This is a genomic window from Moorella naiadis (nom. illeg.) (genome assembly GCF_051020825.1).
Classification (GTDB): Bacteria; Bacillota; DSM-521; order Neomoorellales; family Neomoorellaceae; genus Neomoorella; species Neomoorella naiadis.
The window spans coordinates 1-57671 of the sequence record NZ_JAXGFQ010000003.1 but is presented as its reverse complement, the minus strand read 5'-3'; the positions used below and the strand labels follow the sequence as shown (position 1 = coordinate 57671).

General features: G+C 56.4%; 55 protein-coding genes and 3 tRNA genes (1 of these 58 running past the window's edge). 4 read left to right on the top strand and 54 right to left on the bottom strand.

The features are described 5' to 3' along the window. From SDD30_RS02685 to SDD30_RS02665, 5 genes are all read right to left on the bottom strand, one after another. Positions 1 to 2423: the 5' portion of a ribonucleotide reductase barrel domain-containing protein gene (locus tag SDD30_RS02685; protein ID WP_434073391.1), read on the bottom strand. The gene continues 991 nt to the left of window position 1, outside the view; the window shows 2423 of its 3414 coding nt (coding positions 1–2423); the start codon lies at positions 2421 to 2423; the stop codon falls past the left edge of the window. A gap of 83 nt (positions 2424 to 2506) precedes the next feature. Then, positions 2507 to 3211: a two-component system sensor histidine kinase NtrB gene (locus SDD30_RS02680; protein WP_434073390.1), complete on the bottom strand. Its 705-nt coding sequence runs from the start codon at positions 3209 to 3211 to the stop codon at positions 2507 to 2509. 78 nt (positions 3212 to 3289) lie between these two features. Continuing rightward, a complete protein-coding gene (locus SDD30_RS02675; protein ID WP_434073389.1) occupies positions 3290 to 6022 on the bottom strand; it encodes a UPF0182 family membrane protein in 2733 nt (910 codons plus the stop codon). Positions 6023 to 6138: 116 nt separating this feature from the next. Continuing rightward, entirely contained in the window at positions 6139 to 7068 is a 930-nt protein-coding gene (locus SDD30_RS02670; protein WP_434073388.1) for a D-alanine--D-alanine ligase, read from the bottom strand. Between the two features lie 8 nt (positions 7069 to 7076). Beyond that, positions 7077 to 7931 (bottom strand): PHP domain-containing protein, encoded by an 855-nt coding sequence (locus SDD30_RS02665; RefSeq protein WP_434073387.1) that lies wholly within the window; start codon positions 7929 to 7931, stop codon positions 7077 to 7079. Between the two features lie 167 nt (positions 7932 to 8098). Here SDD30_RS02665 and SDD30_RS02660 point away from each other — a divergent pair. Next, positions 8099 to 8174: transfer RNA gene (locus tag SDD30_RS02660), tRNA-Trp, on the top strand. Between the two features lie 260 nt (positions 8175 to 8434). Here the strand turns inward: SDD30_RS02660 and fusA are convergent. Beyond that, positions 8435 to 10477 (bottom strand): elongation factor G, encoded by a 2043-nt coding sequence (gene fusA, locus SDD30_RS02655; RefSeq protein WP_434073386.1) that lies wholly within the window; start codon positions 10475 to 10477, stop codon positions 8435 to 8437. 194 nt (positions 10478 to 10671) lie between these two features. On the opposite strand from fusA, the gene SDD30_RS02650 reads away from it, so the two are divergent. After that, entirely contained in the window at positions 10672 to 12216 is a 1545-nt protein-coding gene (locus SDD30_RS02650; RefSeq protein ID WP_434073385.1) for a putative polysaccharide biosynthesis protein, read from the top strand. Here SDD30_RS02650 and surE read toward each other — a convergent pair. From surE to SDD30_RS02610, 8 genes are all read right to left on the bottom strand, one after another. Continuing rightward, entirely contained in the window at positions 12177 to 12959 is a 783-nt protein-coding gene (surE, locus tag SDD30_RS02645; RefSeq protein WP_434073384.1) for a 5'/3'-nucleotidase SurE, read from the bottom strand. The two genes, SDD30_RS02650 and surE, sit on opposite strands and share 40 nt — an antisense overlap. 2 nt (positions 12960 to 12961) lie before the next feature. After that, positions 12962 to 13117 carry a YpmA family protein gene (locus tag SDD30_RS02640; RefSeq protein ID WP_434073383.1) on the bottom strand — a complete coding sequence of 52 codons (156 nt, stop codon included), beginning with the start codon at positions 13115 to 13117 and terminating at the stop codon, positions 12962 to 12964. Positions 13118 to 13132: 15 nt separating this feature from the next. After that, complete coding sequence (locus tag SDD30_RS02635) at positions 13133 to 14044, bottom strand: tetratricopeptide repeat protein (RefSeq protein WP_434073382.1); 912 nt, start codon at positions 14042 to 14044, stop codon at positions 13133 to 13135. 87 nt (positions 14045 to 14131) lie between these two features. After that, the gene (locus SDD30_RS02630; RefSeq protein ID WP_434073381.1) at positions 14132 to 14599 is read right to left on the bottom strand and encodes a Fur family transcriptional regulator; all 468 of its coding nucleotides are present in this window, start codon (positions 14597 to 14599) and stop codon (positions 14132 to 14134) included. Positions 14600 to 14610: 11 nt separating this feature from the next. Next, positions 14611 to 15579 carry a hypothetical protein gene (locus SDD30_RS02625; protein WP_434073380.1) on the bottom strand — a complete coding sequence of 323 codons (969 nt, stop codon included), beginning with the start codon at positions 15577 to 15579 and terminating at the stop codon, positions 14611 to 14613. Between the two features lie 15 nt (positions 15580 to 15594). Continuing rightward, entirely contained in the window at positions 15595 to 16557 is a 963-nt protein-coding gene (locus tag SDD30_RS02620) for an acyl-CoA dehydratase activase (RefSeq protein ID WP_434073379.1), read from the bottom strand. Continuing rightward, positions 16532 to 17644 (bottom strand): 2-hydroxyacyl-CoA dehydratase, encoded by a 1113-nt coding sequence (locus tag SDD30_RS02615; protein ID WP_434073378.1) that lies wholly within the window; start codon positions 17642 to 17644, stop codon positions 16532 to 16534. Before SDD30_RS02615 ends, SDD30_RS02620 begins: the two co-directional genes overlap by 26 nt. Beyond that, a complete protein-coding gene (locus SDD30_RS02610; RefSeq protein WP_434073377.1) occupies positions 17641 to 18627 on the bottom strand; it encodes an acyl-CoA dehydratase activase-related protein in 987 nt (328 codons plus the stop codon). The genes SDD30_RS02615 and SDD30_RS02610 overlap by 4 nt, the downstream gene beginning before the upstream one ends. Before the next feature lie 142 nt (positions 18628 to 18769). Here SDD30_RS02610 and SDD30_RS02605 point away from each other — a divergent pair, with 142 nt between their 5' ends. Continuing rightward, on the top strand, positions 18770 to 19120 hold the full coding sequence (locus tag SDD30_RS02605) for a TIGR04086 family membrane protein (protein WP_434073376.1): 351 nt from the start codon (positions 18770 to 18772) through the stop codon (positions 19118 to 19120). Between the two features lies 1 nt (position 19121). Here the strand turns inward: SDD30_RS02605 and SDD30_RS02600 are convergent, their stop codons facing one another. From SDD30_RS02600 to SDD30_RS02465, 28 genes are all read right to left on the bottom strand, one after another. After that, complete coding sequence (locus SDD30_RS02600; RefSeq protein WP_434073375.1) at positions 19122 to 19268, bottom strand: hypothetical protein; 147 nt, start codon at positions 19266 to 19268, stop codon at positions 19122 to 19124. Then, the gene (locus SDD30_RS02595) at positions 19255 to 19743 is read right to left on the bottom strand and encodes a hypothetical protein (RefSeq protein ID WP_434073374.1); all 489 of its coding nucleotides are present in this window, start codon (positions 19741 to 19743) and stop codon (positions 19255 to 19257) included. Before SDD30_RS02595 ends, SDD30_RS02600 begins: the two co-directional genes overlap by 14 nt. Positions 19744 to 19967: 224 nt before the next feature. Further along, entirely contained in the window at positions 19968 to 22733 is a 2766-nt protein-coding gene (locus SDD30_RS02590; protein WP_434073373.1) for a helicase C-terminal domain-containing protein, read from the bottom strand. Positions 22734 to 22764: 31 nt separating this feature from the next. Continuing rightward, entirely contained in the window at positions 22765 to 23151 is a 387-nt protein-coding gene (locus tag SDD30_RS02585; protein ID WP_434073372.1) for a biotin/lipoyl-containing protein, read from the bottom strand. Beyond that, positions 23148 to 23372, bottom strand: coding sequence for a hypothetical protein (locus SDD30_RS02580; protein ID WP_434073371.1), 225 nt, complete (start codon positions 23370 to 23372; stop codon positions 23148 to 23150). The genes SDD30_RS02585 and SDD30_RS02580 overlap by 4 nt, the downstream gene beginning before the upstream one ends. A gap of 18 nt (positions 23373 to 23390) precedes the next feature. Continuing rightward, entirely contained in the window at positions 23391 to 24944 is a 1554-nt protein-coding gene (locus tag SDD30_RS02575; protein ID WP_434073370.1) for an acyl-CoA carboxylase subunit beta, read from the bottom strand. Between the two features lie 97 nt (positions 24945 to 25041). Continuing rightward, positions 25042 to 26061 (bottom strand): thiamine-phosphate kinase, encoded by a 1020-nt coding sequence (gene thiL / locus SDD30_RS02570; protein ID WP_434073369.1) that lies wholly within the window; start codon positions 26059 to 26061, stop codon positions 25042 to 25044. 61 nt (positions 26062 to 26122) lie between these two features. After that, positions 26123 to 26674, bottom strand: coding sequence for a tetratricopeptide repeat protein (locus SDD30_RS02565; RefSeq protein ID WP_434073368.1), 552 nt, complete (start codon positions 26672 to 26674; stop codon positions 26123 to 26125). A 72-nt stretch (positions 26675 to 26746) separates the two neighbouring features. Beyond that, positions 26747 to 27634, bottom strand: coding sequence for a DUF8754 domain-containing protein (locus SDD30_RS02560; RefSeq protein WP_494517266.1), 888 nt, complete (start codon positions 27632 to 27634; stop codon positions 26747 to 26749). A 17-nt stretch (positions 27635 to 27651) separates the two neighbouring features. Beyond that, positions 27652 to 28263, bottom strand: coding sequence for a DUF3786 domain-containing protein (locus SDD30_RS02555; protein WP_434073366.1), 612 nt, complete (start codon positions 28261 to 28263; stop codon positions 27652 to 27654). A 415-nt stretch (positions 28264 to 28678) separates the two neighbouring features. After that, complete coding sequence (locus SDD30_RS02550; RefSeq protein WP_434073365.1) at positions 28679 to 28810, bottom strand: hypothetical protein; 132 nt, start codon at positions 28808 to 28810, stop codon at positions 28679 to 28681. 43 nt (positions 28811 to 28853) lie between these two features. Further along, entirely contained in the window at positions 28854 to 28988 is a 135-nt protein-coding gene (locus SDD30_RS02545) for a fibronectin type III domain-containing protein (RefSeq protein ID WP_434073530.1), read from the bottom strand. A 345-nt stretch (positions 28989 to 29333) separates the two neighbouring features. Next, positions 29334 to 29409 (bottom strand) — tRNA-Lys (locus tag SDD30_RS02540). 5 nt (positions 29410 to 29414) lie between these two features. Next, positions 29415 to 29491, bottom strand: a tRNA-Arg gene (locus tag SDD30_RS02535). A gap of 113 nt (positions 29492 to 29604) precedes the next feature. Continuing rightward, positions 29605 to 30399, bottom strand: coding sequence for an ABC transporter permease (locus tag SDD30_RS02530; protein WP_434073364.1), 795 nt, complete (start codon positions 30397 to 30399; stop codon positions 29605 to 29607). A 2-nt stretch (positions 30400 to 30401) separates the two neighbouring features. Continuing rightward, positions 30402 to 31163 (bottom strand): ATP-binding cassette domain-containing protein, encoded by a 762-nt coding sequence (locus SDD30_RS02525; protein WP_434073363.1) that lies wholly within the window; start codon positions 31161 to 31163, stop codon positions 30402 to 30404. 81 nt (positions 31164 to 31244) lie between these two features. Beyond that, the gene (locus tag SDD30_RS02520; RefSeq protein ID WP_434073362.1) at positions 31245 to 31937 is read right to left on the bottom strand and encodes a class I SAM-dependent methyltransferase; all 693 of its coding nucleotides are present in this window, start codon (positions 31935 to 31937) and stop codon (positions 31245 to 31247) included. Positions 31938 to 31992: 55 nt separating this feature from the next. Beyond that, complete coding sequence (locus tag SDD30_RS02515; RefSeq protein WP_434073361.1) at positions 31993 to 32205, bottom strand: hypothetical protein; 213 nt, start codon at positions 32203 to 32205, stop codon at positions 31993 to 31995. Positions 32206 to 32540: 335 nt separating this feature from the next. Beyond that, positions 32541 to 32867: a hypothetical protein gene (locus SDD30_RS02510; RefSeq protein ID WP_434073360.1), complete on the bottom strand. Its 327-nt coding sequence runs from the start codon at positions 32865 to 32867 to the stop codon at positions 32541 to 32543. An 83-nt stretch (positions 32868 to 32950) separates the two neighbouring features. After that, positions 32951 to 33751, bottom strand: a complete 801-nt coding sequence (locus tag SDD30_RS02505; RefSeq protein WP_434073359.1) for an IclR family transcriptional regulator — start codon at positions 33749 to 33751, stop codon at positions 32951 to 32953. Positions 33752 to 33806: 55 nt separating this feature from the next. After that, on the bottom strand, positions 33807 to 35447 hold the full coding sequence (locus SDD30_RS02500) for a glutamate synthase-related protein (RefSeq protein WP_434073529.1): 1641 nt from the start codon (positions 35445 to 35447) through the stop codon (positions 33807 to 33809). Positions 35448 to 35655: 208 nt separating this feature from the next. Further along, positions 35656 to 36486, bottom strand: a complete 831-nt coding sequence (locus tag SDD30_RS02495; RefSeq protein ID WP_434073358.1) for an IclR family transcriptional regulator — start codon at positions 36484 to 36486, stop codon at positions 35656 to 35658. A gap of 168 nt (positions 36487 to 36654) precedes the next feature. Further along, positions 36655 to 36855 (bottom strand): hypothetical protein, encoded by a 201-nt coding sequence (locus SDD30_RS02490; RefSeq protein WP_434073357.1) that lies wholly within the window; start codon positions 36853 to 36855, stop codon positions 36655 to 36657. Positions 36856 to 36962: 107 nt separating this feature from the next. Next, positions 36963 to 37577, bottom strand: coding sequence for a phosphate propanoyltransferase (locus SDD30_RS02485; RefSeq protein ID WP_434073356.1), 615 nt, complete (start codon positions 37575 to 37577; stop codon positions 36963 to 36965). A 314-nt stretch (positions 37578 to 37891) separates the two neighbouring features. After that, positions 37892 to 39736 (bottom strand): ferrous iron transport protein B, encoded by a 1845-nt coding sequence (feoB, locus tag SDD30_RS02480; protein WP_434073355.1) that lies wholly within the window; start codon positions 39734 to 39736, stop codon positions 37892 to 37894. Beyond that, complete coding sequence (locus SDD30_RS02475; protein ID WP_434073354.1) at positions 39717 to 39995, bottom strand: FeoA family protein; 279 nt, start codon at positions 39993 to 39995, stop codon at positions 39717 to 39719. The genes feoB and SDD30_RS02475 overlap by 20 nt, the downstream gene beginning before the upstream one ends. 138 nt (positions 39996 to 40133) lie before the next feature. Then, a complete protein-coding gene (locus tag SDD30_RS02470) occupies positions 40134 to 40946 on the bottom strand; it encodes an ATP-binding protein (RefSeq protein WP_434073353.1) in 813 nt (270 codons plus the stop codon). Positions 40947 to 40964: 18 nt separating this feature from the next. Further along, positions 40965 to 41714: a DnaD domain-containing protein gene (locus SDD30_RS02465; protein WP_434073352.1), complete on the bottom strand. Its 750-nt coding sequence runs from the start codon at positions 41712 to 41714 to the stop codon at positions 40965 to 40967. A gap of 147 nt (positions 41715 to 41861) precedes the next feature. On the opposite strand from SDD30_RS02465, the gene SDD30_RS02460 reads away from it, so the two are divergent. Then, on the top strand, positions 41862 to 42695 hold the full coding sequence (locus SDD30_RS02460; RefSeq protein WP_434073351.1) for an Asp23/Gls24 family envelope stress response protein: 834 nt from the start codon (positions 41862 to 41864) through the stop codon (positions 42693 to 42695). Between the two features lie 16 nt (positions 42696 to 42711). Here the strand turns inward: SDD30_RS02460 and SDD30_RS02455 are convergent, their stop codons facing one another. The 12 genes from SDD30_RS02455 to SDD30_RS02400 all read right to left on the bottom strand — a co-directional run. Beyond that, positions 42712 to 44322 carry an MBL fold metallo-hydrolase RNA specificity domain-containing protein gene (locus tag SDD30_RS02455; protein ID WP_434073350.1) on the bottom strand — a complete coding sequence of 537 codons (1611 nt, stop codon included), beginning with the start codon at positions 44320 to 44322 and terminating at the stop codon, positions 42712 to 42714. Between the two features lie 135 nt (positions 44323 to 44457). Next, a complete protein-coding gene (locus tag SDD30_RS02450; protein WP_434073349.1) occupies positions 44458 to 45672 on the bottom strand; it encodes an aminotransferase class I/II-fold pyridoxal phosphate-dependent enzyme in 1215 nt (404 codons plus the stop codon). Beyond that, entirely contained in the window at positions 45669 to 46151 is a 483-nt protein-coding gene (locus SDD30_RS02445; RefSeq protein ID WP_434073348.1) for an Lrp/AsnC family transcriptional regulator, read from the bottom strand. The genes SDD30_RS02450 and SDD30_RS02445 overlap by 4 nt, the downstream gene beginning before the upstream one ends. Before the next feature lie 689 nt (positions 46152 to 46840). Next, the gene (locus SDD30_RS02440; protein WP_434073347.1) at positions 46841 to 47788 is read right to left on the bottom strand and encodes a hypothetical protein; all 948 of its coding nucleotides are present in this window, start codon (positions 47786 to 47788) and stop codon (positions 46841 to 46843) included. 130 nt (positions 47789 to 47918) lie between these two features. After that, complete coding sequence (locus tag SDD30_RS02435) at positions 47919 to 48839, bottom strand: methylenetetrahydrofolate reductase (protein ID WP_434073346.1); 921 nt, start codon at positions 48837 to 48839, stop codon at positions 47919 to 47921. Continuing rightward, positions 48832 to 49506, bottom strand: a complete 675-nt coding sequence (locus SDD30_RS02430; protein WP_434073345.1) for a methylenetetrahydrofolate reductase C-terminal domain-containing protein — start codon at positions 49504 to 49506, stop codon at positions 48832 to 48834. Before SDD30_RS02430 ends, SDD30_RS02435 begins: the two co-directional genes overlap by 8 nt. Further along, positions 49503 to 49997 (bottom strand): hydrogenase iron-sulfur subunit, encoded by a 495-nt coding sequence (locus tag SDD30_RS02425; protein ID WP_434073344.1) that lies wholly within the window; start codon positions 49995 to 49997, stop codon positions 49503 to 49505. The genes SDD30_RS02430 and SDD30_RS02425 overlap by 4 nt, the downstream gene beginning before the upstream one ends. A gap of 2 nt (positions 49998 to 49999) precedes the next feature. Then, a complete protein-coding gene (locus SDD30_RS02420; RefSeq protein WP_434073343.1) occupies positions 50000 to 54463 on the bottom strand; it encodes an FAD-dependent oxidoreductase in 4464 nt (1487 codons plus the stop codon). A gap of 20 nt (positions 54464 to 54483) precedes the next feature. Continuing rightward, positions 54484 to 55356, bottom strand: a complete 873-nt coding sequence (locus SDD30_RS02415) for a CoB--CoM heterodisulfide reductase iron-sulfur subunit B family protein (protein WP_434073342.1) — start codon at positions 55354 to 55356, stop codon at positions 54484 to 54486. Beyond that, positions 55353 to 55907, bottom strand: coding sequence for a 4Fe-4S dicluster domain-containing protein (locus tag SDD30_RS02410; protein WP_434073341.1), 555 nt, complete (start codon positions 55905 to 55907; stop codon positions 55353 to 55355). The genes SDD30_RS02415 and SDD30_RS02410 overlap by 4 nt, the downstream gene beginning before the upstream one ends. 174 nt (positions 55908 to 56081) lie before the next feature. Next, the gene (locus SDD30_RS02405) at positions 56082 to 56870 is read right to left on the bottom strand and encodes a methyltetrahydrofolate cobalamin methyltransferase (RefSeq protein ID WP_434073340.1); all 789 of its coding nucleotides are present in this window, start codon (positions 56868 to 56870) and stop codon (positions 56082 to 56084) included. 22 nt (positions 56871 to 56892) lie between these two features. Beyond that, positions 56893 to 57671: acetyl-CoA decarbonylase/synthase complex subunit delta (locus SDD30_RS02400; RefSeq protein ID WP_434073339.1), on the bottom strand; the 779-nt coding region annotated here is incomplete at its 5' end.

The following is a 57671-nucleotide window of genomic DNA, read 5'->3' as shown; positions in this document are numbered from 1 at the left end:
AGGGCAAAAACCGGTTCAATACCGGAGGTGGTACCAGCAATCATGCTGATGGTACCCGTCGGGGCAATGGTCGTGCAGGTAGCGTTGCGCAGCTGCTGGCCACGGTAGATGCTTTTCTCGATATTCGGGAAGCTGCCCCGTTCCCGGGCCAGTTCCGCTGAGGCTTGGTGGGCTTCCTTCTGGATAAAGGCCATAACCTTCCGTCCCAATTCAACGGCTTCTTCGGAATCATAGGGCAGCCGGAGTTGAAAGAGCATATCGGCCCACCCCATGACTCCCAGGCCGATCTTACGGTTACCCTGAACCATAGCCGTAATCTTTTCCAGGGGGAAATCATTAATTTCAATAACGTTGTCCAGGAAGCGTACTGCCAAATGGACGGTAGCTGTCAGCTTGTCCCAGTCTACTCCCCCCTCCTGGACCATATTCGCCAGGTTCAGGGAGCCCAGGTTACAGGCCTCATAGGGGAGCAATGGCTGTTCCCCGCAGTTATGGGCGTAAATGCCGTTGGCGTCGAAGGCGTTGATACCGGGAACCTGTACGTCATATACGTCTTCAAAGCCATCAGCTTTGATGGCGCGGACTGTGGCTATAAATCGTTCACGATTCATTCCTCGATGGTAAGACGTAAGAAGTGTATTTAATTTCCTCGCCTTAGCGACATCGCCAAAACCGATGCGATCGGCGAAAAAGGCCAGGTTATCCCCGCTGATGACCAGCTCATGCTGGGCCTTGATTTCATACTCGCGGATACCTCCTTTACCATCGGGCAAGGGATGCTTACCGGCTGGACGTCGTTCGACATAAATGGTGCTGATAATACCCAGGCGCAGGAGCATGCGCTGTACGGTTTGCAAGAGTTCAAGGTTACTTTGGGCCAAACGGATACTAACACCCTTTTGCTGGCTCCCCTGGACTGAGGCATCGCAGTCAAACAGACCGCGCAGGAAGCCCCGGTAGCCGTCTGACGAAGCCCGTTCTATTGCTGGGGTAATGATCTTGGCCCCGGGTCCCATACCCATTTGCCTGGCCAGCATTTTCAGGCTGGCTGATTTGAGGCGGAATTCGCCGCGTCCTTTAACGGGCAACCACCCGCGGAAATCAGAGCGATGGGGTAAGCGGCGGGTATGGTCTAAAGCCAGTCTCATTACGGCATCCGGACCTTCATTGGCCGGCAAACCGTTTACTACCTGTTCTCCCAGCCAAACTGAAAGGATGGCAGTCTCCTTTTTAAGGACGCCATCACCGACCAGGAGACCGAGGAGGTAACCCTCACCCTCAGTTAATTCGCCGGGCCAACCTGCCAGGGGACGGTGGTTATGCAGGACAATTTGATCGCCAGGCTGCAACTCTTTAACTGGGACCCATTCGGAAACAATACGGTAGCGCGTCCGGTCCTCAACACGTAGCACACGGTGGTCAGCGGTGAGCCGGACACTGTATCCTTCCCAGGTGCGCAGACTGACGACCGGCTTTGTCCCCGTCTTGAAGAAGCCTTCTCTACCTGTGGTGTAGGGCCTGCCGTTGACTAATGCTGTAAAGGGCTGGCCCACCAGTTCCCAGACCTGGCGTGGACCTTCGGTGGTAGTGACCCACGTGTCGCCCGTGACACAGGGGTTGGTAGCCTCGATCGCCCCCAGTTCCGGCGTAGGGTTATCCTGGTTGAGACGGTCCAGGAAGATAATACCCGGTTCGCCGTTGGCCCAGGCGTGGTTGACGATCTCCTCAAATACCTGCTGGGCTTTGAGTTTTTGATATACCCGGCCGCCGAACTGCAACTTATAATAATCGTCCCGGGCCAGGGCATCCATAAATTCTTTGGTCAGGCCTACGGAGATATTAAAGTTAGTTAGTTCGTTATTATTTTCCTTGCAGGAGATAAACTCCAGGATGTCCGGGTGGTCGACCCGCAGGATGCCCATGTTGGCGCCGCGCCTGGTGCCCCCCTGTTTGATGGCCTCAGTGGCGGCATTAAAGACCTTCATAAAGGAGACGGGGCCGGAGGCTACGCCGCCGGTGGAGCGGACAGGGCTGTTTTTGGGACGCAGGCGGCTGAAGGAAAAACCTGTCCCACCCCCGCTTTTATGGATCAGGGCGGCGTCCTTGACGGCAGTAAAGATGGCATCCATACTGTCGTCGACAGGTAAGACAAAACAGGCCGAGAGCTGGCCCAGCTCCCGGCCGGCATTCATCAAGGTCGGGCTGTTGGGGAGGAAATCCCAGTTGGTCATGAGCTGGTAAAAACGGTCAACGTAAGCCTCCACCTCCTTTTCTTTTAGGGAGGGATTAAAAAGCCTTTCCGCCCTGGCAACGGCCGTTGCTACCCGGCGAAACATATCCTCCGGTGTCTCCACCGGGGCGCCATTTTCCTTTTTGAGATAACGTTTTTCGAGGATCACCCGGGCATTATCGGTAATTTTCATCTTGTCACCATCCATGATATGACATCGCATACAATTAGTAGAAGTTATCTACAATGTTATCCACTTTATCCACTGGTTACGATTCACGCTACAGGTAAATGGATGCTGAAGCAACTCCCCTCCCCCACTTTACTTTTAACCTTTATTTTACCACCATGGCCGGCAATGATACGGTTGCTTAAAGTCAGACCCAGGCCGGTGCCGTTCTCCTTGGTGGTATAAAAGGGTTCAAAAATTAGCTGGAGCTGTTCCGGGGCGATGCCGGGGCCGGTATCGACGATAGTAGTCACAATTTCCCGGTCATCCTCATCCAGGTAGGTAGTAATGATAACTTTGCCCCCCGGTCCGGCGGCCTGAAGGGCGTTAGAGACAAGGTTCAGGATTACCTGTTTGATCTGGGCCGGATCAAGGCAGAGCAGGGGCAAATCGGGGGTCAGGTGCTGCTCCAGCTTGACTTCGTGCATAATGGCCTCCTGCTCAGCCAGAAGCAGAGCCTCGGCTACCAGCTGGTCGAAGGAGACAATTTGCAGCTGGGGCGGGGAGGGTTTGGACAGGGAAAGGAACTCCTTAATAATATTATTGATACGATCGAGCTCGTCTAACATAATGTTAAAGTATTCCTGCTCGGCATCATGGGGGTCGTATTTGCTTTGGAGTAGTTGCAGAAACCCCCGGATGGAAGTCAGGGGATTACGGATTTCATGGGCCATACCGGCGGCCAGTTCGCCGATAATGGCCAGTTTTTCTGTCAGATAATCCCGGTCTTCCTCGGGAAAGGAATAAATCATCGATCCTCTCACTCCTCGGAACTCGACCTCACCGGTATTACTTCCACATGATGGTCGATTTTTCCTTCCCCTTCACCATTATTGAGGTAGATTTTGTCCCAGCTCTTGTAAGACCTGCCCCAGCCTCTTTAGATTATCGCCATACCCGGCCCAGTCGCCCTGTTTTAGCCTATCTTGGGCTTCAGTGTAAAGGCGATAGGCTTCTTTAATAAGGATGGCCAGATTGCTGGTGGGAGCCGTTCCTGCCGGGGCCGGGGCGGGCGTGGACTGCTGGGCCGCCGGCGCCGGGGCACCAAAGACCGCCTTCAGGGCGCCGGATAGGGTAGGGGCCATGACGATTTTTTCCCCGTAAGCGACAACCACCTGGCGGAGTTCCGGTAGCTTGCTTTCCTGGGCCTGAAGGAAGATGGGTTCAACATAAAGGAGGGCACCCTTGATGGGGATCACCAGGAGGTTGCCCCGGATAACCTGGGAACCGTGCTGGTCCCAGAGGGTCAACTGCTGGGAAATAGCTGGCTCCTGATCAATCCGGGCCTCGATCTGCATGGGACCGTAAATAGCCCTATTTTTAGGGAACTGGTAAAGAAGCAACTGGCCATAGTGGGCCCCGTCATTGCGGGCCGCCAACCAGGCAATCATATTCACCTTATTGGCCGGTGTGAAGGGAAGCATTAAAATATATTCCGCCCGGTTTTCCCCGGGTAAGCGCATTATATTGTAGTAGGGCTCCATGGCCTGGCGTTGATCGCCAATCATTTCCTCGGCTATATTCCAGGCATCCTCTTTGTTGTAAAAGAGCATGGGATTTTCCATGTGATAATTGGTTAACATCTGCGCCTGGATAGTTAAAAGGTACGGGGGATAACGCAGGTGCTGTTGCAGTTCCGGCGGCATGGCTGTCAGGGGTTTAAAGACACCGGGGAAGACCTTGCTCAGGGTCTGGATTAAAGGATCCTGGGGGTCAACAATGTAATATTCGACAGTACCATTATAAGCATCAGTAATTACCTTGACGGCGTTGCGCAGATAATTAAAACCCTCCCGGTTGGGTTCAGAGTAGGGGTACATGTTCGTCAGGGTATAGGCATCCTGGATCCAGAAGAGGTGACCGCCGGCAACCACCAGGTAGGGATCACTATCATACTGCAAGTAGGGCATAATCTTGCGGGCTCGCTCCTGGATGTTGCGATAAAAGAGGATCTTACTCTGGGGAGTTAGCTCGCTGCTCATTAACAACCTGTAATCATGAAAACGAAAGGCGAAGACCAGCCGCCGCCAAGGGTTGTTAATAGCTACTCCTCCCTGCCCCTGGTAGCGGGTCTCGATAAAACTATCTTCACCAGCAGAGGAATAGTCGAATTCGGCTGCCGTACCGCCGGTAAGGACGTAATCACCGGTTAGTTCACCGTAGTAGATGCGTGGTTCCTTGATCTGAAGATCGGCACTGCTACGTACAGGCAGATCGCCGGTAATAAACTCCGGCTGGCCGCTGGCAGTAACGCTGTTGGCCGGGTTTATAGCCAGGCCGTAACCGTGGGTATAACGCATCTTTTCATTTATCCAGGTCCGGGCCCGGTCGGGCAGTTTGTTCTGGTCCAGTTCCCGGGCCGCCAGCATGACCTGCCGTTCCTGACCCCCGATGGTATAGCGGTCGACATCAATATCTTTAAATCTATAGTAAGGGCGGATCTCCTGGAGCTGGCTGTAGGTTTGCTGTAGGGGGCGATAGTCCCAGAGACGGATATTGTCCAGGGTGGCGGCTTCTTCCTGGAGATTGACCGGGGTGAGGTTATCCTGGGCCGGATATTCCCTGGTGGTAATCTTGTCCAGACCATAGGCCCGGCGGGTGAAGTCGATATTGTAGCGCAGGTAGGGTTCTTCGCGGGCGAATTCATTGGGTTCGACCTGGAACTTCTGAACTGCCAGGGGAACGACTACTACCAGCAGGGCATAGGCCAGGATAAAGGCGACGATGCCGGTAGTGACTAGTTTTAGGTTGCGCCGGAAGGCGTTGAGGACAATGATCAAGCCGCAAGCCACGGCTACCCCGGCCAGGATATTATAGCCGGGTAACAGGGCGTGGATATCAGTATAACTGGCGCCAAAGGCTACCCCCCGGGGGGAGCGGACCAGGTTCAGGGCCTGCAGGCGGAACCCCCAGGCCTGAATCAAAAAGAAGAGGGCCACCAGGGTAGAAAAGTGGACCAGGGGACGGGAAAAATGGCCCCGACGTAGGCCCAGGAGCTCCCTGGGGTTAAAGATAAGGTAGAAGCAACCGGTAACCAGGGCTGCCCCGGCTACCGCCGTAATCAGCAAGGTGTAGAGAAAGTGATAAAAAGGCATGGTGAAGATATAAAAGCTGATGTCCCGCCCAAAGAGGGGGTCGGCAACACCAAAGAGGGTAGCCTGCAGGTACTCCCGCACCACCAGCCATTGACCAGCTGCCAGGGGGCTGAAAATCAGGGCTCCAAGAAGGCTCAACAACAGGTACAGGATACCTAGGCGCTGGCTGGTAATGAAGCGGTTGACCAGGTATTCTTTGAAGGTCCAGCTATCACGGTTCTCTGGAGGTGTTAAATTGAGGCCCCGCCGGGTAAAAAGGAGATTCAGGAAAAAGAAAAGGAAGAAAAAGATAATTACTCCTAGCCGCAGTCCCAGGTCCGACAATAACCGAGTAATTAAGATCTGGCGATAGCCCACGGTGGCAAACCAGTACCAGTCGGCCAGTAAGTGGGAGCCCAGGTAAGCCACCAGCAGGACGCCAAGGATGAGGACTAAAAGGTATATCCGTAAACGGTTATAGTATTTCATGATTAAAACCTCCTGCGGGTTGTCCTTAAGTATTTCGCCACCGGCCGGAGGCATTCCTCCCTAACCAATAAAAATACCCCCGTTGCAACTTCGAGCGGGGGGCCGTCAAGATGCTCCTAGGGTTCCAGGGCCAACTCTACTATCCTTTGGACCAGGGCTGGGAAGTCCAGCCCCGCAGCCCGGGCGGCGTCAGGTACCAGGCTGGTCGCCGTCATCCCGGGGACGCTGTTGACCTCAATTACCTGGGGCTTCTGTCCCCCGGCGACAATAAAGTCGATGCGGGCAAAGCCGCGGCAACCCAGGAGGGTATAAGTCCGGCTGGCCAGGGAGGTGGCCTTCTGGAGAACGGCAGTCGGTAACCGGGGCGGGATCAGGTGCTCGCTCATACCGGGGGTATACTTGGCAGTGTAATCATAAAAACCGGTGTGGGAGATGATTTCAATCAGGGGCAGGACCCGTGGTTCCCGGTTGCCGAGGACAGCGGCGGTAATCTCTGGCCCGGCCAGGAAGGCTTCAGCCATAAAGCAGGGGTCGTATTGCAGCGCCCCGGTTATGGCCGGCTCCAGTTCCTTTTCCTCCTGGACAATAAAGGTACCGATGGTCGAACCCTGGGTCGGCGCTTTAATGACTACCGGCAGGGCCGGGTCCTTCAAAATGGCAGCTTTAATCTCCGCACCCCTGGCAGCATACTGGTCAGCAGTCCAGCTTTTAAAGGCTGGGGTGGGAATGCCGGCCTGGAGGAGAAGCCTTTTCGTCATAATTTTATCCATGGTAATAGCGCTGGTCAGGACCCGGCTGCCGGTATAGGGGATCCCCAGAACTTCTAACAAACCCTGAATGGAACCATCCTCCCCCGGCTTGCCGTGAAGGGCGTTAAAGACCACCTCCGGGGCAAAATCCTTTAACCTGGTGACCACCTCCTGGTCCAGATCAATCTCCTTTACCTGGTGTCCAAGATCAGCCAGGGCTGCGGCTACGGCAGCACCACTCTTTAAGGAAATCTCCCTTTCGGAAGACGGACCACCCATCAGGACGGCAATTTTCATAACTTTGATTAAAGCCTCCTCGGTGTATGCATTTGCTGATAATCTTTCAACCTGGCCAGCATGCGGGCTGAGATGCCGGCGGCCCCCATTTTTACCGGGGCATAACGGCCGTGAAAATCAGTACCCCCAGTCATCAGGAGATGTCGCTCGCGTGCCAGGCGGTAGAAATACCGGATGAATTCCCGGCGGTTACTCCCTAGATAATAATAGAAGACCTCTAAGCCGTCAATGCCTTTTTCCAGGATGGTTGTTAGCACCCGGGTGTCCTTGATGAGGCCCGGATGGGCGAGAACCGCGATACCGCCGGTGTTGTGGATGAGCTCAACAGCCCTGGGGAGGGGATTACCTTCATAGGGAATATAGGCCAACCCTCCGGGAGCCAGATAGTGCCGCAGAAACGCAACGGTTTCTTCCTGACCGGCGATATAGCCGTTCTGGCGCAAGACCTGAAGAAGGTGGTTTTTCCCCATCACTCCCCCGGGAGGAATAAGGGCCTGCACCTGTTCCCAGCAGATTTTGAAACCCAGACTCTGCAGGCGCTGGATGATTCGGTAGGATATTACTTGCCGTTCCCGGGAGATAGTCTCCAGGGCGGCTACTAGGGCCGGCGCAAAGGGATCAAAACCATAGCCCAGAAGGTGGATTTCCTGGCCGGCAACACTGGTCACCATTTCCAGGCCGGTTATGAGCTCCAGGCCGAGTTCCCGTGCGTATTTATATACCTGGTAGTAACCAGCCACGCTTTCATGATCAGTTAGACTGAGGGCTTTGAGGCCCAGCAGTTTAGCCTGTTCCAAGGTGGCCGCCGGCGGCATGCTACCGTCCGAGGCCAGGGTATGAATATGCAGATCGGCATAGACCAAGGACAACACCTCGAGTAAGCAGACACTACATGTATATTCTGCTTAGATGGAAAGAAACCTGCTGGAAAATAATAAAGTGGGTTGGGATATGGAGTTCTGATGCTCCCTTTTGAGTGATCGCGGGCCCTTGACTCTGAGGCTGAAAATGACTATAATGATAGTGCTGTAGGGGTGTAGCTCAACTGGTAGAGTAGCGGTCTCCAAAACCGTTGGTTGCGGGTTCGAGCCCTGCCACCCCTGCCAGAAAAATGTAAGGCGCCGCAAGGGTTGCGGCGCTTTCGCTTTTTAATTAGATTCTGCAGAAAGGGCCTTTTGGGAGCATTTTGGGAGCAAACAGGGGGCAATAAGGCCAATTATGGGCGATGTAAGGGAGCCAGCTCCTGCGAAATATTTTTGTAGCGTAAAGGGACCCCCACCTGGGTGGGGGGTCCCTTTGCTTTTTCCCTGATCCGGGATTGCCATAAGGGGCACGGCCAAACTAGCCGATAGCCTGTCAGCTAAAACTACGCCTCTTTCTTAGTCCTGGTCTGCTGGATGATTTTCTCAGCAATGCTGGCCGGGACCTCTTCGTACTGGGCGAAGTCCATTTTAAAGTGGCCGCGGGCCTGGGTGATGGATTTCAAATTAATGGCGTAACGGTACATCTCGGCCAGGGGTACCTGGGCGCGGATAACCTGGTTTTTACCCTGGGGTTCCATACCCAGGATACGGCCGCGGCGGCTATTTAAATCCCCCATGATATCACCCATGAACTGTTCCGGTACCGTTATCTCCACGTTCATGATGGGCTCCAGCAGCACCGGCTTCGCCTGCTCCACGGCTTTACGAAAAGCCAGGCCGGCGGCCACCTTGAAGGCCATTTCCGAGGAGTCTACCGGATGGTAGGAACCGTCGGCCAGGTTGACCTTGATATTGGTTACCGGGTAACCGGCCAGAATACCCTCCTGCATGGCTTCCCTGATGCCCTTTTCTACTGCCGGAATATACTGGCGCGGTACGGCCCCGCCGAAGATACTCTCGGTGAATTCAAATTCCTGCTCCGGCAGGGGTGCCATGTCAATAAAGACATGGCCGTACTGGCCGTGGCCCCCGGTTTGTTTTTTATGCTTGCCTTCAATATGATTGACGGCGGCCCGGATGGTTTCCCGGTAAGGCACGGTAGGGGTGCTCATTTCGACTTCGACGCCGAATTTCCGCTGCAGCCGCTCCAGGGTAATATCCAGGTGGGATTCGCCTATCCCGGTAAGGATGGTTTCCCTGGTTTCGGTATTCTTGCTCAAGCGGAGGGTCGGGTCTTCCTCCAGCAATCGTGCCAGGGCATTGCTTAGTTTATCTTCATCGCCCTTGCTCTTCGGTTTGATGGCTACCGGTAGGGTGGGCTCCGGAAAGTCGATGCCTTCCAGGCGTACCGGGGCGGCTTTGCTGGTCAGGGTGTCCCCGGTGGTAGTAACCTGGAGCTTGGCTATGGCGCCGATGTCCCCTGGTTTCATCTCCGTCACCGGCAGCTGGTTTTTACCCTGGAGGGAAAAGAGCTGGCCGATTTTTTCTTCGCTTTCCCGGTTGACATTATAGACTGTGGAGTCGGACTTCAAAACGCCGCTATAAACCCGGAACATACTTAATTTGCCGACATAGGGATCAGCGATGGTTTTAAAGACCAGGGCGGCCAGCTTTTCCTGTTCCAGGGTGGCGGCATCCTTACCGGCTGTATCTACGGGCGAGGGCAGGTAATTAACGATGTAGTCCAAGACGGGCTTGACGGCCATATTCTTCAGGGCCGAGCCGCAGAGTACGGGGATGACCTTGCCAGCGGCCACAGCCTTCTTCAGGCCGGCGCGGATTTCGGTAGGGCTGAGCTCTTCGCCATCCAGGTACTTCATTAACAGTTCATCATCGCCCTCGGCGGCGGCTTCCACCAGGGCTTCCCGCAGGCTAGCAACCTCATCGGCATACTCTGCCGGGACCGGGGCCTCCTGTTCACTACCATTATCATAGGTAAAAGCTTTCAGGTTAAGGATATCAATAACGCCGGTAAAGCTTTCCGCCGCCCCCATGGGTAACTGCACCGGAACGATATGCCCGCTGAGTTGCTCCCGCATGGAATCCACGGCTTTGTGGAAATTGGCATTTTCCCGGTCCATTTTATTTATATAAGCAATCCGGGATAGCTGGCGTTTATCGGCCTCTTCCCACACCACTTCTGTCTGGACCTCTACCCCGGCCACGGCGCTCACTACCACCAGCAAGCTATCTACAACCCGTAAAGCGCCTACTACATCGCCAAAGAAGTCACTATAACCGGGGGTATCCAGCAGGTTTATCTTATGATCTTCCCACTCGGCTACAGCCAGGGAAGAATTGGTCGTCACCTTGCGTTTAATCTCTTCGGGAAGGTAATCAGTTACGGTATTGCCCTCATCGACGCGCCCCAGGCGCTTGGTGGCTCCGGTATTATACAGCAGGGCCTCGGTAAGGCTGGTCTTACCTGTACCACCATGGGCGGCAATGGCTACATTGCGGATACTACTACTGGGGTAAACCTTCATTAAAATTAACCCTCCTCATCCTTCTTCAGTTAACAAAAGCTTAATCTAACAGGTTATATATTTGCCTTCCCTTCGAAAAAATCCTCTTTTTCCCGCGAAATATTTTTACCGTTTTAGTTACTACTTTTCCCCAGAAATGGTTCTTCTAAACATTACCTTGTCAGCATAAGCATAATAGGACGAGGGGTGAAACTATGGCCACAACATCCATCTGGCAAGGGGCCGCTGTCTTGATGCTGGCCAGTTTATTAAACCGCATCTTAAGCTTTGGCTATCGCATGCTGGTGGTGCGCTATATCGGCGCCGAAGGCATGGGCCTCTACGAAATGGTTTTTCCCTTTTATAGCCTGGTGCTGATGGTGGCCACGGCTGGGGTACCTGTAGCCCTGGCCAAACTAACGGCCGAGAGGGTGGCCCTGAGACAGTGGGGACAGGTACGCAGTGTCTTTCGCCTCTCCCTCTTCTTCTTGACGGCCAGCGGCCTGCTGGCGGCCCTGGTACTTTGGCGGCTGGCCCCGGTACTAACGGGGAAGATGTTTGCCGATAGCCGGGTTTACCAGGCCTTTATGGTCATGCTCCTAGCCTTGCCGGTGGTTTGTGTTTGCTCGGCCTTTCGGGGATATTTTCAAGGATGGCAGCTAATGCGGCCGGTAGCCCTGGCCCAGGTCATAGAACAATTCGTCCGGGTTAGTGCCGGCCTCTTCCTGGGTATCTATCTGCTACCCTACGGGGTTGCCATGGCTGCTGCCGGTCTGGCGGCTGGTATGGTCTTGGGAGAGGTGGCGGGACTGGGAATCAGCATTTTAATCTTTAACCTGGCCCGGCCCTATCATGATCTCGCTGATGACCAGGCGAACTCCTTACGAGCCGATATCTTACCCCTCACCCATCTGGCTATTCCGGTAATGCTGGCTCGGGTGACCGGGGGTATTATGTTAACTCTAGAAGCCCTGCTTATTCCCCGCCAGCTCCAGGCCTGGGGGGTTACCATTAGTGAGGCCACGACCATTTACGGCCAGTATGCCGGCATCGCTTTTACGCTAATCTACCTACCCATGGTCATCACCGTCGCCCTGGCGATAGCCATGGTCCCGGCTATCGCCGAAGCCCGGGCTATTGGGGATTGCGAATTTTTAAATAAACGTTGTCGCCAGGCCTTAAAACTGACTATTTATAGCAGCCTGCCCTTTGCCATTGCCTTTTATCTCTTTGCGGCCCCGATCTGCGACCTGGTTTTCGCTACTCCTGGGGCCGGCATATCCTTGAAAGTCCTGGCCTGGGGGTGTATCTTTATCTACCTGGAGCAGACTACAGTCGGTATCCTGAACGGCCTGGGGGCCATGTCTACCATCCTCGGGACGACCCTGGCCGGGGGGATTGTCGACCTCCTGGGGATCTATTATTTGACACCGCTCATGGGGATTACCGGCGCGGCCCTGGGGGTCAACCTGGGGGCCGCCGTTACGGCCATCCTGAACCTCCTGGCCCTGGCCCGGCTGACCGGTTTTCGCCTGGATTTCCGGACCTTTATTTACTGGCCAGCGATAGCCGGGGCGGGAATGTTCTTGGGAGCATCCCTCCTCTGGACGCTGCTGGCGGCAGCACCGGAGTTATGGCGCCTCCTTCAGTCCCTGGCAGGCAGCGGCCTCCTCTACCTATTGATCCTTTTAGGAGGCGGGGCAATAACCCCCGGGCATTTTTACCTCTTCCCCTGGCCGGGCCAGAGAAATGGTAAATAACTGGCCAGTTCTTTTTGAAAAGCGTAATTGGTTAAATCAAGCTGCAGGGGGGTGAGGGAGATCAGGCCCCGCCCCAGGGCGCCGATATCGGTGTCGGCTTCCTGGTCCAGGTCCGCCACCTCCCCGGCCAGCCAGTAGTAAGCCCGTCCCCGGGGGTCCAGGCGACGGGTCACCGTGTTGAGGTAGCGGCGCCGCCCCAGGCGGGTGATGGCTATACCCTGGATATCTCCCTCCGGCAGGTAGGGAATATTAACATTCAACAGGGTACCTTCGGGGAGGCTGCGATCTATTATGGCTGTCACCAGGCGGCCGGTAAAAGCGGCGGCAAAGGAGAAATCCAGCGGGCCCTCGCCGGCCAGGGATACCGCCAGGGAAGGACGGCCGTTAATGCAGCCCTCGATGGCTCCGGAGACGGTACCAGAATAAAGGACATCCGTACCCAGGTTACCCCCCAGGTTGATGCCGGAGACTACCAGGGCTGGTTCCTCATCCAGGAGGGTATCCAGGGCCAGCTTAACGCAATCAGCCGGGGTACCATTGATGGCCAGGGCCATTTCTACCGGCCCTTCCCAGGGGACTGCAGTAGCCCGCAGGGGTTTATGCATGGTTATCCCGTGGCCAATGGCGCTGCGTTCCTTCTCAGGGGCGACCACTGCTACTTTGCCTATCTGCGCCAGGACTTTGCTTAAGGCTTTAAGACCCGGAGCGTAGATACCGTCGTCGTTTGTGATCAGAATAAGCAAGATTACACCTCATAAATGGACATGATCATGTTCCGGCCCCCGGCGTCTTTGGCCAGGCCGAACATGAGGTGATATTCCTTCAGGGTCTTATTCAGCAGATCGACAACCTTATAGAGTTCATCGTTGCTGGTAAAGCTCCGGGTAGCCAGCAAGCGCATAGAATCCTTCCTTTCTTAATGTTTCCTACTCTTTTTATCCTGCCCGGGGTCAGCCAGGCCCCAGGCGCGATTATAGCAACTGGCGGCAGTAGCCGTATCCCCCAGGGCCTCGTGCAGGGTCCCCAGGAGCTGCCAAGCAGGCCGGTATTCCTGGTAAAGGTGCAGCGTTTCCTCCAATACCGACCGGGCTGTGACCAGATCACCGGTTTTGATTAAACAGGTGGCGTAGTTATACCGGATCTGGACCTCTCCGGGTTTAAGGCCCAGCGCCCGGGCATAAAAGGGTACGGCCAAGTAGGCCTTGCCCAGGGCTTCTAGGCAGGACGCCGCGTTATTCAGAATCGAGATATCTCCGGGTAAGAGGCGTAAGGCTCTTTCGAAATAATCAATGGCCTCCGGCCAGCGATGGCAGCTGGCCAGGGCGGCGGCCAGGTTACCGATAATTTCGCCATCGGTTGGTGCCAGGGCCGCAGCCTGGTAGTAGAAGGGCAGGGCTTCCAAGGATCGTTCCATCTGGACCAGGCAGGCACCAAGGTTATTCAGGAGATCGACATCTTTGGGTGCCCGCGCCAGGGCCCGGCGGAAACAGCGGTAAGCCTCCGCCCACTGCCCCAGACGCTGGTGGCAGTAGCCATTATTGATCAGGATGTCTTTATTGCGGGGATCCAGCTTTAAGGCCTTCTGGTAACAGGCCAGGGCTGCCTGGATTTCCCCCAGCCGCAGGTAACAGTAACCCAGGTTGTTCCAAAGATTGGGATAGCGCCTCCGCAGGTGCAGGATTTCCTCATAAAGGATGGCAGCTTCCCCAAAGCGCTCCTGCTCCATCAACCGCCATGCTTGTTCCTCCAGCGGTACATCTACCTGACGCACGAAGGTTACTATCCCCCGGCCGCGGCTGCAAGTCGGATTCTGGACAGGACCGGACATTACTATCGCTCCCTTTCATATCCATCCTGTCCGTAATTTTCGCCCTCCTCTATGACAATTCCTCCCATATATGCCAAAAATCGTACGTCAAATACTGTCAGGCTCCGACCGTTCTTTGCTTTTGGCGGCACATTCCCGACAGTATCCGTAAAATTTCAATTGGTGGTCGGTAATTAGAAAACCGGTTTTCTGGGTGAGTATATTTTCCAGGGATTCTAGTAAATCAGCGTCAAACTCCTGAACCCGGCCGCATCCCAGGCAGATCATGTGGTGGTGGTGATGGGCCTCGTGCTGGCCGAGTTCATAACGGGTGCGGCCGTCACCGAAGTTGATCTTGGTCAAGACGTCCAGGTCGGCCAGGAGTTCCAGGGTCCGGTAGACGGTGGCCAGGCCAATGTCGGGATGCTGGCCCTTAACAATACTAAAAACATCCTCAGCACTCAAGTGTTCTGTGGCATGCTCCAGGAAGGTTTTAAGGATAATCTGGCGCTGGGGCGTCACCTTGTACTCTGATTGTTGGAGTTTTTGACAGATGGCATTGAGCTTATCTTCCATTTAAAATGCCCCTAACTTCTGCCTGGGGCCAGGGTCTCGGTAACCCCCTGGCCTGTCAGAGTCAATTCGGGCTGAGTAGCAATCTTTAGTTCACCCCGGTGGCGGCAGTATAGGCTTCTAGCCTGCAACCGGGAAGGCGCCCTGGTAGCCAGGACCACGGGGTCCTTGAGGTTCAACGCGGCCGGGGGCACAACACCGGCCTGGAGGCTTAGCTCTACAGGGAAATCAAGGCCGTTTTTGTTTTCCTGTTCATAAACCTGAAGGGTCAGGTTACCACTGGATACTGGCTGCTGCCCTTCCCGGGCCAGGTACAGGGCGGTTATCTCCTGGCCGCTGTAGAGACGGTTGCCCCGGAAAGCCGCCCACAGAAAGATATAATCGCCGGCGTAAAAACGGCCCAGGTAGGCCCCGGCCATAGCTTCGTCCAGGGGGAAGTTATAGCGGCGGTGATCGTGGTAACCATTACCCTGGAAGCTTCTCCTGTCCCCTGCCACCGCCAGGGTACCGCTGACCCGGGCCCGGGGAACGGGAATCATCCAGATAAAATATTTATTTCCCTTCTCGCCATAGTTAATCCGGCCGCCTCCGGGTTGCCAACCGGCCAGGAGGGGTTGATATTTCAGGTCCAGGTTGATATCCCCTTCCAGCCACTGCAGGAAGAAATACTCCCCTTCCTGGCGGGCCCGGACACCCCCGGCCTGTAAATCCAGGTGGGAGGAGGCAGCTGTAAAGGGAACAGTTATTTCCCTGGTAACGGCCTCCTGGCCGGGCCAGGAAAGGGTCAGCCGCGCCCGGCCCTCATGGTCGTAGACTGTCACCTGGACGCTGAGATAGGTGCCATCTGCGGCTGTAGCTTCAAAGAGCCAGCTCTCTTCTTCACCGGGCTGCCCCTGGTAGGCATCTGCAGCAGGGGTCAGGGGTTGATCAGGTATGGCGTTGAAATCGGTATCCTGCCAGAAGGAAAAGGTACTCTCACGCATGTAAACCCACTCCTTTCATTCACCCAGGGTATCCCATTTACCACAGCGACTGCCCCAGCGGGCGATTAACTGACCATCGGTTTCGATATTGACGATCTCACAAAGGTTAGAACACCCCTGGCAGACAAAACTTCGGGCCTGGTAATCCTCCTCGGATACCTCGAAGCCCTTGAACTTTGTCCCCGGGTGTTTAGCTACGTAATCCCGGGCCAGGAGGGCGGCCCCCAGGGCCCCCATAACGGGAAAATGGCGTGGGACCAGGATCTCTTCCTGCAGGGCCCGGGCGAAGGCCGCCCGGATGCCGGCATTGGCAGCTACGCCGCCCTGGAAGACGATGGGCGGCAGGATCTCCTTACCCTTGGCGACGTTATTCAAGTAGTTACGTACCAGGGCTTCACAGAGGCCACCGATGATGTCTTCTGTATTGTGCCCCATCTGCTGCTTATGAATCATATCGGACTCGGCAAAGACGGTACACCGGCCGGCGATGCGCACTGGGTTGCGGGACTGTAAAGCCATATCCCCGAAGTTTTCAATGGGGACCCCCAGGCGGGCTGCCTGCTGGTCCAAGAAAGAGCCCGTACCGGCGGCGCAGACGGTATTCATGGCAAAGTCGGTGACCACTCCCTGGCGCAGGATAATAATCTTGGAGTCCTGGCCGCCGATCTCCAGGATGGTCTGGACTTCCGGCACTTCTTGGCGGGCGGCCACGGCGTGGGCGGTAATTTCGTTCTTGACAATATCGGCACCGATGATGGCTCCGGCCAGGGTGCGGCCGCTGCCGGTGGTACCGGCGCCGTTGATGATAATATCCTTGGGCAGGGTAGCCGCCGTCTGGCGCAGGCCGTCCTTGACGGCCTGGATGGGCTGGCCGCGAGTACGTAAATATAAGCTGTTTAAAACCTCTCCGGTCGCAGTAATGACCACCACATTGGTGCTGACGGAACCGACATCAATACCCAGGTAACAGGGCTGCATGGCTTTTGGCCTCCATCTGCTCGCGACGCTGGCGTAAGAGATCAACAAAGGCTTCCAGGCGGGTTTCAACCCCGGCCCTACCTGTTTGTTCATCGATGGTTAGGCTCAGGACCGGTATGTTAAAATCACGGCTCACCCGGGGCAGGATGCTCTTGGCTACAATCTCTGGGATGCAGGTGAAGGGAGCCAGCTGGACAACGCCGTCGAAGCCGTGTTTGGCGTAGAGGATGGTTTCACCGATACTGTTCTGGCCGTGGCCGCCGATAAACTGGTTGAGGTAAGGGTGGGCCGCCTGGCGGACATCCTCAGTGCCGTGGGCGAGGACATCAGTTGTCGTATAGTTGGTCAGGTAAATGGAGCGGTTGGTAATGGCACCCATCTCGCCCAGGGTTTTTTCAATATCCTGGTTCATAAAGGGCTCCAGCAGGACGTAAATCTCTCCGACAATACCAATTCGCAGGGGCCGGCGGTTGTTATCCCGGGGCACAGCTTGAAAGACTTCCCGGCACTCCTCCCTGGTGGCGGCTATTTCTTTAAGGCTCCGCGCACGGTCAACAAGGGCCAGACACTCTTTAAAGGTGCGGGTAGTTGTACCCCGTTGGAGCTCGTAGGGGCGGGTAACGGTGGCCAGTTGCTCCAGTTCATCTAGGAGCCGTAGTTTAGCCCAGGCCCGGCGGATGACGTCGATAAAGGCCGGCCAGGAGAGATGGGCTTCTTTGAGGACCCGGCGTAATTTCCAAAAGAAGCTACCCAGCCCCGTCAGGGGGGGATCAAAGATAAAAATTTCGAAGTTATACCCTAGGTTGCGGAGGATTTTTTCGTGCAGCAGGCCATACAGACCGGCCCGGCAGGGCCCCACCCCGCCCGAGGTAATGATCATCTCAGCGCCCCGGTTGAGGACCTCCAGGTAGGTGCCCAGGACGGTTTTAAAGGGAATACAGGCAAACTCAGGGGCGTACTGGACCCCCAGGTCCAGGGTGGCCGGGCTGGGGTTGGCCGGGACAATGGCCTCGAAACCCATATCCTCTACCAGCTGTTTAAACCCTAGGTAAGAATAGCCCATATGGGCAAAGGATACCTTTTTCACCTATTCCCCCTCCTTTGCAAAAGCATATCAACAAAGGCCTCCAGCCGGGTATTCACGCCGGCATCCCCGGTTTGTTCGTCGATACAGATGGACATAAAGGGGAGCCGGCCATGGGTATAATGGCGGATATCCAGTTCCATAATCTTATCCACCATGGCATCGGGACCGCAGCCAAAAGCAGTCACGTGGATGATGCCGTCGAGATCGCCCTGCCGGAGATAGTAGCTGGTGGCCCCGACGACCAGGTTGGAAAAGTGCCAGAAGAGCCGCCGCGGGAGGTGCCGGCTTAACTGGTAAAGGCGATCCGGCGGGACCATTTCCAGGGTCTGGATATTAACCCCCATTTTTTTCAGTTTGGCGATGATGTTTAGGCTAATGTAACCATCATATACCTGGTAAGGGTAACCAAGGACGGCCAGATTCAGGGCTCCAGGTTGCCGGGCCGCGGGTTCCACCGGTTCGCCCCGTAGTTTGGCCAGGGCCTGAAGGGGTAGATAACCTTTGAGGAGTAGCCCCTGAAAGGCTTGCTGGTGGCGAGTGCCCTCCCGGTAAGCTGCCCAGGCTGCCCGGCCGCTGAAACCAAGGATTTCAGCTACGCCCCGGCAGGTAGGCCATAAACCCCACAGGTTACGGCCGACATCGACCTGCAGGTCGATGAGGGGTGGCAGGTTGCTTAAGGTGGCCCGCACCATATCCGGTAACCCCAAGAATTTGGGGCAAAAGGTGGCGTGCCGGTTGATCCTGACCATACGGGGGATAAAAAGAGCGTCGACTTTATCCTTGAGGGCCAGGACATGGCCGTGATAGAGCTTAATGGGAACACAGGCATCGGCTACCGCTTCCCGGGCACCGTCATCCAGGATGGCCTTGGTCGTCGGCGGTGAGGTAACGACCTCGGCGCCCAGGCGATTAAAATAGGCTTGCCAGAAGGGAAAATGGCTGTAATATATCAGGGCGGTAGGAAAGCCGATATGTAGGGACAAAAGTTTCCCCTCCTGCTGAACTCTCCTGCCCTAAATTTCGACGTCTATTAAAAAAAACCTGCCAGGTTAGTGAAAGAGGCAGGTATTTTCTCATTACCCCGGGCATAGGGATAAGTTGAAAAGAGTTCAGGGAGGTATCAACTTGCCGCGAGCCATCTTAACAGGCCTGTTATGGTCCCTTTTAACCGGATTATTGCTAGCACTGGTGGTGGGGTTGCTCCTGTACTTTACACCCCTTTCCGAAGGCCTGCTGCCGCTGTTAGCCAGTATTATCCTGGCCCTGGCCGTCTTTGGCGGCGGCCTGCAGGCGGCCCGGCTGGCCGCCGCCCGGGGTTTTGCCCAGGGAATGGGAGTGGGGCTCTCCTTTTTCCTGGTAATCCTGGCCCTGGGCTGGACTAACGCCCCCCTGCTCCTGGCGCCTGCTGCTAAAAAGCTGGGCCTCTGCCTGCTGGCCGGGGCCATGGGTGGCGTGGCCGGTATGGCCGGGAGGTAGTCTAATGGCCATAGATTGTAAAGAGCCAGTAAAGTATCCCTCCGGCCAGGAGGCCCAGGCCAAAAATCAGGCGAAAGCGGGGACTGCCGGGCGGGGTAAATCCTCCGGGCCAGAGGGCCTGATTTTTTTTATGGTTACAGGTGAGCATCCTTTCCCCCCTGTTCTTCAATGGTCTGGATCTTCCAGCGGCCTTGCTGGTTTAAAAGGAGGATCTTCTGGGGGAGGGAGATGGTTCCCTTGTTCTGGGCGACCCATTCGGCGTTGCCCCGGGCCCAGGCCGTACCGGCCTGGAGGTCAACCGCCTGTTCCTTGATTAAAAAGAAGACAAAACGCAGGGAGGGATCCTGCTGCCTGAGACTTTGCAACTGCTGGATAAAGGGTTTGCTGTTAAGGGCAGCCTGCAATTCGGGGCTTGCCAGGGACCGGCAGGCTTCTTCCCTGCCCTCGTCCAGGGCCCGGTAAAAATCGTAGATTACAGCGAAGGGTTGGGCCTGTTGCCGGGCAGCGGCCGTTGCCGGCAGGGCCGGTTCACTACCGCGGTACCCGGAGAAAAGGGGAAACCACCACCAGGTTAAACCGATGCCCAGGATTAAACCGGCAGCAAAGTACTTCCAGGTACGCATCTGCCCCACCTCCATGGTTAATTTTAGTTAGGGTGGGGTGCTTTTATGCTAAAAAAGAAGAGAGGTTGCCCCCCTCATTCCTGGTGCAGTACTTTTTTCAACAGGCGTTTAAGGAAAGACGGCAGGGGGATGAAGTACACCCGCATCTCGGTCACCTCACTTTTAACTTGCCTCCCTAACTATACTATTAAGGCGGCGGGTAAAAAGTGCATGACAGCCGCCAATCAATTTGCAAACCAGGCCGTGATCCGGGCGGGAGCCGCGGCGGGTTCTACTTCTGCCAGGGTTACCGGCGGCAGGGATTGGATGAAGTAGCGGCCGTAACGCTGGGAGAGGAGACGCCGGTCGAGGACTACCAGGACACCCCGGTCGCTGGCCCGGCGGATGAGGCGGCCAAAACCCTGGCGGAAGCGGATAATGGCCTGGGGGAGACTCAAGGTGGCAAAGGCGTTCTGCCCCCTGGCAGCCAGGTGCTCCGTGCGGGCGGCCATGATGGGCTGGCCTGGCGAAGGAAAAGGCAGGCGGGGGATGATGACACAGCGCAGCAGGTCACCTGGCAGGTCGATGCCCTCCCAGTAACTGCTGGCTCCCAGGAGGACAGCCCGGGGGGTTTGGCTGAACTCTTCCAGCAACCGGGAACGGCTGCCATCGATGCCCTGGGCCAGGACCGTGTAGCCGTTGCCAGCGAGGCTGGTGCTTAATAATTCATAGATCTCCCGTAAAAAACGATGGGAGGTACAGAGAATCAGGGAGCGACCGTCGACGGCGGGACAGACGGCGGTTAAAACGGGCGCAATAGCCCGGGCGTAGTCGGCATCCCTTAACTGGCCGGGATTGGGCAGTCCCTTGAGGGCACAGACCAGGGCCTGGGACGGGTAGTCGAAGGGCGAGGCTACCTGACAACTGGTGACCCGCTCCTCTGGTAGTTCCTGCAGGCCCGTTTGTTGGTGGTAAAAAGTAAAGCTGTTATTAACAGCCAGGGTAGCTGAGGTTAAAATGACTGCCTGCTTACGGGAGAAGAGGAGCTCAGCCAGCAGGGGCCCGATCTCCAGGGGAGCGGACCGCAGGATATACTGGTCATGGCTATTCTTCTCTACCCAGCCGATTGTTGTATCCGGGTCGGCGTCGAGGATTTGACCCAGATCATAGCTGTATTGGGCTACTGTATCACCAAAATTGGCGGCATCGGCGGCCATCTCCGGGGCGCCGGCGGCATCGAGCAACTCAGAGAGGCGTTTCAGGCGGCTGGCCAGGCCGCAGAGGTTTTCTTCCAGGTTACCGAAGGCTACCAGGAGGTTATCCCAGGCCGGGGTTTCTTTGAGATGGTTGGTAAAGCGCAGGGTATAGCCTGTTTCTTCCCAGCGGGCGGCCTCACTCAACCGTCCCAGGTTAACCCAGAAGCTTTGCCACCCAGCCAGGGTGGCATTTATAGTTATATCCATATCCCCCAGGAATTGCAACAATCCCTGATTTCCTTCCGGCGGCAGGCGGCGGGTGAGATGCCGGGCCCGGCCCATAAAGGTGAAAGGCTGGTCCCCCTTTCCCAGGCGACGAAAGAAGAACTCACAGGCCGCCTGGCTGACGTTGCTGCCCAGGTGCTCGGTAGCCGCCTCTTCCAGGTGATGGGCTTCATCGATGATCAGATAGGGATAATCGGGCAGGACCTGGTTGTTTAACCGGACATCGCTCAGTAGAAGGGAGTGGTTGAGAATCAGGATATTGGCTCCTTCGGCCTGCCGGCGGGCGACATTAAAGAAACAGCCTTCGTTAAAGGGGCAGGAGCTACCGGCACAGGTTTCGGCATCGGCAGCCAGGGCAAACTTAAAGCCTTCTTCCTCGGGGGTGAGTTTCATTTCACTCCAGTCGCCGCTGGTTGTCAGCTGTAACCAGCGTAAAACCCTGAGGGCCAGGAGACGCCCCTCCTCCCCGACGGAGGGATTGGCCTGAAAGTCCCGCAGTTTACGTCGACAGAGATAGTTACTGCGACCCTTGACCAGGGCGGCTTTAAAGGTAAAGGGCAGGATCGCCCGCAGCCGGGGCAGGTCCTTTTCCCAGAGCTGTTCCTGCAGGCTGATGGTGTGGGTGGCAATGGCCACCCGCTTTTGCTGGCTGCAGGCCCAGTAAATGGCCGGCAGCAGGTAAGCCAGGGACTTGCCCGTACCCGTGCCCGCCTCCACTGTCAGGTAGTGGTTATCGGCCAGGGCTGCGGCCACGGCCCGGAGCATGGCCACCTGCTGGGGCCGGTACTCATAACCGGCAATATGGCTGGCTAGGAGACCATCGGGAGCCAGCATTGTAACCAGGTCATCGACATTAAAATCCGGGACGGATCCAGGGTGCGGGGACGAACCTGCGGCCGGGGCGAAGAGGCCGGCTGCAGCCACCTCATAGTGGTTGGCCGGGGCTTCTCCGGTCAGGGCGGCCTGGAACCAAGGCTGTAAACCGGGCGGGGCCAGGGCTAAAAAGTTGGTCAAGAGGTTACGATCCAGAGCCCGAGTGGCCTCCCAGAGAGCCTCCAGGAGGCGGGCCGTAGTCAAGGCGTCAGCCAAGGCCCGGTGATGCCCGGTGGCCTCGAGGCCCAGATGCTGGCGCATATAATCTAAACGATGGGAAGCCAGGCAGGGAAAGAGAATCCGGCTAAGGGTCAAGGTGTCCAGTAAAGGCGCATGCCAGTCTCGGCTCAGGACCGGGTTCAGGAAAGCCAGGTCGAAACTGCCGTTATGTGCGGCTGGTACAGCTTTATGGCATAATTCTAGCAACCCCGGTAAAACCTCAGTCAGGGGCGGCGCCTGGTGGACCATGGCATCGCTGATGCCGGTGAGCCTCTCAATGGCCGGGGGGATAGGGCGGCCAGGGTTAACCAAGGTTTGAAACTGGCCGGTGATGCCCCCCTCTTCCAGGCGGACGGCGGCAATCTCGATTATTTTATCCCGGGCCGGATCGAGGCCGGTAGTTTCGACATCCAGGACGACGTATGTCTGGGGGAGCATTGCAGTACACTTCCTCTTTGGAGGGCTAGCATCAGGCCAGGGTTACCAGGGGCTGGCCGCTGCTAACGGTGGCCCCGGCCTCCACCAGCACTTCCCGGACAACACCCCCGGTTGGCGCCGGGATCTCGTTTTCCATCTTCATGGCTTCAATAATTATTAGGATCTGACCGGCGGTTACCCGTTGGCCGGGTTTAACCTTAACCTCGACTACCGTACCCGGCAGGGGTGCGGTGACGGTCCGGTTATCCCGGGGTGGAGCAGGGGGTGCGGCTGCCAGCCGGCCTGGTTTGGCGATGACTGTAGGTCCCGGAGACAAGGAGACTGGCGGAGCAATAGTTTGCCCCGCCTGTTCCTGGTGCTCTTCTACTTCCACCTGGAAGGTTTCGCCATTAACCGTTACCTGAAAATGACGTTTCAAACCGCCGGTCGCCTCCTTTCAAAGGCCAGGGAAGCATCGATCAACTCCTGGCGGCCGGCCAGGCTCCAGCGGTGGGTCGGCCTGGTCTGGGGCCGGATGGATGTGATTTGCCAGGAGGTGCTGCCGGGCTGTAGATAGACAGCCAGGGCGGCAGTAATGGCGGCAACGATCTCCGCCGGTATGGTTTCCGGGCGGGAGGCTTGCTGGTAATAAGCGAACAAGTCCGTTCCCTCCTTTTCCTAAACAGGGAAGTTGCCGTGTTTTTTACCCGGCCGGCTTTCCCGTTTGCTGAGTAGGGTTACCAGGTGCCGGACCAAATGGGGGCGGGTCAGGGCGGGGTCGATAACCGCATCCACTAGCCCCAGGCCGGCAGCAACATAAGGGTGGGCGAATTTTTCCCGGTAGGCGGCGATTTTTTCCTGACGTACCCGGGCCGGGTCTTTCGCCTGGCTGATTTCTTGCCGAAAGATAATATTGGCCGCCCCATCGGGACCCATAACGGCAATCTCCGCCGTGGGCCAGGCTGCCACATGGTCGGCTCCCAGGGAGCGGGAGCACATGGCCAGGTAGGCGCCGCCATAGGCCTTGCGCAGGACCAGGGTGAGTTTGGGTACTGTGGCCTCGGCGAAGGCATATAATAATTTGGCGCCGTGCCGGATAATACCTCCCTGTTCCTGGCCTACCCCGGGGAGATAACCAGGGGTATCCACCAGGGTCAGGAGGGGTATGTTGAAAGCGTCACAGAAACGAACGAAGCGCGCGGCCTTATCGGCGGCGTCAATATCCAGGCACCCGGCCAGGTGCTGGGGCTGGTTGGCTACAATACCTATAGTATACCCCGCCAGGCGGGCCAGGCCAATAACTATATTGACGGCAAATTGGGCCTGCACCTCCAGGAAGAGGCCATCATCAACCATGCCGTAGATAATTTCTTTGACGTTATAAGGTTTATTGGCATCCACCGGCACCAGAGTACGCAGATGGGGGTTCTGGCGTTCTGCCGGGTCGGGACCGGGTCGGAAGGGAGGATCCTCCAGGTTATTGGCCGGTAGATAATCTAACAGGGTCCGGATCAGGTGCAGGCAATCCTCTTCCGTCGGGGTCCGGAAATGGGCCACCCCGCTCCTGGTGGCGTGGGTAGCGGCGCCACCTAGTTCTAAAGGACTGACTTCCTCGCCGGTAACGGCTTTGATGACCTGAGGGCCGGTAATGAACATCTGGGCTGTATTATCAACCATAAAAATGAAGTCCATTAATCCCGGCGAGTAGACGGCCCCGCCGGCACAGGGCCCCATGATAGCGGCGATCTGGGGGATAACCCCGGAGGCATGGGTATTGCGGCGAAAAATTTCCCCGTAACCATTGAGGGCGGCTACCCCCTCCTGAATCCTAGCTCCACCAGAGTCATTCAGGCCGATGACCGGAACCCCGGTCTTCAAAGCTAAATCCAGGACCTTGCAGATCTTGGCGGCGTGCATCTCCCCCAGGGAACCGCCCATAACGGTAAAATCCTGGGCATAGACATAGACTGGCCGGCCGTTGATGGTGCCGGAACCGGTAATCACCCCCTCCCCCGGAGTTTCCATGTTCTGCATACCGAAATCGGTAGCCCGGTGGCGGATGAACTGGTCCAGTTCCAGGAAACTGCCGGGGTCTAGAAGTAGATTTAACCGTTCCCGGGCCGTATATTTGCCGGCAGCGTGCTGTTTGGCAATACGTTCCTCCCCGCCGCCGGCCACCACCCTGGCGCGCCTGGCTTCCAGGTCCGCCAGCCGGGCTGTTATGTCTTCCATAGTTCAGCTGTCCCCCTTACTATTCCTTACCTCCTTATATTACCAGGTAATAAGGGTTACTTGCAAGTACTTAAGGTAAAAAGATTAAATCTGCTGATTATAAACTGGACTGGAAATGGTTGTAACCCCCCGGTTTTAAGGCCATCTGGCGGTCCCCTTGTTTAAGGCTGAGGCCATCTGCCGCCGGGACGATGCGGCCAATGGCCGTTACCGGCGTCCCACAGGCCCGGTTCACGGCTTCCCGGATAGCTTCAACTCTGTCCGGGCGGCAGGTCAGCAAGATCTCAAAGTCTTCGCCGCCATAGAGGGCGTATTCCAGGGGGTCCTTATGATAGGTCACAGCTAGTTGCCTGGTAGCCGGGGCTATGGGTACGGCTTCGGCTTCAAGGATTAATCCCACCTGGGAAGCAGCAGCCAGGGTATAGAGTTCGGCCACCAGGCCGTCGCTGATATCGTCGGCTGCCGTAAGCCCACCGGCTGCCAGGGCGGCCCGGATTTCCGCCACGCGGGGCGAGGGCCACAAGTGGCGCTGGCGGGCCCAACTAACGGCCGCTTCTGGAGCCGGCCGGGGCTCCAGCAGGGTATCCAGACCGGCGGCCGAGCCACCTAGGTCACCGGTCACCAGTAGGATATCTCCCGGCCGGGCTCCATGCCGGTACAGGCAGGCTGCTGCTTCAACCCGGCCCAGGATGGCCAGGTTAATGATCATCGCCCGGGGTGAGGAAACCGTATCACCACCGATGATATTTACCCCGTAACGCCGGCCGCACTCCCGTAAGCCGGCGTAAAGCTCATCCACGAATTCCACTGGCTGCTCCGGTCTTAAACCCAGGGAGACCAGGGCCTGTTCTGGTATACCACCCATGGCTGCAATATCACTTATATTTACGGCCATAGTTTTATAACCAATTTCCCGGGGCGTGGCTGTGGCCAGGGTAAAGTGCACATCCTCCACTAGCATATCTGTAGCCGCCAGAGTCAGGTAACCCGGTTCTGTCCTTAAAACGGCAGCATCATCGCCAATACCCATGACCACCCCGGCCGGGTTAACAATGGCCCCGGCCTTCAAGCGTTCTATAAGTCCGAACTCACCCACTTCTTTTAGTTCCAAGGTCACTACCCACTCCTTTTCCCAGCTACTCACATCTTGCCATAACTAAAGGGCCGGTGCAAGCTCTTTAGCATCGGTCGGCCGGGGTTAGGAATTTTTGGAGCAGGGTCAAGATCTCCTCCAGGCGATCCTTAATAAAGGCGTCACTGGGGTCAAGTTCCCGGGCGGCCCAGTAACAGGCCACTGCCGGAGCGAAACGGCCGTGGTACTCATGGATCACTCCCAGGGCGAGTTGTGCTTCCAGGTCATAGGGGTCGTTTTCCACTCGGCGTAGGTAGCCTAGATATTTCTCTTCATCCTCGAGGAGTTCCTGGTTAAAGAAAGCGTTGCCGACTTTAACCCTGCGGCTGGTACCTTCCAGCACCTCCAGGGGGCAGCTGGCAATGAAAGGGATACCCCGGGTAGCTAAAGCCTTGCGTAAATACCGGCAGCAGGCACAGCGGCCATCAGTGCCCTGGCCCTGGAGACGCAATTCATTATCCCTCAGCTCGATCCTGGTGTTAGTGGGGATACGTTTCCGGGCGCGTTCCAGGTAGTAACTAATGGTCTTGCTTGCACCGGCGTGGCGGGGTTGCAAGATTATCCGGCAGGTAGCCGGGGCGGTTTGGGCGGTGGTCATTCCCTCTCCCCCATTCTTCGCTTCCATTCCCTACATCCTATGGCCGTAAGGGAGAGAAAATGACCGGGTTAATCATTCGCCGCTGGAGCTAGTAGAGGCTGGATCTAATTCTATCATCCGGGGCAACCAGTTTAATTTCCTGGCCAGGTGCAGGTATTCCTCTTCCCCGGCCCCCAGGGCTACCAGCACTGCCTCCAGGGCGTTGGCTGCCGGGCTAATGCCCTGGAAGGTTGGGGTGGTCGTCACCAGCCTGGAGGCACCACGCCGGGCCAGGAGCTCCCGGTCGGCCGGGGTCGTGCCGCTAGTAATAAACACCTGGCCATTAAGATGCCAGGGTAAATTTCGACGGATAAAGTGCCAGTTCCCGGCAATGATCCTCGCCCTAGCGTAGAGGTGCTGGAAACGGGGACGGGAATGCTCCTGGTGGGGTCCCAGGGGGTAAAGGTAAGCCAGGGGCAGGCGGGCCAGGAGGGGCATGGCCAAATAACCCAGGCGGGTAAAGGTGGGCAGGCTTACGGCCAGGGGTAGTTTTAAACCGAAGGCGGCATCCCCAGCCAGGGTGACATAGCCGGCCTGCTGTAAGGCCTGGGCCAGCCAGAAACGGTCCAGGACGGAAACCACCAGGGCCGGGCTCCCGGCCGGTAAGGGAGGGAGGAGGTCTACTGCCGTGATCTCTACCCGCCTTTTCCAACCGGAGCCATCAACCAGGGGCGTTTTCCGCACCTGGCAGGCCAGGTATTGACCTAACGGGCAGGAGTAATCTTTGCCGGCGAGGTGATAAAAGAGATTGACGCCCCCCAGGCCCAGGGCGTCAACCCAGCCGTCAAGCTCCCTGAGGAGGCGGGCGGCTACCTCCGGTTGGCCGTTACAACCGTAACGCTTCAGGAAGACCGGCGCCCCTTCCAACTCGAGGCGGAGACGGTAATCCCTGCGGGGACTCCCTAAGCTAACGCTAACAATGTGCTTAATGGCAATCGTTACTCCCTGACTAGGTCTTTTAACCGTTTGACCAGGTATTCGGCCAGGACGGCAAAGTCCTCAGTGGCTAGCATATCCGGGGCCGAGGCGTCAAAGAGGATGGTACCACCGGGCGGGAACTCTTCATCCCCGGCCCAGATGACCAGCCGTACCGGCAACTGGGGGAAGGGGTTAACTTCAATAGCGGCGTCACCCTGGTCGACTTGCTTACCGCCCAGGGCCGCTCCGGCTGGCAGGAGATTGGCCGGCCGGAGCCCGAAGGTGCGGATCAGGGGTAGAACGGCCCGGCCGTAAAAGGGCTGCTGGTAAATAAGGCCGCCGGGTAGCTCCTTAAAGGATATCCACTGGCCCCGCAGGCTGGACCCCGGGCCCAGTAAGTAATGGAGAATTAAGACCTGAAAACGGGGATCCACCGGCTCGCCAGGAAGGGTGCTGACTTTCCCTGCCGGGTAGGTTATATAGTAAACATCATTGAGGGAAGGCAGGCTGAAACGGCCCTTCTCCGGCTCCCAGGTAACTTTTTTTAATTCGGCTATCGCTTCAGGATTAGCCTGGTCCAGGCCTGCCCGCGCCCGGTCCAAGGTAACGCTTAGATTATAAGGTAGGGCCAAGTTTCCCGTCCCCCTCCGAAAAAAATAATTCTGTAATTTAGCCTTTCTTTAGAGTTACTGGAGGATACAGGCGGCGCGACTTGGGTCGAGGCGTTAGCAAACTCAGTGAAGGCGCGGCGAGGCGGCGTTAAACGGGATGGGGATCGTGATGTAAGTTGAGGAACGAAAAGTTTCACTCCCCGCTGTGCTATTTAAAAAGAGATAAAAGAGATAAAGGTAAGCGACCCCCGCCGCAGAGTAAGGCTGAGCGCATATTTTGCTAGCCGAGAACCACCGGATCCCGGAGCCGTACCTCCAGCCCTACAACTAACGCTTTCCCGGTTCGCTGGTGGCGACAAACGTTTTGAGCTTGCCGCAAGTAAAAGCTTACCATATCCGAACCAAAAATAAAAGCCGGCTGGCGCCGGGCTCATAGCTAATGCAGGGGAACAACGATGCAGTTGTTTTTTTCTTCTTCCTCGCTGGCTAGGATTTCTTCAAGTTCGTCGGCCCTGACAAACCGGTAATCAACCTCTTCCCCGTTGATCCAGGTCAACAGGTAATCCATAACCTCCGCCTCCCCCTGGTGTTTTGTATACACCATCCTGTCTTCAGGATAACACCGGCGGAAGGAAAATGCAAGAAAAATTTTTAATACCGGGGATGGCGCTCCAGTTGGTACTGTCGCCCACCCGGTAGATATATTCAGTGCCGGGTTCGAGGCTGGTAAGAGTGGCACTATAAATTTTTCTACAGCAGCTTTGGCGGTGGTAACTTTACCGGGGAAAGAGGTCTTGTCCGCGGCTTTGGCATACTGAACTATACCCTTGGTGGTAGTCAAGTCCGTTCTCCAGGTGATGGTTTGGATTGTTATGGGATCCTGGGTCTAAGTGAGGGTAATGTGATCCGGTTGGACTGAAGCTCCCCAGATCGTAACTCCTTCTTTTTTTGGTATATTTAGCATAGCACTTTATTTATTAAGGTCCTGTTTATTCCTTTGTAAAAAGTAGGCAAAACCAGAGTAAAATTTTATGTAAAAACCGGTTTCGGTACTTCCTAAAAACAAAAACCCCTCCATTGAGGGGTTTTCCTGGTGCGCCAGGCAGGCTTCGAACCCGCGACCCGCTGATTAAGAGTCAGCTGCTCTACCAACTGAGCTACTGGCGCAAAAGTGGCGCGCCCGACAGGATTCGAACCTGCGACCTCCGGACTCGGATTCCGTCACTCTATCCAGCTGAGCTACGGGCGCTCACCAATTGCAAAAGCTATTATAGTACAGATTGCCCAGGAAGTCAACCAGTTTGCCTCACCTACAATTAAATAATGCCGGTAAAATTCCCCTTCCCCGCCGTCTCCTGACTTTTAAGGGGCATTACCCTGGGCCGGGGGTTTTAACTGGTGGTTAGGTGTAAAGTAGTAGCGGTAAGCCAGCATGGTGGCCGTAATGGTCGTTAGGGCCGTAGCGGCGGCCATCATATAGGTGACAACTATCTGGTACCTGACGGCAGCCGCCGGGCTAGTGCCGGCAATGATTTGCCCGGTCATCATGCCCGGTAGCTGGACAATACCCACTGTCATCATGGTACTGATGGTGGGCAGCATGGCCGCTCGTAAAGCCGCTCGCAGGTAAGGCAGGACCGCCTGGTAGGCAGTCGCCCCCAGGGACAGGGCGGCCTCGATTTCACCCCGGTGGGCCTTGATCTCCCCTGTCAGCCGGTTGATAGCCAGGGCCGCACCGATCATGGTATTGCCGATAATCATCCCGGCGATGGGGATCATATACTGGGGCTGGTACCAGGGTTTAACCTTTAAAATAACATTGATGACAAGAGACAGGGTTATGAACCCGCCCAGGGCTATAGCCAGGAGCATCACGAAGAATAACCGGGGCCAGCGTTCCTGCTGGCGGCGGTAGGCATTGGCAGCAGCCACCAGCAACATAACAATCAAGGCGAGGATTACAAGGTACCAGCGATTAAGATTAAAGATTATCTGGAGCAGGTAACCGACGGCCATAAGCTGGATAAAGGTCCTGATGGTACCGATAAATAAATCACCATGGAGGTCAAGGCGTTGCCATAGGGAAATGGCCAGGGTTATCCCTACCAGGATCAGGGCTAGGCCGATGTCGCCCAGACCGATGTTAATGTACTGCATCCCTACCCTCCTAACTGCCCGGCCAGGAAGAGCTGGCTACGGGGGTCCCGGGGGGCGGTAAAAAACCCCCTAGCCGGGGCGGCTTCGACTACTTCGCCGTGATGGATAAAAAGGATGGCGTCGGCGACCTGGCGGGCCTGGTCCAGGATGTGAGTCACAAAGATGAGGGTTAGTCCCAGGCGGGATTTTAGATCGACCATCAGGTGCAGGATGTTGGCCGCCGCCGTGGGGTCGAGGGCTGACGTTGGCTCGTCCAGAAGCAGGACCTCCGGGTCGTTGGCCAGGGTGCGGGCCAGGGAGACCCGCTGCTGTTGGCCGATGGAGAGGCTGTCCGCCGGGCGCTCCAGGAGGTCGGTCGCCAGGCCCACCATCAGGATTAGTTCTCCGGCCCTGGCCCTGGCCTGAGCCGGGGCTATGCCCCTTAAACGGGGACCATAGGTGATATTCTCCAGCACTGTGCCGGGAAAGAGGGTGGGCAGCTGCCAGACCATTCCCACCCGCCGGCGCAGGGTAAAAATATCGAGGTCCCTTAAGTCATCACCATCAAGGATAATCTGTCCGGAAGCCGGGTCCTCCAGCCGGTTTAAAAGTCTAAGGAGGCTGGATTTACCCGAACCGGAGGGCCCCAGGACAGCAGTAATCTCTCCCCGGGGGAAGGAAGTAGTTATCCTGTTTAAGATAACAGCGGTCGTTATCTCCCCGGCGGCGTTACGGCCGGGACGTTTTAAGGTTACATCCTTGAGCTCGAATTTTGCTTCCCTCATATTTTATGCCTTCCAGTATTAGCAGGGCTGAAGAATGCGGCTGGCGGAAACAACCGGCCAAACCGGGACGGGAGAACCTGCCTAGCCCTTGTAACTGACCGCGGCGATAAAGCCGCCGTTGGTACGGCCTTCCCGGGCCGCGGCAGCCTCGATGGCCAGGGCCTCGTCAACTTTGGTACCGTCGAAGTCCGGGCCAAAGAAGAGAACGGCTTTACCCTTGACATCCCGCCCGGGCATAGCAGCCAGGAGTTCGTCCAAGGTATAAAAACGGGCGTGTTTAAAGAGGCAGTCCGGTTCCCGGGCGGCCCGGGCCTCATAGTGCCGGCTCCAGAGGCTGTTGCCGCCGATAAGGCCGATAACCATGCGACCGCCGGGTTTAAGGACACGGTAGCTCTCCGCCAGGACGACCTTGAGATCAGGGGCGAACTCCAGGGCGGTAACCGATACTATTTTATCAAAGGTGTTGTTAGCAAAGGGGAGATTCATGGCATCAGCATGGAGAAATTCAACCGCCAGGCCGGCGTCGGCTGCCTTTTCCCTGGCCCGGGCCAGCATGGGATCAGAAATATCGATGCCGGTTACCTTTACCCCCCGGCGGGCCAGTTCCAGGGAGAAGTTACCAGTGCCGCAGCCGACGTCTAAAATATGTTCCCCGGCATAGGGGTCCAGGTAAGCATAGATAGGCTCCTTTTCCACCCGGTCGACCAGGGCTCCCAGGGGACGCAGGTACCAGTCATCATAATCCCCGGCTTTACGATCAAAGACCTCAGCCATAGTTATCACAACTCCTTTCAGCAAATTGGTATACCATATTATACTGGTAATTTCGTCATTGATTTGTTTTTTCCTCTTTTCCCGCCAGCAACTCTTGTAAGTGGGACAATTCCTTTTGCAATCGGTCGATGGTGGCCTCATAATCCCGAACGATATGACCAGGAACGTGGCGGCCGGTCTGACTGAGGATGAAGCCCCTTTCTTCCTCTACTTCAGCGAGCTGTTCCTTTAATTGCTTGATAGCAGCTGCTAGTTCATTTTTATTCATTTCCTCACCCCTACCGGAAAAAATAAAAAGAGCTGATTAACACTGAGAAAATTATACAACAAAGTACGGGCTTCCACCTATAGCTATTTTTAGCAGGGAACCTTTTTAGGTGAAGGGGTCTCTGCTTATAAAAAAGGACCCCTGGGGGGTCCTTTTTTCCTCAATTTAAATTTTCTCCGAAGATAGGTTTCCGCTGAATCAAGCGATTGTTGGACGGCTTTCCGGGGGCTGGGGGTTACAGGCTCCAGGCTTCGTGGTTCTCGGCTAGCAAACTTTCTTCAGCTTACTTTTTCATGGTTCGCTGGTGAAGCGGTAGCCCTATGTCTTGAAGCTGATTAAGCCAGCTCCTGCTGGACAATAACCTGGTCGGCCATTAACTGGGCCTTGTACTGGCCCTTATTAAAACCATGCTCCAACAGCCACTGGGTCAGGTGTTTACCACCTATCTCCCCTATTCTACCTTTAGCGGCCAACCTTAATTTTAGGTTACCAGGGTCATCGCTCTTCTTCAGGATTAAACGCTGGCCCTCAACTCCAATCATCACGTAACTGGTACCGCGGAGATGTTGAAAGGCAGCACCCCGTAGGCGAATACCATTACTGGAAACGCTCAAGTCACCCCTGGCATTGCGATTGGACCAACGAGCACGGTAAATCTCCATAACATCAAACCCCCTGTGGTTAATAATAGGTTTGATGTTATTATTGCCCAGTACAGGTTTTAAAATACCTGTTGCAGCAACTCCTAATCAAATTTGCCGGGACCACAGTAACCCAGATGCTGGCCAATTCTCAGGGCAACCTGAACTACGGCAGTGGCGAATTTTCCGGTTAACTCCCCGGCTGGCAGGCGATGAGCTGGGCCCGACAGGCTGACGGCAGCGATAACCTTATGCTCATGATTGTATACTGGAGCTGCAACACAACGAACCCCATCTTCCCTTTCACCCTCATCCAGGGCAAAACCCTGGCTGCGTATCAGGGATAACTCGGCCCGCAGTTGCTGGGGGTCACTAATAGTCGCTGCTGTATATGGTAATAGAGGTACCTCGACCAAATATCCAGTTAGTTGGTGATCACCCAAGTAAGCCAGCAGCACCTTGCCTGCAGCAGTGCAGTAGGCCGGCGCCCGGGTGCCGGGGCTGGCCAGCATCTTGACAATCTGACTGGACTCTACCTGATCTATATAGACTACTTCCCATTTATCCAGTATCGCCAGGTTGGCTGTTTCGTTAAAATCATCGACCAGCCGGGTTAAGTAGGGCCGGGCGATGGCGCGGATATCCAGGCTGTACAGGGCCCGGTTTCCTATTTCGAAGACTTTGATTCCCAACCGGTAACGACCCTGGTAAGGTTCCTGTTCTACCAGGCCGTGGGCTGCCAGGGCGTTTAATAAGCGATGGACGGTACTGATATTTAACCGCAATTCAGCGCTGATGGTTGAGAGCATCATGGGGGAGCCTTCCCGGGCCATGACCTCCAGGATGGCTAGGGCCCGGTCGACTGCCTGAACGCCCCTTGTCTTATTGTCCCTGGTCCCTGGCATTGGCGACTCCCCCCGCTGATGAATTCGATGGTTGATGCTTAACCTTACAAGAGTTTTATCCGAGGAGGATCCTCCGGGCCAATTCGTCCTGGATGTCGGTGATGAAGGGGATACCGGTCTCGGCCTCGGTTTCCCGGTTGGCGGCAGCGATATCCTGCCTGCTAATTTGATCCAGGGAGAATTTGCGGGCACCGGCCATTAACTGTTGCAATCCTGCCGTCAGCTTATCGGCCAGGGTCCAGAAAGCAATGGCTCCGTAAGGGACCTGCGCCATGGCTTCAGCACCGACCTTCTTTTGCACCTCATAGTAGCCGGCAAAAATCTCTTCTGCCTGCGTACCTAGGTCGCTTACCGTGCGGGGCAGGCTGTCCCAGTTGCCGTTGACCTGGGCGCGTCTTTCTGGACAGAGCACCCCTTCAATGTTGGAACCGACAAAGCCGGGGATCATCAAGGCGCGCCCCATACATACTAGTTTGGTGTAAGGAGCACCCAGGGCCAGGGCTTTAAAGATGTGATCCTCCCGGGCCAACCCGCCGGCAAAGGCCATATCAACTACCCGTTTGCCTTGAGCAGCTAACAGGCCGGCATACTCATAGGCTTTAGCATGGAGGAGAATGGAGGGAACCCCCCAGGTCTCCATCATGTTCCAGGGACTCATGCCGGTACCGCCGCTGGAACCGTCCACAGTCAGAAAATCGAGGTTGGCCTCGCTGGCGAGTCTAATGGCCATAGCCAGGGCCTCCATACCGTAGGCCCCGGTCTTCAGGGTGATCCGCTGGTAGCCTAGTTCGCGCAGGTGTTTAATGGCCCCGAGGAAGTTTTCTTTTACCTGGTCGGAGCTGGTGAGATCGGTATAGCCCAGGCGGCTATGGCGGGCGAAGGCTTTCAGGGCCCCGCTCTTAAAGGCCTCCTGCACAGCCGGCAGGGTTGGATCCGGGTCGACTACATAGCCCCGGTTCTTTAAAAAGATAGCGTAGTCGATATCTGTGACCTGGATCTCACCACCGATATCCTTGGCACCCTGGCCCCATTTCAATTCCAGGATGACCTGGTCGCCGTATTTATCAATAATGTATTCGGCGACGCCGTTACGGGTGTCTTCTACATTCATCTGGATGATGATGGCCCCATAGCCATTATAGTACTGCAAATAGGTCTGAATCCGCTGGTCCAGCTCTGGAGCCTTAATAATGCGGCCATTTTCGATAACTGCTTCTTTGTCGATGCCGACGACATTTTCTCCGATGACAATAGGGACGCCGACCAGGGCGGCACCAATGGCGAGGGAATCCCAGTATTTGGCAGCGATAAAGGTGGAACCCAGGGCTCCCGTCATGATGGGGGTCTTGACTTTAGTTTTTACCTGGCTGCCGAATTCGGTTTCTACGTTAACATTGGGGAAAATACAATCATCGGCGCTGGTAGACAGACCATTGGCCAGACCATAAGCCCCATAGTTATATCCTTGAATCCGCAAGGCATTATACGAGGTACCGATAGGAGTCGTATTACCACTGCCGGCAGTAACAAGACCAAAATCCCGGGGATAAAGGAGTTTCCGCCCCAGCAAGCTGGCCATCCAGGTCTCACACTTTCCCTGGCAGTCAGCCCGGCATAAGGTACATAAACCGGATTCCGCCGGGTTACCGCGATTAACTGTTCCCAGGACATCATTTTGTTTGGGCCACTGCAGCATCATTTAATCCCCCGCTTTTAATAAGATTTTTGGGCCTGCACCCGGGGCCTGTTGAGGCCTTGTCACATGGTGAAAGCCCTTTTCGCAACCCCAAACTTTATTTTAAAAGGGGGAGTAGGGCTTGTCAACAAAAGCCTTTTTCATATTGTAAAAATAATTAAGCCCCCTGCATTTTGTATACGCAAGGGGCACTTAAATTAATCCTTATTTAATCTTGGAACGCAATTTCATTTTTTCCCTTACCTTGGTAACCTAGGCGTTTCGACATCTCCCGGGCTACGTCGAGGACAATATCCACCAGTTCGTTGTTTAAATAATAATTGGTAATCCTGGTGTGGGGTCCGGAGACGCTGATGGCTGCCACCATTTTACCTTCGTGATTGCGGATAGGGGCAGCAGCACAACGTACATCCTCGTCCCTTTCGCCTAGATCAATGGCATAACCCTGGCGCCGGATGCGCTGCAGTTCTTTTTTGAGGATGGGCAGGTCGGTGATGGTCTCGCTGGTGTAGCGTTCCAGGGTGATGCCGGCAAAGAGCTGGTCCAACTCGTCGTCTGTTAGTGAGCTGAGGAGCATTTTTCCCGATCCGGTAGCGTGGGCCGGGCCGCGGCTCCCTACCCGGGCAAACATGCGGACAATAACAATGTTATTAGATTCCACCTGGTCAATATAAACTACCTCCCGGCCATCGAGGATCGCCAGGTTGGCCGTTTCATTGCAACGCCGGACGAGTTCCTCCAGGAAGGGGCGGCCCATGCTTTGCAAATCCTGGGCATAAAGGGCGGTTTTACCCATGGCAAAGAGCTTCAAACCCAGTTTGTAGCGGCTGGTTTCTGGTTCTTGCTCTATATAACCCTTAACGATCAGGGTGCTAAGGAGGCGATGGACGGTACTGATATTTAACTGTACTTTATCCGCCAGATCAGTAATGGCCATGGGCGTACCCGCCTCAGCCAGGGCATCCATAATGGCCAGGGCCCTCTCTACGGCCTGGACGGTTTTCGCTTCTTCGCCGTTATTGCTTTTCTTTTCTGCCATTAACCCGTTTCCCCCGCTCTTGACTCCCATCTTTACCGGCGATTTTTTCCGGAACCGCGATTGGTAACCTTTTTGTGAAACCCGTTTTCACTATGCCTTAATTTTAAGGTGTTTTATTAAGGCTTGTCAATAGAAAGAAATAAAAAAACAAACCCGCCCGTAGGCGGGTTATTTACGGGGTGGTACCTGATCACAGGCGACCATACCTTCATAACACTCATTACAAAGGAACTGGCCGCAGGTCGGACAGATTTTCATATCGGGAGGATTGGTATCCAGGCAGTCATAGCAATAGGCGGTATCGCAATGGCGACAGATGATGCCCTCGACATTTTTGGCTTTACAGCGATCACATACCGGGATCTTCATGATCGCCACCTCCTTTTATCTATAGAATCCTTCGCGCTGAATCGGAAATATCCTGCCCGGAGGAGGAAAAAATAGAAGCTCCTTTGCAGGAGCTTTGGGAGGGCCGTTTAACTTACCAACCCCAGGGCTTCAACTGCCGCCGGGGACAGGACTTGGACCACGTCGTCATTGTTCAAAAGGCAGGCATTGGCTTCGTCAGTATCAACATGAAATTCCAGGCGGAAGTTGGGATTGACCCTTACCAGGACGTTGGTGAAGATTAGTCCCCTTTCGCCTCCTACCTGGACTGTTACCAGGTCTTTATCCTTTAACCCATACCGCTTACCATCGCTGGTATGCATATGGATGTGGCGTAGGGCGATAATCACCCCTTGCTTCAGGGTCACTACCCCTGCCGGTCCGACCAATATACAACCTGGTGAGCCAGCGTGATCGCCAGAATCCCGAATCGGCGGATTGACACCGAGTTTAAAGCAGTCGGTACGAGACAACTCCACCTGGGTATATGAGCGGATCGGCCCCAGGACCCGCACCCGTTCCAGAACCCCTTTGGGTCCTACCACAGTGACGGTCTCCTTAGCGGCAAATTGACCCGGTTGCCCTAGATCTTTCACCTTAGTTAACTCATAGCCAGGCCCGAAGAGAGTCTGGAGATGTTCCCTGGTAAGGTGCACATGCCGTCCAGATACACCTACAGGTACTTCGAGTAAAATATCATTCACTTTAAGCTCCTCCTCCCATTCCTCCCGGCTGCCCTTAACAACCGTTAAACGCTAAATAACTACCGTTCATCCTAATTATAATGCTATTCGGCAGCAGGTGCAAGGGGGTGGCTTATAGTCAAAATCTTAAATTTCCGGTGCCTTATTTACGAACGGTATATTTTTATAGTTACAACCCCGGCACTGGCCATTACAATTGCTTACCAGGGCAGTATGGCAGCGGGGGCAACGCAGCTGCCGGGGTTCCTTAAGGGGGTAACCACAGCGGGGGCATTTATCAAGGCAATGGGGTTGCATAGCGACCCACCTCTTTCCTAGATCAGGATGTGGGAGATGATACCACCGATGAAGAAAGCAAGGACCAGGACCGCCGGCCAGATGACAATCCCTTCCCGCCAGCCGCGTTCTTTAAAGATCACCAGGGCCGAGGCAATACAGGGTACAAACAAGGTAATGGTAACCAGGGATACCAGAGACTGGGCTGGCTTTAAGGGCAGGCTGTAGAGCCCGGCAGCGCCAAAATCCCGGCGGACGAAGCCCATGATAAAGGCTGTAGTCGTTTCTTTGGGAAGTTGCAGCCAGCTGACCGTAACCGGCGCCAACAGGTTTTGCAGGACAGCTAGCAAGCCGGTGACCTGTAAAATACCAATCAAGAGGGCACCGCCGGCGAATAAGGGTGTAGCTTCGCGGATAAAGGCGCTGGTTTTAGTGGCCGTTTTTTTTAGGATATTAACCGGTTGCGGCCACCGCAGGGGCGGCAGGTCGATTAAGAGATCGCTGGGCCGACCCGGCAGCAGCCAGTTCAGGGCTGTCCCGGTCAGGACCAGGATGCCGGCGATGAGGACGATATACAGGACCGTGTAACCGGGGCCCAGGCGTACCAGCATGGTAGTGATAATCGCCAGCTGGGCCGAACAGGGGATGGCCATGGCCAGGAGGAAGGTGGCGATGCGGCGTTCGCGCTTGCTGCCCAGTAACCGGGTGGTAATGGTGGCCGCGGTAACACAGCCAAAGCCCAGGATAATAGGGATGATACCCCGGCCGTTTAAACCGATACGCATCAAGGCCCGGTCCACCAGGACGGCAATGCGCGGCAAATAACCGGAATCCTCCAGGGTCGACAGGCCCAGGTAGAAGCCCAGCACCAGGGGCAGCAAGAGGCCCAGAATATAGGTTACCGTCATGGTCAAGAGGCCGAATTCCCCGATTAACAAGGTACCCGGGATGGTGTCCGGCGGCAGCCACTGGCTGATTAGATTACGAATAAAAGGTTCATAATAACCCTTCATCAGGCCGCCTTCCGTAATGCCGACAACGGTCTGAGCAATAAAGACCCCGATAAATTCATATAAAAGCCCCAGGGAGATTATTAAAATGGGGATACCGGTGAGGGGTTGCATCATCCAGCGGCTGAGGCGGGTGCTCCAGGAAGCCCCGGTATTGCTTTCTTTGACTACTGCGGCCACAATGGTATCAACCCGCCGCCGCCGGGCCAGGTAGATCTCCTCCTGGCGGTCCAGGGGTTTGAGGCGATAACGGGCGGCTACATAGGGGTCGCCCTCCAGAATAAGTAGAGCCGCGGCCCGGTTGTGGGTCTTCCGTTGGAGCAGGGGCAGCATTTCTTCCAGTTCGGGGAGGCTGTTGCCGCAACGGGCCCGGGCTACAGCCTGTTTAACCTCCGCGAACCCCTGCCTCTTTATGGCTACGGTAGGAATAACCGGTACACCTAGCTGCCGCTCCAGTTCCGCAACGTTAATTTTTATGCCCTGGCGGGTAGCTTCATCAACCATGTTTAGGGCCACTACCATAGGGATCCCCATATCAATGATTTGCTGGGTCAGGAAAAGGTCGCGTTCCAGGTGCACAGCGTTGACGACGTTGATGACAATATCCGCACCCAGGATCACATCCCGGGCCACCTTTTCTTCGTCATTAAAGGAAGATACACCGTAGACACCGGGCGTGTCCAGGATAAAGTCATTACCCACCCGGCCATGGCTGATCTCCAGGGTGGTACCAGGAAAATTAGAGACATCAACATAAAGACCGGTTAAAGCATTAAAAAAGACGGATTTGCCGACGTTGGGATTGCCGGCCAAGACTATTTTTCGTACCCCGGCGGGGATGTTGAGGTCCTGGTTAAGATCGTGGCAGGCCATAGGCGCGCCTCCTTACCCGGGATTTGGCTGCCGCCGGGGTAGAGACGGGTTCTACGTTAATTCTGGCGGCCAGGCCTCTGCCCAGGGCGATTTCTTGACGGTTTTTGGCGATGATGATGGGGCCTCCGGGAATAATATTGGTGCAGGTGACCAGTTCCCCTTCGGCGACGCCCAGGCGGATAGCCTGGGCCCGGATACCGGCCCCCGGCAGGGCCAGGATGCGCAGGCGTTGTCCCTCTTTGACCTTGTCCAGGGTCATGATGCTCCCTCCCCCCTTATACTTATGCCGGATTTGGTGGTTCATGTCCACTGCTAATTGAAAAACATTATCAATTGGCTTCTATAAATATATTAGAGTAAATGATAATCAATGTCAATGGGATGACGTAAAAAAGCATCACTTTTTGGTGATGCTCTCGCGGCTGTGGGTATAACGGATGTCTTCGGCCACCGGCAAGTGGTAGGACTGGCAGAGCTGGACGATACGGGAGGTGGTTCGTTCGCCCAGGTATTCCTCCAGGTCCTTCAGGTCCAGGTTACTGGTAATGACCGTTGGCAGCTCATTAATCAGGCGGTAGTTAAGCAAGGAGTAGATTTTATTACAGGTCCATTCCGTGTAGTTGTGGGCGCCCAGATCGTCCAGGATCAGGATACCTACTCCCCGGGCGGTATCAATAAGTTCGAGTTCTGTCTGGTTATTGTCCTGGGGACGGCGGTCGTAGGTGGCGCGAATGGCGTCCAGGAGATCCGGTACGACGGTAAAGAGAACCTCTTTCCCGGCGGCAGTTAGAGCATTGGCAATGGCTGCCGCCAAAAAGGTTTTACCGCTCCCTACCGGGCCGAAAATAAAGAGACCCCGGCCATGTTCTTCCCGGCGGCAGGTAGCGACAAAGCGTTGGGATGCTTCCAGGCAATGGCGCGCACTTTCATAATAGGTTGTACCGGTTAATTCATCCCGCAGGGTGCGTGAGTAGTACTTTAGGTCAAAGCTGGTAAAGGTATAGCGGCTGAGCTGGGGCGCCAGGTTGGCCGCCCGCAGCCGGTTCTGCCAGGCCTTTTGTTGCATACAGCGGCAGCGATAGGCGCGGCCATCACGGATGATTAAGCCCCGGTCAAGGCACAGGGGGCACCGGTAAGAGGCGGCAGCCGCCGGTATATCCTGAGGCTGCCTTTTTACCAGCAATTCATGGGGTATCTGGATTCTCTCCATCCAGGCTCAAACCTCCCTTTAGCCTTCCAGGTTGAGGCGGTAAAGGTCGCGGTACTTATCCCGGCCGGTAGGCGGGTTTTCCGGTTTAGCCCGCCGGGGCTTCTTTTTATTTTTTTGCTCATCGTAGGCCGTGGCCTGGGAGACATTACGGATATTATGGCGTAGCCAGTCCCGGAGGATAGAATCGATATACCGGAAGTTAAGGGCCCCTCGCAGTACAGCCCGGCGCAGGGCTTCCTGCAGCAACTCTATGGAAAGGTGGTCATTCTGGCACCATTCCCGGAGTTGATCGCTTTCCAATGGGGAGAGGGGCCGGCCAAACTCTTTTTCAAAGATACGATAAAGCTCTCCCTGTTTAATTGTCATGGCCCCGGTATCCGGTTGGGTCTCTGTTGGCGGGTTGTAATTTCCCAGGGCAATGCGGGTTAATTTGGTCCACAGGGGGGCAAAGGAAAAGGTATTTTGCCAGCGGCCCAGGACATGGTTATAATAGGGCTCTACAGCCAGGAGTTTCTTTTCAATCAGGGAGGCGATCAGGTTCTTGATCTCTTCTTCATCCAGGCTCATATACTGGCGGAGCTTTTCCGGGGTAGGGAAACGCTCCTGTTCCACCTGGCGCCAGTGAAAAAGATGGATTAAAACCATCATTTCTAATTCCGTCAAGCCCAGGCGGGTGTAAAACTTTAATAGCATATCGGGAATAACCAGGCTACCACATTCCAGCATGGCTGTCGTCAGCAATTCGTAATTATTACCAGTGAAAACCATTATCTTTTCCCTCCCCGGAAGCTCATGGCATTATTTAATTATAGCATCAGTTACCGCTAGAACCAAAGGCAACCAGGGGTTGTCAGGGGCATTGCCTCACGCGGATTTTCGTTTATAATTATTTTAGTTAAGGGGAGGTAAAATCCCATGGAGGTTATTGCCCTCGTTGGTCCCAGTGGCAGTGGTAAAAGTCACCGGGCCCTGGCGGTGGCCCGGGATTATGCTGCCGATGCCATAATTGATGATGGCCTGTTAATTCGGGGCAGTCGTATTCTAGCCGGTGTTTCGGCTAAGGAGCAACCGACCCGGGTAGGGGCCATTAAAACAGCCCTTTTTAGCGAACCCGAACGTGCCCGGGAAGTCCGGGAATGCCTGGCGGCCATCAACCCGCCCCGGGTCCTGGTCATCAGCACCTCCCGGGAAATGACCCGGCGCATTTGCGACCGCCTGCAAATCCCCCACCCGGCCCGGTGGATAGATATTACCGAAGTAGCCACCCCCGGAGAGATAAACCGGGCCCGGCAGATCCGGAGCCAGCTCGGTAAGCACGTCATCCCGGCACCGACGGTGGAAGTAAAGCCGCGGTTTAGCGGGCCCCTCATTGAACCCCTGCGCACCTTCCTGCGCCGGCACCAGGCGCCGCCGGGCAAGAGCCGTAACCTATGGGTGGAACAGACCACCGTGCGTCCCACCTTTAATTCCCTGGGGCATTTTTATATCGCCCAGAACGTCGTGGCCCAGCTGGCCGGGTATTTGGTCACTGCTGGTGGGTTAAGCAGTTCCCGGGTCCAGGTGGAAACCCGGGAGGGAAATCTGGTCCTTAATCTGGAGGTAACTGCCCCTTACGGCGTCTTTCTGCCGCCCCTTTTGCAGGCGGCCCAGAAAAGGGTGAAGACTACTATTACAAATATGACAGCCCTGGAGGTCGAGACTGTCAATATTACCGTCAGCAGTCTTAAATTGCCGGATAAAAAAACCTGAGCTAACCGGCTATTGCCTAACCGGCCTTTTCCTGCAGGCCCTGATCTACCAGGGTCTCTATTTGTTGGAGCTTGCGGTTAACGCCGGCATAATCCCCGCTGGTAAAGCCGGTCTCCACCAAAGCCTTGAGCTGGACCAGGAGCCGCTGGTAAGTTGCTTCTGCTGCGGCGGCCGTCCCGGCGGCTGTCAGGGCTGCTGCTGGCGCCGGGGCAATCTCCGCCGTTCCGGGCAGCAGCTGGACGACATCCAGCCAACCCGGTACCTCCGCCGCCAGGCCCAATTCCGTACGTAACAGGCGGGCGAAGTCTCCTGCCGCCTCAGGTTCACCGTGGGTGACAAATACCAGCCGGGGCGGTTGGCGAAATGACTTGACCCAGTTCAAGAGGCCTTCCTGATCAGCATGGGCGGAAAAACCGTCGATACTGACGATTTCCGCCCGGACGGCGATTTCTTCCCCGTGGATACGCACCCGTTTCTCCCCTTCCAGCAGCCGCCGGCCCAGGGTACCGTCCGCCTGGTAACCGACCAGGAGAACGGTGGCCTCTGGCCGCCAGAGGTTATGTTTCAGGTGATGCTTAATCCGGCCGGCATCGGCCATACCGCTGGCCGAGATAATAATCGCCCCGCTGTGGATTTTATTGATGGCCATGGATTCCTCTGCCGTGCGGCAGAGGTGCATGCCGGGCAGGTAAAAGGGGCAGGTACTACCGTTATGGCTTAAATCCTTAGCATCGGTATCAAAGTATTCCTGGTGCCGGCAAAAGATCTCCGTGGCGGCAACCGCCAGGGGACTGTCCAAGTAGAGATTATCTACCTGGATCGCGCCCCGCTGTAGGAGGACGTTTAGGGCATAGAGGAGGTCCTGGGTCCGTTCAACGGCAAAGGCCGGGATGACTAGGTTGCCCCCCTTTTTTCTGGTCGCCAGGATTACTTCTTTGAGGCGTTCGATTTTATCTCCCTGGATGTTGTGGCGGCGGTTACCATAGGTGGATTCCATCACCAGGTAGTCGGTAGCTTCAATAGCCGCCGGGTCATTGACGATCGGCTGGCCGGGATTCCCCAGGTCCCCGGAAAAGGTAATCTTGCTTTCCCGGCCATCGTCCTGGATCCAAATCTCGGCTATAGCCGAGCCCAGGATGTGGCCGGCGTCCTGGAGGCGCAGGCGAACGCCGGGCAGGATCTCCTGCTCCTGCTGGTAGTCTATGGTCTGGAAGTTATCCAGGCAGGTGGCGGCCTGGGCGGCCGTATAAATGGGGGTTAAAAGGGGCATGCCGGCACGGCTGTTTTTACGATTCTTCCGCTCGACCTCCATCTCCTGGATGTGGCCGCTGTCGGGGAGCAGCACCCGGGCCAGATCGGCGGTAACCGGCGTGGTATAGACGGGGCCTTTAAAGCCCTGGAGATAGAGTTTGGGGATCAACCCGCAGTGGTCGATATGGGCATGGGTAAGGATCAGGGCGTCGATAGCGCCGGGGTTGAAGGGAAAGGGACCGTAGTTACGTTCTTTAATGGCTTTGGAACCCTGAAAGAGACCGCAGTCAATGAGCAACCGGTGACGTTCGGTGTCCAGGAGGTAACAGGAGCCGGTCACCGTCCCGGCAGCGCCGCAAAACTGGAGTTTAATCATAATTCCTCTCCCTTGTCAAAACCTTTTTCGGGTTGGTTCTGTTTTCTTGCGTTTCCCTTGCAAGTGGTCGCTATTGGCGATGGTAAAGGCATTAGCCCTACCATAGGGGGCTTCCTAGCTCTTGCTAACTACGGCTCAGGCCTGAGCGGCGATTCGCTGGTTGCAGGCCAGGCGCCGGGAGACGAAACGCTCCACCCGGTTCATGGCCTCCGTCAGGTCAGCCAGGGAGGCGGCGTAGGAACAGCGGATAAAGCCCTCGCCGCTGGCACCGAAGGCCGTCCCCGGGACGACGGCCACTTTTTCCTCTTTGAGGAGCTCTGCGGCAAAGGTGGCCGAATCCAGGCCGGTGGCGGTTATGGAGGGGAAGATGTAAAAGGCTCCCCGGGGCTCAAAACAATCAAGCCCCATTTCCCGCAGGCGGCTGTAAACTAACCGCCGCCGCTGGTCGTACTGTTCCACCATGCGGTCGACGTCCTGACTGCCGTGGCGCAGGGCCTCCAGGGCTGCCATCTGCCCCATAACAGGGGCACAGAGGATGGTATACTGGTGGATCTTGACCATAGCGGCCAGAAAATCGGGATGGGCGGCTACGTAACCAACCCGCCAGCCGGTCATGGCAAAGGCCTTGGAGAGGCCGCTCACCAGGATGGTTCTGTCCTGCATGCCGGGTAGAGAGGCAAAGGAGAGAGGTTGGCCTTCATAACGTAATTCAGCATAGATCTCGTCGCTGATGACCAACAGGTTGTACTTGGTTACCAGCCGGGCGATAGCCTGCATCTCCTCCCGGCTGAGGATGGCGCCGGTAGGGTTATTGGGAAAACAGAGGATCAGCACCTTGCTCCGTGGTGTCAGGTATTCCTCCAGGCGGGCGGCAGTGAGGGCAAAATTCTCGGCTGCGGTAGTCGGGATGGTAACCGGGACGCCACCGGCCAGCTTGGTTATAGGCTGGTAGGAAACATAACAGGGCTCGGGGATCAGGACCTCGTCTCCGGGGTTTAATACGGTCCTTAAGGCCAAATCCACGGCTTCGCTGGCGCCGATGGTAACCATAATCTGTTTCAGGGGATCATAGCTCAGGCCGAAACGCCGTTCCAGGTAAGCAGCAATGGCCTGGCGCAATTCGGGTAAGCCATAGTTGGAGGTATACATGGTATAGCCCCGCTCCAGGGACTGAACACAGGCCTCGCGAATATGCCAGGGTGTCACGAAATCGGGTTCCCCTACCCCCAGGGAGATTACTCCTTTGGTATTGGCTACCAGGTCGAAAAAACGGCGGATACCTGAAGGCGGTAGGTTCTTGACTACCGGTGCTATAAAACGCTGGGCTTCAAAACCATGGGAGATGGTCATGGTTGCAACACCTGCCTCCGGTCTGCTTCCTGGTCCTCAAAGATAACGCCATCCTGTTTGTATCGTTTCAGGATAAAGTGGGTCATGGTGCTTTGGACATGTTCTAGGGTTGCCAATTTCTGAGAAACAAAGGAAGCTACCTCTTTCAGGCTCTTCCCCTGGACCAGGACGGAGAGGTCGTAGCCCCCTGACATGAGGAATACGGACTTGACCTCCGGGTAGCGGTAGATGCGGCTGGCAATTTCATCGAACCCCAAATCCCGCTGGGGTATAACCTTGACATCAATGAGGGCCGCCACCTCATCTTCACCGGCCTTCTCCCAGTTGATCAGGGTGTGGTAGCGCAGGATGATCTTTTCTTCTTCCATGGCGGCTATTTCCCGGGCTACCTGGTCTACCGGCAGGGCCAGCATAACGGCGATCTCTTTGGCAGTTAACCGGCCGTTGTTTTCTAGCAGATCGAGGATTTTTTTACGCATCGAATAGTCTTCCTCCGAAAATAGACTTCCACCAAAAATGGTTGTAACTTACAGTTCCGCTGCGATGCTGACGGGTACAGGTCTTCAGGCTCCGGTGGTTCTCGGCGAGCAAACTATGCGCTCAGCCTTCCGCGGCGGCGGGGGTGGCTCGGCTGCTCCTCTTTGAATAAGCGCAGCGGGGAGCGGAACTCTTCGCTCCTAAACCAACGTTACGATCCCCATCCCGTTCACCGCCGCCTCGCCACGGCTTCGCTAAGTTTGCTGGCGCCTCGAACCAAGTCGCCTTCCGCCTGTACCCGCCAGCCCCTGCCTCTACCTGCATTTTCGTCATTCGTGGCGGGGGCGTCAGCCCCCATGAGGGGCTCCTCCGCAAAATAGGCTTCAACATAATAAAACCCCCCGCCCCCATATTTAAGGGACGAGAGGTTATTCCCGCGGTACCACCCTCATTGGTCGTACGACCCGGCTTAAGGGCGCATCACTGCGCCTGGCCTTTAACGGGGCCAGCGTCCCGCCTTTTTCCGGCGGCGGCTTGGGGGTGGCTTGCGGCAGGCCTGCTTCCGGGCTTTCACCCTCCCCGGTTCGCTACCTGCAGGGAAACTGCCTACTTCTTCCCCTCATTGCCTTTAACCCTACTAAAATATTGATTACATTTTAGCATCGGTCAACCTGGACTGTCAATATAAATTTCAGGAAGATTGGCGCCAGGTGGCTTCACGGCGTAGGCGCCGGGCCAGGTAAGCGGGATTGTTCAGTTCGTCGCTGGCCACCCGGCGGATACTGATGCCCTCCTGCCGGCAGTAGAAATCATGGCGCCAGTCATGGTGCCAGGTATCCAGTTCGAAGCCCACCTGGCGCTGGGGTAAATAAAAGGCGATTTTACCCCCTCTGGTTTCGTAATCCCGGATGATCTCTTCCCCAGGATAGGCCTGGAGTAGGGCCAGGTGCAAGGCCGCTACAGCGTCGTCCAGGATGCTGGCGTTATCCTTCGGGGATGTGCTTTCCTCGTTACTGGCCCCCGCGACAATAGTCGCCTCTCCCTCCTGCATGGTATCGTTTGCTGCAAGGGAGTTCTTGCTAACGACGGGTTTAGAAATAGCCGGGGGCTCTTGTTCTACCACCGGGGCGGTAGCTGTTGCCAGGGTACTGGTCTCTTCAGGTTCCTTATCCCCTCCTTCCGGGATGGTTACCGGGATTTCCTCCCCGGACGGGGCCGAAGCCATTTCTTGGCTAACTGGTTCCGCGGCCGGCGTACCGTTGTCGCTGGGAGCGCCCTCGCCGGAGGTAGCTGGGACGGCTCCTGTTGACTCCTCCTTCCCTTCCTGTCGGGATGCCAGGTAGCTGGCAATACCATTACTAATCATCTGCTGGATGTCACGGGGAAAGTTACCAAAGCTCTGCAGGATACGGCGATCAGGCAGGCGCTGGGCAATTAGCTGCTCAAGTAAAGCCTGGAGATGTTCTTCCCGGCCTTCAAGAACTTCCAGGAGCAAATCGCCCATAGCCTGCACCAGGGAAGAGCCGCGTTGTAATTCTTCTTCCCGGGTTGCTTCATCCTTAAGACCGATGGATATGGCACATTGGACCAGCTCATCGACACGCTGCAGGATCTCATTCTCTAATCGTTGACTGCGCATGCTAATCCACCTCCTGGCAGCTGTTCCTCCCATCAGTTTATGCGCCAGGGTGAAGGGTAAGAACTAGCAATTTCTAGCCGCATAAATAAAAACCCCGGGTTGTTTACAACCTGGGGTTTTTAGCGTTTATCTACTCTACTTTAGGGCGGGGGTAGAGGCCGGCTTCCTGGACAATAGTGGGGATGATATCCTCCCACATGACAGCCATGATATGCACACCGGCTACGCCCTCGATGGTCTGCAGGTGTTTAATCTGCTCCACGCAGATGGCTACCCCTTCGGCTTTTGGGTCAGCGGCCTTTTCCATACGGGCAACTATTTCATCGGGGACAATCATCCCGGCCACCGACTGTTGCATATACTTGGCGGCGCGGGCTGATTTCAGGGGCATCACCCCGGCGATTATCTTCGCTCGCTGGTGCAGGCCCCGCTCCCGGACCAGGGCCATAAAGCGCTCGAAGCGCTCCATGTCAAAGATACACTGGGTTTGGATGAAGTCGGCACCGGCATTAATCTTCTTTTCCAGGCGCAGGACCCGGAACTCAAAGGGGTCGGCAAAGGGGTTGGCAGCGGCACCGATCAAGAACCGGGGCTCCCGGCCTTTCAGCTCTTCACCGCAGGAAAACTTCTTCTCATCCCGCAGGTCTTTGACGATGCGGATGAGTTGGATGGAGTCAACATCATGGACATTTTTCGCCGTGGGGTGGTTACCAAAGGACTGGTGGTCGCCGGACAGGCAGAGAACATTCCGCAGCCCCAGACTGTAGGCCCCCAGGAGGTCGCTTTGGAGGGCGATGCGGTTGCGATCCCGAGCCGTCATCTGGATAATGGGTTCTCCCCCGGCCTGGAGGACGTGGACCCCGGCGGCGATGCTAGACAGGCGGACGATGGCCGTCTGGTTGTCCGTCAGGTTCATGGCGTCGACATAGTCCTTGAGCATGGCGGCGTGTTTTTTAATCCCTGCGGGATCGGCGTGCTTGGGCGGCCCGATCTCGCCGCTGACCAGGAACTGCCCCTGGGAGAGGATTTTGGCCATTTTGCTTTCAAGCATCGATCTTCACATCCTCTCGTACAACTTTCCGCGGCCCGCCATCCCGGGACTTGGACCAGTCCTTGGGGGGCTGGATTTCCAGGAGGAGGTCCAGTTTGCCCAGGGCCTGCATCCGGTCATAGATAAGTTGCCAGGCGCAAGGGGTATCGGGATTGACCTCGCACTTGCCCCCCTGGGAACCGCCGCAGGGGCCGTTTAAAATACTCTTGGAGCAGCGGATAATGGGGCAAATGCCACCGGTTTTATAGAGGATACACTCGCCGCAGAGACCGCAGCGCTCTTCCCAGACACCATGTTCCACGGTGCCCCCGGCGAATTTGGTGTTCAGGGCCGGTACCACCCATTTGTTATAACGCTCGGCCAGGAACTGGACGCCCACCCCGCAGGCCAGGGAGACGATGGCGTCGACATCATCGGTAACGTATTTGTTGAGCATCTCCACATACTCCGGATCGCACTGGCGGGTGAGGGTGACCTCCACCGTTTCCAGGGGATTGCCTTCCTTCTGCCGTAAAAGGCGTAGTTCTGCAGCCAGGATGCCGGTTTCCTTTTCCCCGCCGGCCAGGCAGACAGTTACGCAACCGCCACAGCCTACTACCAGGACTTTCTTGGCGTCTTTAATCAAGCCGGCTACTTCAGCCAGGGGTTTTCCCTCGGCAATAATCATCTACACTCACCTGCTTCCATTTGAAGGTTGTAAAGGTTGGCCCCTTGACCAGGGGAGGCTTGTTTCGGGGCGACGGTCGCCCGGGATTTTATTGGGCTGGGGCCCAGTTTCCGGATGCGGTCGGTAAATTCCCGGGCGATTTCGGCAAAGCGCGGGCCCATGGCCGCCGAGAGGTTGTACATCTCCAGGCGCTCGCCGCCGATGCCGATGTTATCCAGGATTTTTTTCGCCTGCTGCACCCGGTGCTTGGCCCGGAAATTGCCTTTCAGGAAGTGGCAATCGCCCTCCATACAGCCCAGGACGTAGACCCCGTCGGCTCCTTCTTCAAAGGCCTGGAGCAAAACCCGGATGTCGGTTTTACCGGAGCAGGGCATTTCAATCACCCGGATATTGGCCGGGTACTGGAGGCGCAGGGACCCGGCCAGGTCGGCAGCCGAGTAGGCACAGTAGAAGCAACAAAAAGCGACAATTTTAGGCTCAAAATCGGCCATCTCTACACCTCCCCGAAGAAGCCGGCTACCTTGGCCAGCAACTGGTCGTCCTTGTAGAACTGCAGCTGGATGGCCTTGGCCGGGCATTCACCAGCGCAGGTGCCGCAACCCATACACTGGACGGCATTGATCTCGGCGACGTTGCGTTCATTGATCCGTGGTACATTGAAGGGGCAGACCCGGACACACGTCAGGCAGGCGGCGCATTTATTCTCATCGACTACGGCCACCACCCCGCCAACCATGAGGTTTTCCCTGGCTAGAACGGTGCAGGCCCGGGCCACGGCTCCTTCCGCCTGGGCAATGGCCTCAGCTGCCAGCTTGGGGGCATGGCCGGCGCCGCAGAGGAAGATGCCGGCCGTCGGAAAGTCGATGGGCGCCAGCTTGGCATGGGTTTCCACATAGAACTTATCCTCATTCAGGGGCAGCTTCAGCAGGGTGGCCAGCTTCTCCACCCCTGCCGGGGCCACGGCTCCCGTAGCCAGGACCAGTTGATCCGGCCAGAGGACCAGCTCCTTGCCGGAATCCGGGTCCTGTACCAGGACCTCCAGGAGGCCGATCTCCCGCTGCCGCACCCGGGGCGGGTCTTCGGGGTCGTAGGGGATAAAGAGGACCCCCTCCTCCCTGGCCCGGCGGTAGTAATCCTCCATAAAGGCATAGGTGCGGATGTCCCGGTAGAGGACGTAGACCTGGGCCTCGGGGTTGCGGGCCTTGATGGCCAGGGCGTTTTTAATGGTCTGGGCGCAGCAGGTCCGGCTGCAGTAGGGATGCTCTGCATCCCGGGAGCCGACGCACTGGATGAAGACTACCTGCTTGTTCTTTTCTGTGTCCCACTGGCCGTCGGCCAGGGCCTGCTCCAACCTGGTATTGGTTGTGACCCGTTCATCCTGCCCCAGGAGGTACGCGTCGGTCTGGATCTCCTGGCTTCCAGTAGCCACGATAACAACACCGTGTTCCAGGGTCTGGGTACGGCGGACGTGCTCCCGGCCGGGTTCGCCCAGGGAAATAGTCGTCGTAAAGTGACCCTGGTGGCCGCCGAAGTCTTCAATCCGGGCGCCCGTAAAGACCTGAATCCGGGGATTGGCCTGGACCCTGGCGATTAAGTCCCGCAGCAAAACCTGCAGATCCTCACCCTCCAGGGTGATGCGCAGATTGCGTACCTGGCCACCGAGTTCGGCTTCCCGTTCCACGATATAGGCCTCAAAGCCCTGGGCGGCCACATTCAGGGCTGCCGTCAGGCCGGCAACCCCACCACCGATGATCAGGGCCTTCTGGATCACCGGTACCGGTTGCATATGCAGGGCTTCATGGCGTTTGACCTTGGCCACCGCCCCCTGAACCAGGTCAATGGCCTTCTGGGTGGCGTTGGCCGGCTCGTTGCGATGGACCCAGGAACACTGGTCGCGGATGTTGGCCATCTCGAAGTAGAACTGGTTCAGCCCGGCTTCCCGGAGGGCCTCGCGAAAGAGGGGCTGATGGGTGCGGATGGTGCAGGAGGCTACTACTACCCGGTTTAATTGATACTCCTGGATAGCGTCTTTGATTTTTTTCAGGGTATCCTGGGAGCAGGTATAGAGGTTGTCTTCAGCGTGAACCACTCCCGGAAGTTTGGCGGCCGCTTCGACCACAGCCTTGACATCGACCACGCCGGCGATGTTAATACCACAGTGGCAGATAAAGACCCCTACCCGGGGCTCCTCCCGGCTGACATCCCGCTCCGGGGGATACTCCTTGGGGGTGACCAGGGTATTGCGACCGGAAGCCATGGCCGCGCCGGCGCAAGCCGCGGCAGCGCTGGCGTTGACCACTGTTTCGGGAATATCCCGTGGCCCCTGGAAAACGCCGGCCACATAAATACCATCCTTGGTGGTAGCTACAGGGGCAAAGGGTTGAGTTTTAGCAAAACCGTACTGGTTGAGCTCGATCCCTGCAGCCGCAGCGATCCTGGTGGCACTGGCCGGGGGTTTAACACCTACAGCCAGGACAACCATATCGAATTCTTCCCGCTGGATCTTACCGTCGGCGTAGTACTGGATGGTCAGGTTTTTCGTCTGAGGGTCTTCTTCCACCCGGGAGATCATGGCCCGGACATAACGGACGCCCCCGGCTTTAGCGGCATCAACATAGCGGTCGAAGTTTTTACCATAGGCCCGGATGTCCAGGTAAAAGATGGTCGGCTCGATGTTGGCGTCGTGTTCCCGGGCGATGAGGGCCTCTTTGGTGGAATACATACAGCATATGGCCGAACAATAGGGGCTACCTTCCCGTTCGCAGTCCCGGGAGCCAACGCACTGGATAAAAGCGATCTTCTTTGGCGGACGCTGGTCAGATGGCCGCAGGACGTGACTCTCAGTAGGCCCGGTAGCGCTGAGGAAGCGCTCAAACTCCAGGCTGGTGACGACATTGGGGTAATAGCCGTAGCCGTACTCACCTGTAAGGTGGGCGTCGAAGAGTTCGAAACCTGGGGCCAGGAGAACGGAGCCTACCTTTAATTCCGTTACCTTTTCCAGCTGCCAGTGCTCGACGGCTTTCTTTTTACAGACGGCCTCACACTGGAGGCATTCCGAACAGATGCCGCAGTTCAGGCAGCGTTTAGCTTCGGCTATGGCCTCCTCGGGGGTAAAGCCCTGGTAGACCTCGCGGAAGTCCCGGACGCGCTCTGTTGCCGGGGCCATGGCCTGGGCCCGGCGCCGCTCCGGTAAGGGTATGACGTTGGCCGGCGGGTCCAAATGGGGTTCTTTTTCCAAAGAACGGCCTTCAGCCAGGTCTTTTCCCTGGAGGTAACGGATTACAGATTCCGCCGCTTCGTGGCCGCCGCCGACGGCCTCCACCACTGAAGCCGGTCCCCGGACAATATCGCCACAGGCGAAGACACCCGGCACGTTGGTAGCCAGGGTGAGGGGGTCGGCGCTGATCAAGCCGCGGTTGGTATTAACTGGGCTTTTTTCTCCCAGTAAGGAAAGGTCGGCAGCCTGGCCAATGGCCATGATAACCGTGTCGGCCGCCAGGGTGCTGGTTACCTCCGGGTTATACTGGGGGTTAAAACGGTGGTTGGCATCAAAAACGCGGGTACACTGCATCAATTCGACACCGTCAACCCGGCCGTTACTCCCCAGGAAGCGTTTGGGTCCCCAGGAGGGATGGATAACGACGCCTTCTTCGATAGCCTCCTCGACCTCCCAGGGGTGGGCCGGCATCTCCTCCCGGGATTCCAGGCAGGCCAGGTGGACCTCTCTGGCCCCCAGGCGCCGGGCGGTACGGGCCACGTCAATGGCCACGTTGCCGCCGCCGATGACCACGACCCTCTCTCCTACCCTGGGGCTATCGCCCAGGGCTGCTTCCCGCAGGAAGTTTACCCCCGGTAGGATGCCCTGTAGTTCAGACCCCTCCAGTTGGAGCAGGCGACTCTGTTGCAGACCGATGGCGATAATGACGGCATTATATTCCTTTTGTAGTTCCTTAAGGGTAATGTCCTTACCAATGGTTGTATTGGGAACAAACTTGACACCCAGGTTGAGGATACGTTCCGTCTCCCGGTCGACTACCTCTTCCGGCAGGCGGTAACGGGGGATACCACCCCGCAGCATGCCGCCGGGGCGGCTTAAGGAGTCATAGATAGTAACCTGATAGCCGGCTAGGGCCAGATCCTGAGCGGCCGTCAAACCTCCCGGACCGGCGCCGATAATGGCTACCTTTTCGCTCCTGGCCGGTATTTCCGGCTTTTGCTCCTGCTCCCGGGCGGCGTCAGCCTCCCAGCCGTAATCAAAGGCGGCCCGCTTCAGGGTGGCAATGGCAATAGGGTCGTCGAACTGCCCCCGGTTGCACTCAGTTTCGCAGGGGTGGTGGCAGATGCGGCCGCAGATACCGGCAAAGGGCAGGCGCCGGTGCACCACCTCCAGAGCCTCGGCGAATTTACCCTGGGAGATCAGGGCTATATACCCCTGGGCATTGGTGCCGGCCGGACAGGCGTTACGACAGGGCGGTGTGCCCCGCTTGGTTATTAGATATTTGTTGGGCACGGCCTGGGGAAACATCTTGTGGATGGCCTTGCGGGTGCCCATCTCCTGATTATACTCGTTGGGTACGCTGACCGGGCAGGCCTGCTCGCAGTCGCCACAGGCCGTACACTCCTGGATGTTGACATAGCGGGGCTTTTCCCGGATCTGGACGGTAAAGTTTCCCTTCTCCCCTGCCACTTTTTCCAGGGTGGCGCAGGTATGCAGGCGGATATTGGGGTGGTTGGCGGTATCCGTCATCCGCGGCCCCAGCAGGCACATGGCGCATTCATTGGTGGGAAAGGTTTTATCCAGCTGGGCCATATGACCGCCGATGGAAGAACTCTCCGTAACCATGTGCACCAGATAACCGGCGTTGGCCAGGTCCAGGGCCGATTGCATACCGGCAATACCGCCACCCAGAACCAGGACGGCACCGACGGCCGGAGTAGTTTCCTTGTGTTCACTCATGGCTTCTCACAACCTTTCCGCTAAGAGACTGCCCGTAAGCCCTGCTGTTGTAAAAGGGGCCGGGGATCGACCAGGTGCTTTTTCAGCCAGGGCGTGGCATCTAACCCGACAGCCAGACCAAGGATCTCCGTGATAAAGAAGACAGGTAGGGCTTCGCTTCCACCCGGCTGGCGGCTGTCCAGGTTGGTCTGGCAGAGAGGACAGGCGGTAACAATGGCCTGGGCTCCGGCCCGGCGGGCGGCAGCTACTATTTTACCTACCAGTTGTTCAACGATCTGGGGCTGGGGTATGGCCAGGCTGGCTCCGCAGCACTCGTTTTTATGGCTCCAGGTCACCGGACGGCCACCGGCCAGAGTTAAAAGCTGGTCCATTAACCGGGGCTGCTCCGGGTTGGCTTCGAAACTGGCGACCTTGGGCGGCCTGGTCAGTAGGCAACCATAGTAGGAGGCCAGGGGGAGAGCGGCCAGGTCCTTTTGTAGGTGTTCTTTGATAAGCTGCTCCACCCTGGGGTCGGCCAGGACGTCAATGACGTGGCGCACTCTGATCTGGCCCTGGTATTCCCGGCCCAGGGCGGCGGCTACCTGCCGGTTGAGGCCCACAGCCTCCTCACCGCCGGTGGCCATAAAGGTCTGGGCTGTTTTTAGGGAGTTGTAGCAGGCGGCGCAGGGAACCAGCAAGTCATCGCCGGCGGTTTCGGCCAAGATCAGGTTGTGCAGGGGCAAGGCATGGCTCAAGTAACCGCTTAGGGAGTGGCCCGAGGTGGCGCCGCAGCAACACCAATCCTCGAGTTCCCGCAATTCTACCCCCAGGGCCTGAAAAAGGGCCTCGGTAGAAGCTGAAAACTCCGCGGCTGTAGAGTGGAGAGAGCAGCCGGGATAATAGCTCAACTTCATTTTTGCCACCCCTTTTCACCCTGTAATAAAGCCTGTAAGGGTTGCCGTTTTTTGATTCCCTCGGGCAAGATCCGCAGTTTATGGCGCTGGAACATCTTTAAACCCAGGGGGACGTCCTGGAAATAGGTGCCTGTTTTCAGTTTAAAAGCAATCATCATGCCCAGCTCATGGACCCGGCCTTTATTTTTGACTGAAGCCAGGAAGGCCTGGTGGAAGGCGGCGACTCCCGGTAGGGCCGGTTGGATACCCTGGGCCAGGGCCCGCTGTTTTAAGGCGTCATTAATAGCGGCAATATCAATACCGTTAGGGCAACGGGAGATACAGGTCCGGCAGGCAGCGCACTGCCAGATGGTTTTACTTTTTAAGAGTTCTTCCTCCAGTCCCAGCTGGACATAGCGGACTACCTGGTGGGGCATCAGGTCCATAGCCGCTGTTACAGGACAACCGGCCGTACACTTGTGGCACTGGTAACAGCGGTTGACAGGCTGCCTGGATAATTTAGCCACCGGAGTTACAAGTTGCTGGGAGGGTACAACTTGCTGCTCGGCCAATCCCCTTCCTCCTTTCGGCGTTAAAAAAGCAGGTGCCAGCGTTCAGCAATCCCCTGGCACCTGCCGTTGACATTCTTCTGGAGAGGCATTTACGTATTGCTGCTGCGCTGGAAGTTTTAAGGGTGCATCTTTTACTAATTCTTTTATTTCATTTCGACGTTACTTCAAAAAATCCTACCTGGTTTTATACATCTTGACAAAAGAATCACAGTAGACCGTTTGGTTCAGCAAAATTTCCGCCGTGGCCGCCGTTTCCACCAGGGCGTCATCGCAGGCATCGGCGATGGCGGCATCCAGGCCGCAGGCCATAGCCATGGCCAAGAAGGTCCGGTTAATCAGGGGCCGGTTCTGGCAGTTCTGGGAGACGTTACTTAAACCCAGGACTGTTTTCGGGGCCGGGTCAGCCAGCATCTTGATCTGCTGTAGGGTTTTTAGTACTTCCGGAGCATGATCTTGGGCTACATTGGCCGGCAGGATCAGGGGATCGATATACAAATCCTCCATGGGCAGGCCGAACTCATCGGCGGCGGCCACCAGCTCCATAGCAAAGGCCAGGCGGGTGTCGCTATCTTTAGGAATACCGGTCTTATTCATGGTCAGGCCGATGAGGGCGGCCCCGTGCTCTACCGCCAGGGGGAAGAGCTTCTCGATCTTTTCCCGTTCAGCGTTGGTAGAATTTATAATGGCATGGTTTTTACACTTTCTTAAGCCGGCCTCGATGGCTTTGATATTGGTGGAATCCAGGCACAGGGATAGGCTGCTGGCTTCTTGGGTGACCTCCACCAGCCACTCCATGGCGCTGACTTTGTCCGGGACAGCCGGGCCGACGTTGAGGTCCAGGGCGCGGGCGCCATTTGCTTCCTGGCGCCGGGCCCATTCCTGGACCGGAGCCGGGTCCTGTTCCTGGATGGCCCGTTTGATGTCGTTGAACATGCCGTTGATCCGTTCGCCGATAATGAGCATGGATTTACCTCCTTTAAAATGTTTAATAAGCATTGCTGACCATCAGCTGGTCAATATTCTCCCGGACCTTAGCTACGGCTACTGGGTGACGCATGAGGAGAATCTGGGCGCCGGCCTGGAGCAGGGCGGTGGCGGTAACAGCCTCCCAGAGAATACCGCGATCGATTTCTTTACCCCAGCCCGGGTATTCGTCCACCGGGGCTGAAGCTTCCTTGGCACGCCAGGCCTCGTAACCTATGGTGGCGATTACGGGCATGGAGAGCATTTTATCGCCCTGGAGGGCCCCTTGGCGGATGCGTTCCATAATGGAGAAGGCGTATTCAATACCATAGCCCAGGCCGCCGATGGAGGGGTCGATGATAATATGGTCCAGGCTCAGGTTCATTTCGTTGATCAGGATGTTGAGCTGTTTGCAGATATTAATATCCAAGGGGGAGCGGGCAATGATGTTATGCTTGTGGACCATGCAGGCCGCTGTCAGGGATTTATAATTGTCCTGTTCGGCATTGCCCAGGAGAAGATTCTCGCCGGCAGCAGCCTCGGCCACTGCCTCCAGGACCTCGTGATCCTTTTCCACATCGCCGCAGCCGACGACTACCAGTGGTACGCCAACTGCCTGCAGGATTTCTTTGACGGTAGCTACGCACTGATCGACGGAATGATTGGCGCCTTCGGGATCCGCACCGTCGAGTTTCAGGTAGACCAGGTCGGCACCATATGCGGCGACGCACTTTTGGGCCCAGCGGCCAGGTTCGTTGAGAACATCGGCAAAGGGGTCCTTCAGGGCGTCAGGCCAGTCAG

Excerpts from the sequence above, each read along its gene's own strand:
- SDD30_RS02420 (WP_434073343.1), bottom strand. The coding sequence starts at position 54,463 with ATGAGTGAACACAAGGAAACTACTCCGGCCGTCGGTGCCGTCCTGGTT.
- SDD30_RS02520 (WP_434073362.1), bottom strand. The coding sequence starts at position 31,937 with ATGGCTGAGGTCTTTGATCGTAAAGCCGGGGATTATGATGACTGGTAC.
- SDD30_RS02505 (WP_434073359.1), bottom strand. The coding sequence starts at position 33,751 with ATGCCAGGGACCAGGGACAATAAGACAAGGGGCGTTCAGGCAGTCGAC.
- SDD30_RS02495 (WP_434073358.1), bottom strand. The coding sequence starts at position 36,486 with ATGGCAGAAAAGAAAAGCAATAACGGCGAAGAAGCGAAAACCGTCCAG.
- SDD30_RS02475 (WP_434073354.1), bottom strand. The coding sequence starts at position 39,995 with ATGACCCTGGACAAGGTCAAAGAGGGACAACGCCTGCGCATCCTGGCC.
- SDD30_RS02500 (WP_434073529.1), bottom strand. The coding sequence starts at position 35,447 with ATGCTGCAGTGGCCCAAACAAAATGATGTCCTGGGAACAGTTAATCGC.
- SDD30_RS02440 (WP_434073347.1), bottom strand. The coding sequence starts at position 47,788 with ATGCGCAGTCAACGATTAGAGAATGAGATCCTGCAGCGTGTCGATGAG.
- SDD30_RS02425 (WP_434073344.1), bottom strand. The coding sequence starts at position 49,997 with ATGGCCGATTTTGAGCCTAAAATTGTCGCTTTTTGTTGCTTCTACTGT.
- SDD30_RS02600 (WP_434073375.1), bottom strand. The coding sequence starts at position 19,268 with ATGCTCACCTGTAACCATAAAAAAAATCAGGCCCTCTGGCCCGGAGGA.
- SDD30_RS02640 (WP_434073383.1), bottom strand. The coding sequence starts at position 13,117 with ATGCGCTTGCTGGCTACCCGGAGCTTTACCAGCAACGATGAACTCTAT.
- SDD30_RS02595 (WP_434073374.1), bottom strand. The coding sequence starts at position 19,743 with ATGCGTACCTGGAAGTACTTTGCTGCCGGTTTAATCCTGGGCATCGGT.
- SDD30_RS02525 (WP_434073363.1), bottom strand. The coding sequence starts at position 31,163 with ATGAGGGAAGCAAAATTCGAGCTCAAGGATGTAACCTTAAAACGTCCC.
- SDD30_RS02490 (WP_434073357.1), bottom strand. The coding sequence starts at position 36,855 with ATGAAGATCCCGGTATGTGATCGCTGTAAAGCCAAAAATGTCGAGGGC.
- SDD30_RS02415 (WP_434073342.1), bottom strand. The coding sequence starts at position 55,356 with ATGAAGTTGAGCTATTATCCCGGCTGCTCTCTCCACTCTACAGCCGCG.
- SDD30_RS02635 (WP_434073382.1), bottom strand. The coding sequence starts at position 14,044 with ATGTCCGGTCCTGTCCAGAATCCGACTTGCAGCCGCGGCCGGGGGATA.
- SDD30_RS02405 (WP_434073340.1), bottom strand. The coding sequence starts at position 56,870 with ATGCTCATTATCGGCGAACGGATCAACGGCATGTTCAACGACATCAAA.
- SDD30_RS02460 (WP_434073351.1), top strand. The coding sequence starts at position 41,862 with ATGGAGGTTATTGCCCTCGTTGGTCCCAGTGGCAGTGGTAAAAGTCAC.
- SDD30_RS02465 (WP_434073352.1), bottom strand. The coding sequence starts at position 41,714 with ATGGTTTTCACTGGTAATAATTACGAATTGCTGACGACAGCCATGCTG.
- feoB (WP_434073355.1), bottom strand. The coding sequence starts at position 39,736 with ATGGCCTGCCACGATCTTAACCAGGACCTCAACATCCCCGCCGGGGTA.
- SDD30_RS02680 (WP_434073390.1), bottom strand. The coding sequence starts at position 3,211 with ATGATTTATTCCTTTCCCGAGGAAGACCGGGATTATCTGACAGAAAAA.
- SDD30_RS02670 (WP_434073388.1), bottom strand. The coding sequence starts at position 7,068 with ATGAAAATTGCCGTCCTGATGGGTGGTCCGTCTTCCGAAAGGGAGATT.
- SDD30_RS02630 (WP_434073381.1), bottom strand. The coding sequence starts at position 14,599 with ATGGAAGATAAGCTCAATGCCATCTGTCAAAAACTCCAACAATCAGAG.
- SDD30_RS02530 (WP_434073364.1), bottom strand. The coding sequence starts at position 30,399 with ATGCAGTACATTAACATCGGTCTGGGCGACATCGGCCTAGCCCTGATC.
- SDD30_RS02455 (WP_434073350.1), bottom strand. The coding sequence starts at position 44,322 with ATGATTAAACTCCAGTTTTGCGGCGCTGCCGGGACGGTGACCGGCTCC.
- SDD30_RS02550 (WP_434073365.1), bottom strand. The coding sequence starts at position 28,810 with ATGGATTACCTGTTGACCTGGATCAACGGGGAAGAGGTTGATTACCGG.
- SDD30_RS02675 (WP_434073389.1), bottom strand. The coding sequence starts at position 6,022 with ATGAAATACTATAACCGTTTACGGATATACCTTTTAGTCCTCATCCTT.
- SDD30_RS02650 (WP_434073385.1), top strand. The coding sequence starts at position 10,672 with ATGGCCACAACATCCATCTGGCAAGGGGCCGCTGTCTTGATGCTGGCC.
- SDD30_RS02575 (WP_434073370.1), bottom strand. The coding sequence starts at position 24,944 with ATGGAAGACATAACAGCCCGGCTGGCGGACCTGGAAGCCAGGCGCGCC.
- SDD30_RS02565 (WP_434073368.1), bottom strand. The coding sequence starts at position 26,674 with ATGACCACCGCCCAAACCGCCCCGGCTACCTGCCGGATAATCTTGCAA.
- SDD30_RS02430 (WP_434073345.1), bottom strand. The coding sequence starts at position 49,506 with ATGATTATTGCCGAGGGAAAACCCCTGGCTGAAGTAGCCGGCTTGATT.
- fusA (WP_434073386.1), bottom strand. The coding sequence starts at position 10,477 with ATGAAGGTTTACCCCAGTAGTAGTATCCGCAATGTAGCCATTGCCGCC.
- SDD30_RS02620 (WP_434073379.1), bottom strand. The coding sequence starts at position 16,557 with ATGCAGCCCTGTTACCTGGGTATTGATGTCGGTTCCGTCAGCACCAAT.
- SDD30_RS02445 (WP_434073348.1), bottom strand. The coding sequence starts at position 46,151 with ATGCGTAAAAAAATCCTCGATCTGCTAGAAAACAACGGCCGGTTAACT.
- SDD30_RS02470 (WP_434073353.1), bottom strand. The coding sequence starts at position 40,946 with ATGGAGAGAATCCAGATACCCCATGAATTGCTGGTAAAAAGGCAGCCT.
- SDD30_RS02515 (WP_434073361.1), bottom strand. The coding sequence starts at position 32,205 with ATGAATAAAAATGAACTAGCAGCTGCTATCAAGCAATTAAAGGAACAG.
- SDD30_RS02510 (WP_434073360.1), bottom strand. The coding sequence starts at position 32,867 with ATGGAGATTTACCGTGCTCGTTGGTCCAATCGCAATGCCAGGGGTGAC.
- SDD30_RS02435 (WP_434073346.1), bottom strand. The coding sequence starts at position 48,839 with ATGCTTGAAAGCAAAATGGCCAAAATCCTCTCCCAGGGGCAGTTCCTG.
- SDD30_RS02590 (WP_434073373.1), bottom strand. The coding sequence starts at position 22,733 with ATGCTCCCCCAGACATACGTCGTCCTGGATGTCGAAACTACCGGCCTC.
- SDD30_RS02450 (WP_434073349.1), bottom strand. The coding sequence starts at position 45,672 with ATGACCATCTCCCATGGTTTTGAAGCCCAGCGTTTTATAGCACCGGTA.
- SDD30_RS02625 (WP_434073380.1), bottom strand. The coding sequence starts at position 15,579 with ATGCGTGAGAGTACCTTTTCCTTCTGGCAGGATACCGATTTCAACGCC.